Below are 57,671 nucleotides of genomic sequence, written 5' to 3'. Positions count from 1 at the left end.
GCTCCTGATGGTGCTTCTGTACCAAGATATGCTGATGCGCTTGCGCCGCTACTTGTGCTTGGTGGGTAATGGCCAATAATTGCTGTGTACGGCCAAGCTCACGTAATAACTCGCCGACGACTTGCGCCGTGCCTCCACTGATACCGACATCGACTTCATCAAATACTAGCATTGGCTTGGCAGCGTTATTGTCCGCATTGGTTGCTTGTAATACTTGCATGACCAGTGCCATCCGCGACAGCTCACCACCTGATGCAATCTTATGCAGTGGTTGCATTGGCATGCCGACGTTGGCGCTGAATAACAGATCAATATCAAAACAACCTTGCGCACTATACTGGCTAGGATCTGCTTTTTTGGTAAAGACAAACTCACAGCGGGCATTGGGTAGGGCAAGTGGTTGTAGTTGCTTAATCAGTTGTTTACTGACAATCGGTGCAGCTTTAGTGCGCTCTTTATTTAACTGAGTGGCTAGTGTTAGATATTCTTGCCAAGCCTGTTCAATTTGTGCCGCCATTGCATCGCTACTGGGTTCGTTCTCTAATTGCTCTAATTGTGTTTCCCAGCCTTTTGCTTCCCCAATTAAATCACTGGCCGGCAAGCTATGCTTTCGTGATAAACGGTGCCCTAAGCTGATAAGACTATCTAATGTTTGCAAGCGTTCAGGATCAGGCAGTTGTTGCTCGGCATAATCTGATAATAGGCCAGTTACTTCAGTGATTTGCTGCTGTGCTAAATGTAGCTGCTCAGACGCTTGCTCAAAGGTTTGGCTGACACTCATTTGATTGTCACAGAGCTTGATGGCCTGTCCTAATAGGGTCATGACATCTGGCTCATCCGTATCATTATCGAGCAGATGTAAGCCGTGGCTAGCCTCTTGCATCAGTGCTTCTATATTAGACAGCTCTTCATGCTCTGCTTCGACCTCTGCATAATCGACGGCTAGTAATGGGGCAATGTCTGCTAGTTGGCTTTGTAAAAGTTGGATACGATCTTGACGCTGAGCTTCACGACTAGCGATATCATCAGCGCGGCGTTTGAGCTGCTGATAGATTTGATAGCTACTGGATGTTTGTAAGGCTAGAGGTGTGATTTTCGCCATCTCGTCCAACCATTTCACCACAAATTGTGGTTTAAGCAATGCTTGCTGAGCATGTTGACTATGGATATTGACCAATAATGTACCGAGACTTTTTAGCTCGGCCAAACTAACTGGCACACCATTTAACCATGCCTTTGAGCGGCCGTTATTACTTAGCTGACGGCGAATTAAGACTTCTGGCTCTTCTAGCGTTCTATCATTTTTAGCGAACCAGTCAGCAATGACATGGTTGTTTTCTACATCGAACTGCGCATAAATATCTGCATGTGCAGCACCATGTCTGACCATCGCCCTGTCTGCACGCTCACCCGCACACAATGATAGCGCATCAAGTAAGAGCGACTTGCCAGCTCCAGTCTCGCCAGTGATGACATTGAAGCCTTCAGCCACGCTCAGCTCATGCTGAGCGATCAACGCAAACTGATGTAAAGTTAATGATACTAGCATCAACGCCTCTCATGATAGATAGTGAGCTTCACTTATAAAATAGTAAAGCCATATCTAAAATAGGATAAATAAGGAAGTGAAATCGTTCAGGTACTAATACTAGGACGTGTCTTCATTTTAAAAATGGTGATAAAAGTGAGATAAATAGCCGTCAAACAAGAAAAATAGTGTAGAGAATATCGGGATATTAACCAGCTATTTGACGTAGTTTGGCAAGATTTAGCCATTTTTAGCCCATTTAGATAAATATCGAGTGAATTGAAGACACGCCCTAGCTAGATAACGATAATTAGCAAATATTATGGTGTTAAATGCGGTTAAATACAAATTTTAATAGCAATGAATACAATAAATTGAAGGAGAAATTTTATTAAAAAATTTGCAAAAGCCAATGGTTCATCGTTGTTATTCGATGACTAATATTAGCTATAAATTGAATAAGTTAATCAAATTCCAGTGATATATTAGCATTAAATGTCCAGCCGAAAAGACATTCTGAAATTGGCATCAGATAAAATTTTCCTAATCGCTTTAACAAACTTTATAGATATAATGTGGTAGCATAATCTAACATAATGATAAACTCTTACTGGTCAGCTTTTGTGCCTCATGTTACATGACAATGAGTCACAATACTTTCAAATTAAGCAGGTATAGTACTAAAGGTAAGAAGCTTAGCTATGATGTTATAGAGTAATGGAAAACACAAATCATAATCTATATTTTCTAAAATATACAATTTAAACAGTACTTTACCCAGTTACTTATTTTTTAGTTTTGCAATAATTATTTGATAAGGAAGCCACTATGACAGCGGCGCAATTTACTAATGTAACAGTCAATGCTCAAGCAACGATATCTTATGATGGTCGTTGTTCTAGCCACACTATTATGTTCGAAGATGGTCGACATAAGACATTGGGCGTTATTTTGCCTTGTGATAACTTGGTTGAGCATTATCACTTTAGCACCAATACCTCTGAGCGTATCGAAATCATTGGCGGTGAGTGTGAAGTCAAAACAAATGGTGAAGAAGAGTTCAGTTACTATCGTGCAGGTCAGTCATTCGTGGTTGAAGGCAATAGTGGTTTTAATTTACGTACCGAAGAAATTGTACAGTATGTTTGTCACCTAGAAGGCTAATTTGATTGGCAGGTTTTGATCGAAACCTGCCGCTTACAATCATAATTTAGTGGCTTATCATTTACCATGCCAAGCACTTCTCATTCAAAAGAAATAAACAATACTGCATTGGCATTGTTTATTTCTTTTTCAATTGTCACACCCTTTTATTGACAATGACTTGCTACAATCACCTCTCTATTATTTTTCTATTTTATCGCATTAGGCGTTCACCACCTTACAAACAATCACTTCATAACTAGTAGGCCTACTATGGCAAAACCTATTTACTTCTATGGTATTCATGCAATTGATGCCTTACTCGAACATCGTCCTCTTGATGGGCTTAGCTTGTTTGTACAGCAAGGCCGCGAGACTGATAGCCATGTACAAGCGATTATGGCACAGGCAAGCGCCAATGGTATAAGCATCCAGCCAACGCAAAAAGACAATCTTACGCAGTTATGTGGTAGTCCTCAACATCAAGGCGTCGTGCTAAATGCTCGTCCATTAGGCTTTGCTAACGAAGGGTTGCTGGATACTATTGTTGGACGTGATCAGTGCTTGCTGTTAGTCTTAGATCAAATCACCGATGCGCATAATTTTGGCGCTTGCTTGCGTACTGCTGTGGCGATGGGCGTGGATGCTGTGGTTTGTCCAAAGCATCATGCGGCAAGCCTAACACCAACGGTTGCTAAAGTATCTGTTGGCGCAGCTGAGATGATGCCGATTATCAGTGTAACTAATCTGGCTCGCACACTGTCACAAATAAAAAGTGCAGGTGTTTTTGTCTTTGGGACTGCGCTCAATGCGGATGCCAAGCCCATACATGCGGCTGACTTAACGGGTAAGACAGCCATTATTATGGGTTCAGAAGGGGAAGGGATGCGTCGTCTGACTATGGAGAGCTGCGATGAGCTGGTTTATATTCCGATGTCAGGGAATGAGTATGGCAACTTACAGAGTTTAAATGTGAGTGTTGCCACTGGTATGGCGTTATACGAAGTTAATCGGCAGCGAACTTTAGCTGCTGGGCCAGTATAAGGTATTCTTGATGTAGTGGTTCTAATTGCGAGTATAGGTCTGCAAGATTACTTTCATTTAGTACCACATCATCAGCATGACGGTTGCGCTCTTCGCGGCTCAACTGATTGACCATAATGGCTTTAATCTTTTGCACGTTTTGCTCATCACGCTGACTGGCACGTGCAAGCTGCGTATCTTCAGTAGCATCCATTACTAAAACGCGCTGGCATAAATTGGCAAGCCCTGCTTCTGCAGCTTCGATGAGTAGCGGTGCTGACAACACTATATAAGGTGTAGTACTAGCCGCTAACTGAGCTTTTGCTGTCTCGCGTATCGCGGGATGAGTGATTGCTTCTAACTCAATTAATGCATCAGGGTGTGTGAATACGTGCGTTCTTACGGCCGCTCGATCCATTGATCCATCACCATTCAATACCCAATCACCAAATTTCTTCTGAATTTTACGCAAGGTTGAGCTGCCCTTGGCGACGATTTCATGGGCAATGAAATCGGCATCTATAATATCAATACCTTGCTCAGCGAACCAAGCACTAGCAGCAGACTTCCCACTACCGATACCACCCGTCAAACCGACTACTAGCGTCTTACTTGTAGTTTGTGGGCTTTGTGATTGATGTGAGTAGGGTGAAGAAGCGTTTGTGTGTTTTGACATAATGATGACTTATCTGATTGGTATGCTAATAGTAGCAGTTGCCAATTGAAAAATATAGCTTTCAAGTATGAAAGTTAAAGGCTGACGGTTTGCTGTCACAACCTATTTTTATTGTCATAAACTATTAAGGGTACATGCCAAGATACCAGCTGACAATCTCTGAGCCATATAATAAAGCTACGATACCTGCAATAGCGATGTAAGGACCAAAGGCGAACGGTTTACTCTCACCTTGCTTTTTCATTAGGATAATCCCAACGATTGATCCTAACAACGAAGATAATAGAATAATCAATGGCAACATCATAGGTCCGAGCCAAGCTCCTAATACTGCTAAGAGCTTAAAGTCTCCTTGTCCCATACCATTTTTTTTAGTGATAAGAAAAAATATCTTAACCACTACCCATAATGATAAAAAGCCAAGCAATAAACCCCAAATTGACTGAGTTGGTGAGACAAACCAGCCTTGTGAGTTCACGGCTAGTCCTAAACCTGCTAAAGGAAAGGTTAAGCGATCTGGTAGTAACTGAGTATCAAAATCGATTCCTGTTAAGGCAATGAGCGTCCATACTAACAGTAACGCTGACAATCCAGCGGCACTAACCCCAAATTGATAAATCACTAACACGGATAGTAATGCAGTAACCAATTCAACGATAGGATAACGCAGACCGATAGAAGTCTTGCAGTCTGAGCAATGTCCGCGTAGTACCAACCAGCTAATCAAGGGTATATTTTCATACCACTTAATTTTATGGCTACAATGAGGGCAGCGTGAGGCAGGGCGACTCAACGTAATAGGTTGGTCAGCGGCTACAATGTTTTTTAGAGGTAGAGTATGTTCATGTGGCAAGTCTACTTGATCAGACATAAATTGGCTGCATTCTTGTCTCCAACTCTGAAGCATCATTAGCGGAATACGGTGAATCACCACATTCAAAAAGCTGCCAACGCAAAGACCTAATAGACCAAATACGACTAAAGCTATAGTCGTATTATCTTGTAGTAACTGTATAAATTGCATGAAATAGCAGTCCCTTAATTCGCTTTTAACCTACCACTGCGCCCATTTGGAAGATTGGCAAGTACATAGCAATCACCAAACCGCCGATTAACACCCCTAGGACCGACATAATTAGAGGCTCCATTAGGCTGGTTAACCCATCAACCGCATTATCAACTTCGTTTTCGTAATAGACGGCTACTTTGTCGAGCATTTCTTCTAAACTACCAGACTCTTCGCCGATACCAACCATTTGAATGGCTAAGCTTGGAAAAAGATTGGTTGAACGTATCGAAAATTGTAATTGTTGACCAGTAGATACGTCATTTTTGATTTGCTGAGTGGCGTTATAAAAGACAACATTATTGGTAGCACCGGCAGTAGAATCTAGAGCATCAATAAGCGGCACACCTGCAGCAAAAGTAGTCGATAATGTACGTGAAAAACGCGCAATAATTGCCTGATAAGCAATGTTGCCAAAGATTGGTGCTTTTAACGTGGCACGATCTAAAAAATCACGGAATTTTTTAGATCGTTTTTTGGCCTCTGAGAAACTAATGATTGTACCACCAATAATGATGATTAAAGCGAACCACCATGCTTGCATCCACTCAGACATGGCAACCACCATTTGCGTGAATGCAGGCAGTTCCGCACCAAAAGATTCAAATAATCCAGAAAATACGGGTACTACTTTAACTAGCAAAATAATAGTAACAATAATAGCAACCACAATAACGGCAATCGGATATTTCATGGCTTTTTTGATTTTTGCTTTGAGTAACTCGCTTTTTTCTTTATAGGTCGCAACTCGTTCAAGCATAGTTTCAAGGGAACCTGACTGTTCACCCGAGTCGACCAAGGAACAAAATAGGTCATCAAAGTAGCGCGGATGGTTACGCAGTGCAGAGGCAAAAGTACCACCCGCTTCGATATCAGATTTTATTTGTAAGACCAGTTCTTTCATACTGGGGTTATCAAGTGAGTCTGCGACAATCTCAAAAGATTGTGTCAGTGGTACACCTGCTTTCATCATTGTTGCTAACTGCCGAGCAAAAATGGCAATATCGATAGGTTTAATAGATTTTTTGAAGGTATAGAGAGGTTTAGGCTTTTTCTTGATGCCTTTGACAGAGATGCCTTGTTTACGTAAGGTCGCTTTTGCAAGCTCCAAACTACGACTAGTCGTTTCCCCTTTCACTTTTTGTCCGCGCCGGTTCACCCCGTCATAGACAAAGTCTAACAGCATGTCGGTCTTCGCTTTTGCCATGATACTACCCTCAAATATTGTCTAATATAGATATTGCAAAGATGTACAACGATGCCTGACTCACTATTCAAAAGCGGCATACTTTATTTTAACGCAAAAAACCAGTATATATCTGTTTTATATTTAAGTATATCTGGTAGGTAATATTGCTGGTTTATAAAAGTCTTGGCTAATGAATCCAAAACTTATAATAACTAGGATATTTATGTGCTAAAGATAGCTACTCTGAGGTAACACGCATCATTTCTTGAATACTGGTTACGCCTTGTAGTACCTTCAAAATACCAGAGCGGCGCAGGTCTCGAAAACCATTTTTAAGAGCGGCATCTTTTATGTCTATCGCATTGCCATCTTCCATGATAATTCGTGAAATATCTGGGCTAACTTTCATTACCTCATAAACACCCACACGGCCTTTGTAACCTTCACGGCATTCATTACAGCCAACTGGCTCATAAATGACGCTATCCGGATTGTCTAAATCTGCATCAGTAAAACCGAGTTCGAGCAGGCTTTGCCGTGGAATATTGATAGGTTTTTTACAGTTTTTACATAAGCGGCGTGCTAATCGCTGGGCGATGACGAGGTTGACTGAGGTCGCGATATTAAATGAAGCCACACCCATGTTACGCAAACGCGTTAATGTCTCCGGTGCTGAGTTAGTGTGCAGGGTTGAGAGCACCATATGGCCCGTTTGTGCTGCTTTAATTGCAATCTCAGCCGTTTCAAGGTCACGAATTTCACCAACCATCACAATATCGGGATCTTGGCGTAGAAAAGATTTAAGTGCATTGGCAAAAGTTAAGCCTACTTTAGGGTTGACGTTGACCTGATTGATGCCTTCTAGGTTAATCTCGACGGGATCTTCAGCAGTGGAGATGTTGGTCGCCCCAGTATTTAAAATATTAATACCTGTATAAAGAGAGACCGTTTTACCAGAGCCAGTTGGCCCCGTTATAAGTAGCATGCCTTGCGGTTTGTTCAGTGCTTCCAAAAACATCTCTTTTTGGTCGGGTTCATAACCTAAAGCCTCAATACCAAGCATGGCAGATGAGGGATCTAAAATACGTAAGACGATTTTTTCGCCAAATAAGGTCGGTAAAGAGTTTACTCGAAAATCAATCGCCTTGTTTTTAGACAGTTTCAGTTTAATACGTCCGTCTTGCGGTATACGTCGCTCTGAGATGTCCATTTGCGACATCACTTTTAAGCGTGCTGCAATCTTACCCGCTAGCTGCACGGGAGGGTTGGCCATACTTTGCATCACACCATCGACACGAAATCGCACACGATATGTCTTCTCATATGGCTCAAAATGTAAGTCGGAGGCACCCATACGAATCGCGTCAACCAGCATTTTATTGACAAACTTTACAACAGGCGCTTCATCCACACTATCAGTAAGCTTGGTTTCTCCTTCACTTTCGTCATCTTCACCATCGTCAAATCCAACGTTCAAATCACTGTCATTGAAGCTATCAAAGCTTTGCATGGTATCAGCGTAAAGGCTTTCAATACGCTTTTTTAGCTTATCTTCTTCAACGACGATGGTTTCAATAGACAGCCGAGAATTAAAAGCAATGGCATCGATAGCATCAACGCGAGTGGGATCACTCAACGCGACAAATAATCGTTGACCTCTTTTAAATAATGGCAGCGCATTAAATTTACGAACGATTTTTTCGTCTACTAAATCTTTTGGAACGACATCGTTATTTAATGCATCAAGGTCGAAGAGAGGGTCGCCAAATGCTTGTGACAGCATCTTAGCAAGATGATAAGCATCCGCTAGTTTGTGCTCTACTAAATAAGATACTAACCCTATTTGTTGCTGTTGCGACTCAGACTGTGCGGTTTTCATGTTTGCTTCGCTAACAATACCTTCGCTGATTAGCTGATGTGCTAAACCACCATACTTATTAGATGTGATAGACATTACGACCTCTCCTTGATACCAAGTATTCTGTATATTTGCCTGAAATTTAGATACTATTTATAGTCTTTGATAGACACATTTTATCAGTCATCATTACCCCTTGGGCTGTTGCTAATGAAAATTGATGAAAAGGTGTTTTTGTAAGAGGTTTAATAGATAGTTGTCTTTAATAGTGTATGTCACCATCGGCTCAATACATCAGGTGACTATTCATAGTCTTTTACATGTAGATACAATAGTATAGAACTTTACTTTAGTTTAAAAACTTTATATAGACTATTAAGCGACTAGCCCGTAAAAAAACATCACTTATAATAGTGGCATTTTAGTATTTGCTTTAATAGCCTGTTTCTTTGTGGATAGCGGGATACTATAGCACTTGGGAATTATTTGTTATACTGGCGCGCATATTAGCCGAATTGGCAGGAATACATGAGACAGGGTAGATGAGTATGAAAGCTTGGGTAATAGGTAATTGGAAACAGAATCCAGCCGCGAGTCAAGAAGTCGATACGTTGTTAGAAAGCTTATTGACAGCAATAGATGATGGGGCAAAGGCTGGTACTGAGCTTTCAAATAGTCATTGCAACTTAATGGTGGCACCGAGCTGTATCCACTTAGCAGCTGTCAGTACTCGTTTAAAAGGTACGTCTATATTGTGTGCTGCACAAAACATTAGTGCTCATAGTGCGAGTACGGGTGCCTATACAGGTGATTGCTCTGCGCAGCAAGTGGCTGACACAGGTGCCATGTGGACATTACTTGGTCATTCTGAGCGTCGCCAGTATCATCAAGAGTCTAATGAGTGCTTATTGCAAAAAATGACTCATGCATTAATGCAAGACCTAGGTGTGGTACTTTGTATCGGTGAAACCCAAACGCAATATGATGCAAATCAAACACTAGAAGTAATCGATGGCCAATTATCCGTCATCAAAGACTTATTGGTTCAACAACCAGATATAGCTGCTTCATTATCTGATCGTCTGATCATTGCTTACGAGCCTGTCTGGGCAATTGGTACGGGTAAAATACCGACCGTGACGGAGGTCAGTAAAACCCATCAGCATATAAAGCAGACAGTGGCAGGTTTTACGGATAGTTTGAATGAAATGACTGTTTTATATGGCGGTAGTGTCAATGCCGATAATGCGGATAGCTTTGCTGCCGACTCTATGATCAATGGTGCATTGGTTGGCGGTGCTTCATTAAAGGCAGAGAGTTTTTTGGCGATTGCCAATGCATTTAGTCGTGCTAGCACCTAGACCTTAATGTAGCCTTTATATATAAAGCTCACTATCTGTATATAAAGTGTCTTTATCAGTTGGAAAAAGTAGGTTTAACAGTGCCCTTGCAATCGTGTACAATGCGCCTTATTTATATAATCGATTTGGCGTGATTATACGTCCTACTAAACTTAAGATTTATTTACCGTTATCAGTCGTCATTATGCGGCAAAAGAGGCCACCATGTTTACGTTTATATTAGCCCTGCACATTATTGTGGCGATTGCCATGATCGGCTTGATTTTGATACAGCATGGTAAAGGGGCAGACGCAGGAGCTTCTTTTGGTGCTGGCTCGTCAGGTACCGTATTTGGTGCAGCGGGCACTGCCAACTTTTTGACGCGCGCTACCGCTGTGTTGACGGTGATATTTTTTATCACTAGTATGACGCTTGCTGTTCATGCCCGTAAGCAAGCTGAAGATCAGTTTCGTCTAGATGCGCCCGTTTCAGTACCACAAACACCGCGTCCTTTGACTCAAGATCCTCAGTAAGTATCTTTTAAACATGCAGCCCTTGCTATTTTGATGCGTTAGATTTACAATGCGTTTCTGTTTTCAGAAGTACCACTCTATGGATGCCTACCTTAAGCATCTTTTATAGTAGACTGGATATGATGGAGCAGAGTAGTAAAATGCGATTGTGGTGGAATGGTAGACACGCCATCTTGAGGGGGTGGTGGCGCAAGCTGTGGGGGTTCAAGTCCCCCCAATCGCACCAAGTTTTATTACGCAGCACAGCGTAAGGTTATGTTTTATAGTCATCAATTGTTTTATTTGAAATTATTTTAAAATAAACGTTGACACTTCTATCAAACTTACCTATAATGTGCGTTCTAGATTGATGCGGGGTGGAGCAGTCTGGTAGCTCGTCGGGCTCATAACCCGAAGGTCGTTGGTTCAAATCCAGCCCCCGCTACCACTTTTTATACTGATGTTTTGTACACTAAATTTGTCAGTAGCGATTAGCCCACCATTATGCTTGTGGGTTTTTTTGTATCTGGCTGTCAGCATTATCGCGGTCTTTATCCTACTTATGTTAAGCTCTAGCTCTATAGAGTACGATAACATCTACTGTAGCTTGTCGTGACTCACCGTTATTAGAGTGATGCTCCTTAAGCACACTATCTTTATACTCCTCACTCTTTTATCGATAGTATTGCTTTATGAATAATAAAAGCATTGTCTGGTTGAGCTTGATGTTTTTTATGCTCATCCCTATATAAAGGCATAGCGCATAAACAATATGCTTGTGATTTAAAACAATATTATGACCGTGTCTCCTACTATATAAGTGCATACTACTAATAAGTAAGAGATGAATGAAAAATTCAATACGGTTTACTAAGTATGATAGATACGCGAATAGGAAAAGATAAATAGATTATGAAGCTTTCGACCAAAGTTACAGAACTGACCAACATTATTGCCCCTGCCGTCGCTGCTTGCGATGTGGCACTCTGGGGTATCGAGTTTGCACCACAAGGTAACCGTTCATTGTTGCGTATTTATATTGAGGCATTGCCAGAAGAGCAAGCCCAAGATAAACAAGTAACAATTGAAAACTGTGCTGCAGTAAATCATCAGGTAAGCGGTATTCTTGAGGTTCATGACCCGATTGCCGGTGAGTTTATCTTAGAAGTCTCTTCACCAGGTTTTGATCGCGCATTCTTCTCAGATGAGCAGATGCATGGTTATGTTGGTCAAACCGTCAGCTTACGTTTGATACAAGCGATTGGTGAAGGTGATCAAAAGCGTCGTAAAGCGACAGGTACTTTAGACAGTATCGACGCAACCTCGCTAAAATTGACATCAAGTGATGGTCAGCAGTTTGAGATTGCACTGAGTAATATAGACAAAGCCAATTTGATTTACGAAGACGCTTAATCAGCTAGAGTGTTCATCTTATGAATGTATCTAGTTTGATCTAATGAGCAGCTTATTATAAATCAAGATTTGAATCTCCAAATAGCCTTATAGCTAATGGTGAAAATATAATATCAGTACATAAATTATAAAATTTAAGTCAATTAAAAAATGATAGGACAGGTATAGCATGAGTCGTGAAATCTTAACGGTAGTAGAAACTGTCAGTAATGAAAAGGGCTTAAATCCTGAAGATATCTTTGAAGCGATTGAAGACGCTTTAGTGGTATCTACCAAGAAAAAAGTATACACCGAACAGCCAGAAGTGGAGGTACGGGTTGCCATCGATCGTGCAACGGGCGATTATGATACTTATCGTTATTGGACAGTGGTTGCAGATGAAGACCATGAAATGCCTGCATGTCAGCTAGCCATTACCGATCTTGATCAAGAAGAATGGTCAATCGGCGATATAAAAGAAGAGCAGATTGAATCGATTGAATTCGGTCGTATTGCTGCCACGCAAGCCAAACAGGTCATTATCCAAAAAATCCGTGAAGCTGAGCGCGCGTTAGTCGCTGATGCTTTTGAGCCACGTATTGGTGAAATGATGTATGGCGAAGTCAAAAAACAGACTCGCGATGGCTATATCATCGATTTGGGCGACAATGCCGAAGGTTACTTGTCACGCGATCAGATGTTGCCACGTGAGCAGCTACGTGCCAAATCACGTATCAACGCTATTTTATATCATGTAAACCGTGAAAACCGCGGTGCACAGTTATTACTCTCTCGTACTCATCCTGAAATGCTTTCAGCATTGATGCAAAAAGAAGTACCTGAGATTGCTGAACAAATTATTGAAATTCGCAACGTCGCGCGTTTGCCAGGTACTCGTGCTAAAATAGCAGTGAAGACCAATGATCATCGTATCGACCCTGTAGGTGCTTGTATCGGTATGCGTGGTACGCGTATCCAAGCAGTACAGCAAGAGCTTGATGGTGAGCGTATTGATGTGGTGGTTTGGTCAGATGATCCTGCCCAGTTTATCATCAGCTCTTTAGAGCCAGCTGACGTTAGCAGCATTATTTTAGATGAAGATACTCAGACTGCTGATATCATCTTTAGCACCAACGATCAGTTAGCACGTGCTATTGGCTCACAAGGCCAAAACGTACGTTTGGCATCTGAATTGACGGGCTATAAGCTTAATATGATGCTAGAAGAAGAGTATCAGCAACGTCAACAAAACGAATCTAAAGCGTTTATCGAATTATTCTATGAACGCCTAGAAGTGGATAAAGACTTAGCCCAAGCGCTTGTCGATATCGGCTTTACCAGTATTGAAGAAGTGGCTTACGTACCAGTTGAAACCTTTTATGATATCGAAGGTCTAGACGATGACGCGATTGAGATGATTCAAGAGCGTGCTAAAGAAGTGGTCATTGCTGATGAACTGGTCAAACAACAGAACATGAAAGAGCCAAGTCAAGAGCTACAAGAGCTTGAAGGTATGACAGTTAGTTGGGCTTATAAAATGGCACAGCAAGACATCATTACCGTTGATGATTTGGCAGAACAAGCAGTCTTCGATCTCGAAGATATCGAAGGTTTAGACTCTGAAACCGCAGGAAAACTCATCATGAAAGCTCGGGAATCTTGGTTCAATGAATAAGCGGTAACTGCATATCGCTGTCTTTTGGTGATATGCTATCGATAATAAAGTGCTGGTATGACTGCAACATAAATACTAGCCTTACCCCAATCATTTGTAGCCAACAACTGAATTGAACATATAGCAAATAATAGACAGTAGGTGATAATAAATGGCAGATAAGACCGTCAAAGAACTGGCAGATATGGTAGGCAAAACTGCAAGTGCTGTAAAACAGCAATTAGTAGATGCTGGACTACCTGCTCGTGCAGAGGATGACCTAGTCTCAGAAGTTGAGCAAGAGAAGTTGGTGACGTATTTAAAGCAAAGTCATGGTCAGCAAGAGAAGCGTCGTATTAGTCTCAAGTCTAAAACGACTAGCACCGCGCGCGTGACTGGCTCTTCAGGTAAATCTAAGAGCGTCAATGTTGAAGTGCGTAAAAAGAAAGTATTCGAAAAGCCTGATCCAGAAAAAATGGCTGAAGAATTGGCTGCGCGTGAGCAAGCGATGATTGAGTCGCAAGAACGTGCTGCTAAGGACGCTGAAGAGCGTGCTGCTACTAAGAAAAAATCTGAAGAACGTCAAGCAGCAACCTTAGCTGCGATGCGTGCAAGCTTAGGTTCTAGCAAAAAATCTGATGACAAGAACGACGATATTTCAACGTCAGTTGTTGTTAAGAAAGGCGGAAAAACGACTGTTGAAGTCAAGCCTAAAGAACAACCGAAGAAAAAAGTCGCTGCTACGAAACCAAAAGTTGAAACAGCAGTAGAGCGTAAAGCTCGTGAAGCACGTGAAAAAGAAGAAGCACGTTTACGTGAAATCGAAACAGAAACACGCCGTGTTCAAGCTGAAGAAGCGCAAAAGCGCACACTTGAGCAAATGCGTAAAATGGCTGGTAAATATACGGATCAGCCTGCTGCTGAAGTTCGTAAAGATGAGCCATTGGCTGAAGGTCTAGTCGGTGATGCATTAGAAGAATCATTTGAAAAAGAACGTCGCGAAATCAAGCGCGGTGCAAGCAGCACTGGTGCTCGTGGTCGTCGTCGTAAGAATCAAGATGAGCGTGAGATCAAAAACCGTAAAAACGGTTTGCGCTCAACGCAAGCATCACAGCATAAATTTGAAAAACCTGTTGAAAAAATTGTTTATGACGTTGAGATCAGTGAGCAAATTACAGTAGCTGATCTTGCTCAGCGTATGGCAGTTAAAGCTCGCGAAGTGACCAAACTGCTTATGAAAATGGGTGAGATGGCTCGTGAGTCAGACACTATTGACCAAGCGACAGCAAGTTTACTTGTTGAAGAAATGGGTCACAACCCAGTTCCAGTCAGTGATACTAAAGTTGAAGATGACTTACAGTATGCGGTTGATGAACGTAGTAGCAATGTGCAAACGCGTCCACCAGTCGTAACCATCATGGGTCACGTTGACCATGGTAAAACGTCACTATTAGATAAAATTCGTGAAACGAAAGTTGCGAATGGTGAAGCTGGTGGTATTACACAGCATATCGGTGCTTACCATGTAAAAACCGAGCGCGGTGTTATTACCTTCCTTGACACACCAGGTCACGCAGCCTTTAGTGCTATGCGTTCACGTGGTGCTCAAGCGACTGATATTGTTGTACTTGTTGTTGCAGCTGACGATGGTATGATGCCTCAAACGGCAGAAGCCATTGATCATGCACGTGCTGCTGGTACGCCGATCATTGTTGCTATCAACAAAATGGATAAGCCAGGCGCTGATCCTGACCGCGTTCTTAATGAATTGACGACGAAAGAAGTCGTATCAGAAGAATGGGGTGGTGATACACCAATGGCACGTATCTCAGCCAAAACAGGCGAAGGTATCGATAACTTGTTAGAGTTTATTAGCTTACAAGCTGAGCTAATGGAACTAGAAGCACCTGTAGATGGCGCTGCACAGGGTGTCGTTATTGAATCAAGACTTGAAAAAGGTCGTGGTCCTGTTGTGAGTGTCCTAGTTAAAAAAGGTACATTGAAGCAAGGCGACTTGGTTCTAGCTGGTGAGCATTATGGTAAAGTCCGTGCGCTAACAGATGAGCATGGTCAACGTATCCAATCAGCCGGTCCTTCTATCCCTGTAGAGATTTTAGGTCTGCCTGAAACGCCAGCCGCTGGTAGTGAATTCTTAGTTGTCACTGATGAGAAAAAAGCTCGTGAAGTTGCTGATTTTAGAACCAACCGTGAGCGTGAGCGTCAACTTGAGCGTCAAAACGCCATGCGTCTTGAAAGCATGTTTGATCAGATGGAACAAGGCGATGTGTCATTCTTGAATATCGTCTTGAAAACTGATGTTCGTGGTTCACTTGAAGCATTGCTTTCTGCACTAAATGAGTTGTCAACTGACGAAGTTAAAGTCAGAGTGATTAGCTCAGGCGTTGGTCCTATCTCTGAGTCTGACGTAACACTTGCAGAGTCTAGCGAAGCAGTATTACTAGGTTTCAACGTTCGTGCGGATGCTACTGCACGTCGTAAATCAGATTCTGCCAACATGGATATTCGCTACTATAGTGTCATTTATGGCTTGATCGACGATGTAAAAGCAGCAATGAGCGGTATGTTGGCTCCTGAACATCGTGAGAAAATCCTTGGTGTTGCAGATGTTCGCGAAGTATTCCGCTCTAGTAAGTTCGGTGCGGCTGCTGGTTGTATGGTGGTTGAAGGTACAATCTATCGCAACAAACCTATCCGCGTATTGCGCGCTGACCAAGTTATCTTTACTGGTCAATTGCAATCATTGCGTCGTTACAAAGAAGACGTCAATGAAGTACGTACTGGTATGGAATGTGGCCTAGCGGTACGTGGTTACGATGTCGAAGCTGGTGATAAGATCGAAGTCTTTGAAATCCAAGAGTTCGCACGTACTATCTAAAGTCACTGTTCGATATAAAGGTTTCTAATAATGCAATACGCTTAATCCGCTGCGCATATTAGTATACCCTTCATATCTAGCTGTACTTAGGCCTAACAGGTACATCCTGCTAGGCCTTTTTTAACAAATATAAGCCCTTAAATGTATTAATAAGCAAATGGGCTAATCAATGAAAATAAGCCCTACCAAATTAAGGTAATAAAATGAACCAACGTTTACAACGCTTATCCGATCAAATTCAGCGTGAGCTTGCTGTTCTTATTCGTGATGAAGTTAATGACCCACGCTTGACTGGTTTTGTCACTATTTCTAGTGTCAAGGTTAGCCCGGATTTAGGGTATGCTGATGTCTATGTCACTATTATGGAGCCTGGGCTCAATGATGCGATGACCAAGACCAATCACGAAGAGAGCGTTACCGTACTGAATAAAGCAGCGGGTTTTTTACGTACTGAGCTAAGCCATAGTCTAAAGACACGTACTACCCCGCGCTTGCGTTTTCATTATGATGAAGTGACCGCTCGTGGTAATTACATGATGGATCTGATTAGCCAGGCTGTCACTAAGACAGAACAAAATGAGAATGACGAGTAAATCTATATTATGTCTACATCGCCCAAGCAAGCTGATAAAATAAAAGTCTCAGGGGTTATCTTAGTAGATAAACCCAAAGGTATGACCTCACAGCAAGTGGTGTCAAAGGTGAAATATCTATTCAAATCACCGAATCATGACAGCAAAAAAGCGGGACATACGGGTACGCTTGATCCAATGGCAACAGGTCTATTGCCGATTTGCATGGGTGAAGCAACGAAGTTTAGTCATTATCAGCTTGATGCTGACAAATCCTATGAAGCAATTATTTTGCTTGGTGGTCAGACCGATACCGGCGATGCAGATGGCAAAATCGTTGAGCAAGCAGCTATTCCAACATTCGATACTGCACTATTAGAGCAAGTTGCTCAGCAATTCTCAGGCGCTCAGCAGCAGATACCTCCAATGTATTCTGCGCTAAAAAAAGACGGTAAAAAACTCTACGAATATGCCCGTGCCGGTATTGAAGTAGAGCGAGCACCTAGAGATATCGTCATTAAAGCGATTGATTTGAAAGCACTGGATCATGAGCAGATCCAATTGACAGTGACTTGTACTAAAGGCACTTATGTACGTGTTCTCGGTGAAGACATTGCCAAAGCATTAGGCACATTAGGGCATTTGACAGCATTACGACGTACGCAAGTTGGTGATTTTAACATTGATAATGCGATAACTTTGCCAGAGTTAGAAGCGTTAGATGGCCGACAAGAGCAGCTGATGCCAGTGGATGCTTGTATCAATATCGACGCTGAAATGATATTAACAGCCGAACAGTGTACTCGTATACATATGGGTCAACGTTTAAATGTGTTTGAGCAACTCACAGATGATATCAGAGACTATATAGCCGACAATATTGATAGTGAATCATGGGCTAGTCAAGATATAGCTGTTCGTCAGCAAGCGGTTTCTGAGATAGATGATAGCGAGCAGCTTACTGATATGAAGCCATTGAAGCATGAAATACCTGTGGATATTCGCTTGATAAACGAAGACGGTCAATTTTTAGGTTTAGGTGCAGTCAGTCTAAATGGTCGATTACAGCCAAAAAAACTAATTCAGCGTTAGTTTTATTCTTGTTAAAGAAAGTGCGATAAAGCCTTTATGGCTTACTAATAGTTTACACTAATCACATATCCTCACATTTTATTGCAGGTTTCACCTATGGTGGAACCTGTTTTTTTTGTACATTAGATATGTCAGCTAGGGAAAGCCAGACGAAGTAATTAATATAATAAAACGATAAAAACAAAAAGTAGGAAAAACAAAAAGCAGGCTAATAATAAAAACTCACAATAATAAAAAACTAGTATGGAATAGTTCTAACAAGGAAGGTTTTACGGTTTAAGGCTCGACACTTAATAAAAATAACTCGACGCCCAATAAAAATGAAAGGCACCAATAACAAGAAAAATAGGCAAATCAATAATAAATTTTCTTATATAAAATCACAAATATAAAGACAGGAAGTATTATGAAAACTATTGCTTTTTTACTACACAATAATTTCGAACAAGCAGAGTATGAAGAGGTTAATAATCAACTGAAAGACAAAGGTTATAAGACAGTTCTTATTACTACTAACGAAGATAAAGAAGTCCAAGCGATGAAGCAAGATGTCGATAAAGGTGATACTTTCACCGCTGATATCTTTGCAAATGAAGCTAGTGTTACTGATTATGATGCATTAGTGCTACCAGGCGGTACTGTGAATGCAGATACCATCCGAGGCAATAAAGAAGCTCATGGAATAATTAGTGCTATCAATGATGCGAATAAGCCGTTGGCTGTTATCTGTCATGCACCTTGGATACTCATTAACATAGGTATTGCCAAGGGTAAAACATTGACTGCTTATCCTACGCTTCAGACAGATTTAGAGAATGCTGGCGCAAATTATGTAGATAAAACAGTACAAGTTGATGGCAATCTTATCACCTCGCGTAATCCAGACGATATAACCAATTTTGTTGATGCTATAGATAAAGCACTATCTTAGAATCCTTGCTATCTAATCGTCAAACAAGCATCAAAATACTTTAATCATTCATAACCATAACTAAGGAAAATATTATGTCAAATTCTAACCCAAACGATACCAAACTTGAGCAACAACGTTCTGATTCAGCGACTGCAGCGCTCAAAGGTCAGACTGAAAACAATCACTCAGCAGATACTGAAGCAGCTGCAGACCGTATTGCCGATAATGTAGAAAGTACCAAAGAAGACAAATAATCTGTCCGATGCGTTTTCTAGAGTAGAGCCATACTAATGTATTTATAGTTTGCACGTTTCAATATTAATGAGTGCAATCGCAGTTAGTCCAAAAAAATAATAATTCAGGAGCTAATATGAGTAATTCACCGAACAATATGGACGAGCAAGAAAAAGAGATTGAAAAGCTTGCAGAAGAGATTAATCCTAGCGAACATAGTGCTCCAGATAGCTTAGCGGAAGTCACTACGGCGGCACCGCTCGGAGATGACGAGCTTGGTGGTAATGCTACCGAGAGCGATATTAGGAAATAAATAGCACTATCAGATGACTAAGTTTGTAAATGATTAGGTTTGATGTTTTCGATAGAAGCTAATTTAGCCGTAAAACTAATGTGAAAAACTGCTGCGAGTTCAGCAGTTTTTTGTTATAATCAGCGTCACATTTAAATTTAGTTTAGATGGGATATTATATCCAGCAGACTATTCAAAACGGATGGCTATATTGGATACTGTCTCATAGCAGCTTCATACAAATGATCGTTATAACTAATTGAGCTTGTCGTACACTAGGTCAACTCTAGTAATGCAGGGTTGTCCTGAATGACGTGCAAGTTACTTTATTTACTATTCTACTGCTTTTAAAACGACTCAAATTCGAGTGTATTTTTAAGCTTTTAGCATTGCCGGAGATATTTATGCTAACTAATACTGATCGCGAACAAATCATTGCTCAATACCAACGTGGCGAAAGCGACACTGGTTCACCAGAAGTTCAAGTAGCTTTGTTAAGTGCTCGTATCAACGATCTACAGAACCATTTTAAAGCGCATAAAGCGGACCATCATAGCCGTCGCGGTCTTATCCGTATGGTTAACACCCGTCGTAAATTGCTTGATTACCTAAAAGGTAAAGATCTTGGTCGTTATACCACTCTTATTAGCCAGTTAGGTCTACGTCGTTAATCTAGCGACAACAGTGCGAGTGGCTGCCAAATTAAAAAGTGCCCGTATGTGGCATTACTTTAAAGGTTCTGCTAAGCCGCTTAGCATTTGCTCGCTAATATCGATAAAATAGATTTTTCTAAAAACGGTGTGGAATAGTTTCACGCCGTTTTTTTATGTTTATCAGTATGGGCTATTAAGCGTTGTTGTCTTAACTGATATAGCCATCTGAGAGTAAGTAATAAATAGCTGATTAGCAATAACATTGATGGTTTAATCAGAATTGAAATGCGAACTGGCAGGATATGCCCCATTTTGCAATTCATTGGTCAATAACTATAAATCACTGTAAAATAATGCCTAGTAAGTTTTATCATATGGCTGCTAGCTATATAGCGATTATTTACAGAGTGATTGGCTGTAGTCTAGCCACTATAAATACAAATACTTAAAGAACACAGAAAATATGATGTATGGTAGTTTTGATCACTGATGCCTTTTGTATGAAGGCCTTTGATAGTATTTATAGTACAACCAAATTTGAACGACCAAATATACGTAAGCGTACGATGTCTATCATAGACATATATATGAGATAAATAGGTAGCGATATTGACCCTAATTGACATCATCCTACAACAGGGGCCTTGTCAATAAACGGTTATATACAAAGAATTTTAATGACAGATATCAGATTTTTATAGCGCTGATATTATTTTTGTCAGTCAACATTAGGAATATTATATGACAATGTTTAACACTATTAAGCGTGAATTCCAATACGGTAACCAGCAAGTTGTTATCGAAACTGGTCGCGTAGCACGTCAGGCAAACTCTATTTTAGTTCACATGGGCGGCGTTACTGTACTAGTTGCAGCAGTCGTAAAATCAGAAGCCAAAGCAGGTCAAAACTTCTTTCCGCTAACTGTAAACTATCAAGAAAAAATGTATGCAGCGGGTAAAATTCCGGGTGCTTATGGCAAACGTGAAGGCCGTGCAAGCGAGTTTGAAACATTAACTTCGCGCTTAATCGATCGTCCGATTCGTCCGCTATTTCCTGAAGGCTATGTTAACGAAATTCAGATCACTGCGACAGTCGTTTCATCAGATAAGACTCAGTCTGCTGATATCGCTGCACTAATCGGTGCTTCAGCAGCATTGGCTATTTCTGATGCGCCATTCAATGGTCCAGTTGCAGCGGCACGTGTTGGTTTTATCAATGGTGAATACGTACTGAACCCAACAATTGAGCAGCTCAAAGAGAGTGACCTTGATTTGGTTGTGGCCGGTACGAAGTCTGCAGTATTGATGGTTGAATCTGAAGCAGCAGAGCTTTCAGAAGATCAGATGCTAGGCGCAGTATTATACGGTCATCAACAACAGCAAATCGTTATTGACAACATTGCGTCAATGGCAGAAGAAATCGGTACTGCTAAGCAACAGTATAGTGCCCCTGAACGCGATCAAGTGCTTACCAGCAGCATGAAAGAGCAGTTCGGTGAGCAAGTTGCAGACGCTTACACTACTACAGACAAGCAAGAACGTTACGCTAAGCTTGACGAAATCAAGCAGTCAATTATTGATGCGCTTGCTGGTGATGCTGAGTCAGAAAGTTATGCTGATACTGTAACTGAACTTAAAGAAATCTATAACGATCTGAAGTATCGTACGGTTCGTGACAATATCTTGTCAGGTAAGCCACGTATCGATGGTCGTGATCTTGAGACCGTCCGCGCACTTGACGTACAGGTTGGTGTATTGCCGTTCACGCATGGTTCAGCACTATTCACTCGTGGTGAGACGCAAGCATTGGTTACGACCACATTGGGTAACAGTCGCGACGTCAACATGATTGATTCACTAGGTGGCACTATCCGTGACCATTTCATGCTGCATTACAACTTCCCGCATTTCTCAGTAGGTGAAACGGGTCGTGAAGGTATTCCAAAACGTCGTGAAATCGGTCATGGCCGTTTAGCACGTCGCGGTGTGCAAGCAATGCTTCCAGATAGCGAACGCTTCCCATATGTCATCCGTGTAGTATCAGAGATTACTGAATCAAATGGTTCATCTTCTATGGCGTCTGTTTGTGGTGCAAGTTTGGCATTGATGGATGCTGGTGTTCCACTAAAAGCACCTGTTGCTGGTATCGCGATGGGTCTGGTTAAAGAAGGCGAGCGTTTCGCTGTATTATCAGATATCTTAGGTGATGAAGATCATCTTGGCGATATGGACTTTAAAGTTGCTGGTTCTAAAGATGGTATTACTGCGCTGCAGATGGATATCAAAATCGAAGGTATTACGCCTGATATCATGGAGCAAGCGCTTAAGCAGGCCCATGCCGGTCGTATCCATATCCTAGATGCGATGAACAAAGTACTGCCTGAGAGCCGTACCGAAATTAACGCTCATGCACCTAACTATGCCGTTATCGAAATCAATCCGGATAAAATCCGTGACGTAATCGGTAAAGGCGGCGCAATGATTCGTCAGCTAACGGAAGAAACTGGCGCGGTTATCGATATCGATGATGGTGGCACGATTCGTATCTTTGGTGAAAACAAAGCAGCAACTAAAGCCGCTATTGGTAAAATCGAAGCATTGACTGCTGAAGTTGAAGTTGGCAAAACTTACGAGGGTACGGTTGCTCGTATTGTTGACTTCGGAGCGTTCGTTAACGTATTGCCAAACACTGACGGTCTAGTACATATCTCACAAATCGCAGAAGAGCGAGTAGAAAATGTATCAGATTATTTGAAAGAAGGTCAGATCGTTAAAGTCTTCGTTCAAGACGTTGATAACCGTGGTCGCATTAAGCTGACTATGAAAGGTATTGAGCAGAACTAATTTTTAACAATTGGTTTGGTTTAATTTAGTACAAAAAAACCGCTTTGAGCTACTCGTCATGAGTATTCAAGGCGGTTTTTTTATGGGTATTATTCTTAGAGTATATAATATTGGACGAGGTTATAACGTTGAACGAGCAAGTATGAGCTTTTCACTCAATGAGGCTCACCACTGCTAATAATGGTGCTTTTTGGTGCTATATTGTCTTAACCATTTCGGCTTATTCCATTTTAAAATTCAATATTTCTAGGTACATGTACGTCGATACGTAACTTAGGTAAATCTTGTAGTTTTTGAATCAGTAACGGCAAAATATCCGCATTCCAATCTAAAGGAAGTGAGTGTATTGAATTTTGTGTTTCAGGATCGTTATTCCGTGCATTATTATGGATAAGCGGACGTGCAAGTAGTGCGATCCGACGGATACCTTGATAGCGTATCAAAGGTATGAGCTGCTGCTGAAACTCAGTCAATGCTTCCGTCAACCAACGTATACGTGCTGGGTGGTAAGGATGGTCTGATATAACAAGGTTGGCGATATAGCTTGGTTGATTGCCATTACTACTTATGCCAAGTCCAGCTTGCTCAAGTACGCGCTTATGGAGCATGCAACTGCCCACGTTTAGACTGCCATCACGGCACGCGCGATAGTAACGTTGGTAATTATCAGGAAATAAAGTTTTAGATTTTGTTAGTACGGGATCTAGAAGAACACCTGCAGTATTAACTGGCAGGATAAGTAGCTGCGCGCTACTTGTGAAAATAGGGGCGTGGGTTAATTGTAGAGTCGCCATTGCCAGCCCCTTTATAATAAATATGAATTTACTTGACCTCAGTCTTAACAGGATCACCCGCTTCTAGTTGAGCTATCTGCTGTTCAACCAATGTAATTTGCTCTGCTTTCATGTCAGCCAACTGTTTGTTCATGGCCAGCTGTTCAGCCAGCAACTTCTCTTGCTCAATTAAGCGGTTAGTCTCGTCATTGAGACGATCGCTCTCTTCTTTGGCCAAACTGTCCGTTTCTGGTAAAGGCGCGCTCAAAATAGCATCGGGATCAAGCGATTGATTATTTGAAGATACAGGTACATCTGTATCTTTCAAATCGCTAGTCACAGTCACACTATTAAGTGGCGTAGAAATAGACTCTGTTGCTTCAATTTGTTTCGTGATTGGTAGCGTGGAGTCGGTATCAGACAAAGCACTTTTCCAAATCAAGTAACCAATAAATAGCATTGCTAATATCAATGCTAGCAACCATTTTTTCCAAGGTTTGGTAGAGCTTTCTTCTGTTAACTTAGTTGATAAAGGACGCATTTTTTGGCTTTTCATATTGTAGTCGATTTATGTTAGAAATATAGATAGCCATACTATAGCAAACTCAAAATAAAAAGCCTATCTATTGATAGATAGGCCAGTAGCGATTATAACTTGACGCTTGGTATCAGATACTTAGGGTTTGAACTTTACTGTACCACTCGTACCTGTGGCCATTGCATCACGAGCCAGTTGATCCTCTAGGTGGTTTTTGGCACTGATTGCATCAGGGTCAGGGCGATGCTCTGCGTGCCCACACAAAGTACACTCGATGTATTCATCAGGTGCTGGAGTCACAATATTCACCTGTACTACCGCATCTATCGCTTGGCATCTTGGGCAGCGAACGCCTGCTAAAAATCGGCGTTTAGGGCTTGATGATTGGTAGCGCATTTAAATCGCCTCGTGAGTCGTTTGAGCATTGGCAGCGTTGATATTTTTAGAACTATCAAAACCACTATGACGTAATAAAGCATCGATGCTGGCACTACGACCACGGAATTTCTCAAAATTGGTTTTGGCTGGAAAACTACCACCAACGGACAAGATAGATTCGCGGAAAGCTTTACCTGTAGCTGGGTTGAAAATACCGTCTTCTTCAAACTTACTAAAAGCATCTGCGGATAACAGCTCCGCCCATTTATAAGAGTAATAGCCAGCCGCATAACCCCCTGCAAATATATGGCTGAAACCGTTGGCAAAGCGGTTGTAATCTGGCGTTTGCATGATAGAGATATCGTTGCGCACTGTGTTCAGAGTTGCTAAAACACCATCGTAATCAAGTGCTGGCGAATGCCCATGAATCAATAGGTCAAACAGGGCGAATTCGATTTGACGCAGTGTTTGCATACCGCTTTGGAAGTTTTTGACAGCCAATAGAGCATCAAGTTTATCTTTAGGCAATGGTTCGCCAGTCTCGACATGACTACTAATTAGCGCAATGCCTTCCGCATCCCATGCCCAGTTTTCCATAAACTGGCTTGGTAGTTCAACTGCGTCCCACTCGACGCCATTGACACCTGCGACATCACCGACAGTCACTTGGGTTAATAGGTGATGCAAGCCATGGCCGAACTCATGGAATAAGGTCAATACTTCGTCATGAGTCAATAAGCTTGGCTTGCCCGCAAGTGCAGGGGTGAAGTTACCGACCATAAAGCAAACAGGTAACTGTTGGTGATCTTGCTCGTCATAAGTATAACGCGACTGAAAACCATTCATCCACGCACCGCCTCGCTTGCCGCTACGTGCAAACAAATCGAAATAGAAGCCGCCAAGTAAGTGGTTATCAGCATCAAACAACTGATAAAAACGCACATCATCATGCCAGCGTGACACAGACTCACTCTGCTCTTGTACTTTAATCCCGTACAAGCGCTCAACGATAGCAAATAGTCCGCCAATCACTTTTGGTAATGGAAAGTAAGGTCGTATCTCTTCTTGTGATAAGCTGAATTCGCTTTGTTTTACTTTTTCAGCGATATAGGCACTGTCCCATGATTGTAGGTCATCGATACTATGGTTCTTTGCATATGCCTGCAATTGTCCTAGGTCTTGCTTAGCGGTAGGCGTTGCTTGCTCTGCTAGGTCACGTAAGAATGCTTCAACTTCCGCCACGTTGTCAGCCATTTTGGTCGATAGTGAGACCTCTGCATAATTATCGAAACCTAATAGCTTTGCCTTTTGCTCACGTAAACTCAGAATTTGACTCATGATATCAGCGTTGTTTAGCGACTCACCTTTAGCATTGGTATGCTTATCAAATTCAGACGCACGAGTAACGTAAGCACGGTACATAGTCTCACGCAAATCGCGATTATCAGCATGGGTCATGATAGCGAGATAGACAGGAATGTTTAAACTTGCCACATAATAAGGCGTTGGTAACGTCTCAATATCAGCTTGCGTGAGTACACCGCTGGCAAGCTGACTGGCTTTATATTGCTCACCTGCATCTGCCAATAATGCCAAACCACTTTCGGTCAAACCTGCTAACTGATTGTCTTGTAAAGGCAGTGCAAATGCTTGTGTGGCATCTAAAACATGATCAGAGAAAGTTGCTGATAAGGTGGATAGTTTGCTTTGAATGGCCGCAAATTTTTCTTGTTCAGCTTTAGGTAACGCGACCCCTGATAACTCAAAGCTTCGTAGCGCAAGCTCAATGGCACGTGATCTTGCAGGCTCAAGCGTCGCAAAAAATGCTGTGTCATTCACGATCGTTTGATAACGATTAAATAGTGGTTGATGTTGTCCTACACGAGTGCCATAAGCTGATAGTTTAGGAAGTAGTTCATGATGTACATGACGAATCTCATCATTACTCATCACACTGTTAAGATGCGATAGGATACCCCAACTGCGATCTAGCGCGAGATTGATATGATCAAAAGTCATCACATCCTCTAGGGCGGAAGTACTATTATCTATGGTATCTGTCATCGCATCTAAAAATGCATTGGCATTATCGATAGCATTGATAACTTGGGTTTGTAACATGACCGGCGTAGCAGTGGCAAAATCGACAAGCCGTAAGTCTGAAGAAATAGATGTCATAAAGGTATCCGATATTAGTGAATGAATTATTATTAATTAAGTGTGATGTGATAAAAATATTAATTAACCAAAAATGCAGTGCGTTGAATTTTTAGTATCTTGCAGTTTTATAGGTAGGTTATATAAAAGATGGGTTCGATTGATAAAAATACAACCTGAGTACTCATAATATAGAGGGTAAGGAAATGTCGTCGTTGATATACAGGGAATATGGAACAAAAAAACTCAACGTCTATAGTGATATAGATTGCTCTATTTACAAAGAACCATCATTTGATTGCAAATCAGTCGTATAGATAGGATAGCCTTACTGTTAGCATCAAAGTAATAGCACAAAAAAATAATCGTCAATACATTGATATCTAAGGTATTAAGGTTCTATGTAAGATATGAAGACTCTATGTATGGAATGTCGACTACCCATACTGATATGAACGTATGTATGGGTTCAAAAGTAAAGCAATAGAGTACTAATCAAAGAGGATATGATTAAATTTCCTGACACATAAAAGCAGGCATTTATAAGGCCTCGATTTTTTATCAGTTTTGAAAGCGTACATTGCATAAGTGGTTGGTTATTGATAACTAACACCTAGAAAATCTACAACGTTAAGAGTAAATGATAATAAAACAAGGAGCAATATATGAAAGCAACTCTCAAAAGCTTACGCGAGACCAATGCCAATCCTGCGGTCAGTATTTTTGTCAAGACTCATCGTGAGCATCCTGCCAACGATCAAGATCCAATCGCTCTAAAAAACCAATTAAAAATCGTCGAAGAACGCTTAACCAATGAATACGACAAGCGTACAGCGACCACGATTCTAGATAATATTTATGCCAAAACCAAAGAACTAAATCATAACTTAAATCTCGACACTTTAGCTATTTTTGCCAGTACTGAAGATGTGCAAGTGATTCGTATGCCGATCGATACCACTGAGCGCGTTATGATTTCACATCGTTTTGCGACCCGAGATTTAGTGCGTGATATGGCAAGTGCGGTTCATTATTACACGGTAGTGTTAACCCGTGATGGTGCACGTTTGATCGAAGCATCTAATGATCGAGTCATTAGAGAGTTAGGTAAAGACGACGATGTGCAAAACAATATGGATAATATCCCGTTCCCAATCGAAAATAATGGCCTATATACAACGGGAGATGGCGGCACAGATCGCTCGTCAAACAACGAGAGCAGCTATTTAAAAGAGTTCTTTAACCAAGTAGATAAGAGTGTGCAAGAGCTATGGGGCGAACATAAAATGCCGCTCGTGGTTGTGGGCGATACCAAAAATATCGGCTATTATAAAGAAGTATGCGACCGTCCGGACAACATCATTGCCACAGTATCAAATGCAACTAACTTAGAAGATGGCCATGCTCAGCATATCATCGACAGTGTACAAGAAGCAGTAGAAGGCTATCGAACCTCACTACATCAAGCAGCCATGGGTGAGATCGATAAGGCTCGCGGTGCCAATATGTTGCAGACTGACCTACAAGAAATCTATCGTAGTGCGTTTCAAGGGGTGGGTGAGACACTTTACGTTCGCCGCCGATATATCCAGTCTGCTAAAATTGATGAGCAAGCGCAGACATTGAGTATCGTAGATGATGCTGCCACCGAGGGTGTCACTGATGATGCAGTAGGCGAAATCATTGAACATGTCATTCACAATGGTGGTAAAGCTGTATTCTTACCAGAAGATATTATGGGTACTGATCAACCGATTGCTTTGGTAACCCGTTACTGATCTGCTAAGACAGTCCATCAATGAGAGTTATGTATGAATTAGCCATTGATGGCGGATAGGTATAATATGGAAGCATTGGTTCAATAAGAACCAATGCTTTTTTATATTGATGCGTGCTTGACCTCACCTTATTAAATATTTTTGCGATAAATTTTGAAGAAGCGCTATCAATCCTTACTTGATAAATACTAAGTCTATGACTAATAAAATGAAAACCACTACCTCTTTTGTGCTAACCAGCTACAATATTCACAAAGGCATGTCACCACTGAACCGCCAAGTAAAAATGCAAGGTATCGCTAAAGCACTGGAAGCTGCGGGTGCGGATATACTGTGCTTGCAAGAAGTGCAAGGGCAGAACCTCAAGCGCAACCTGCAATACAATGAGTACCCTGACCAATCACAACATGAATGGTTTGGTGAGTATTTGCAGCTGCAAAATAGCTATGGTAAAAACTCAGAGTACGAGAACGGCCATCATGGCAATGCCGTATTGAGCCGATTTCCGTTAGATCCAAAGCATAATGTCAATATTACCGTCAATAAACTTGAGCAGCGCGGTGTCTTACACTGTGAGGTACAGCCTATCGGTTGGGAGCGACCTATCGTTGTATTATGTGCGCATTTAAATCTGTTTGAGCGTGATCGTATTAAGCAGTATGAAGCCATTACTAACTATATATGTCATGAGATTTCTGATGATCAGCCATTGATTTTGGCAGGTGATTTTAATGATTGGAAAAAAATGTCTTGCGATAAACTGGCGCATGATCTTGGTATGACCGAAGCCTTTAAACATTGCCATGGCAAGCTAATGCCTACATTTCCAGCAAAGTTACCCGTACTCAGCCTAGACCGTATTTATGTGCGTAACCTAAAAGTAAAAGATGCGTGGGTACACACTGGTAAGCCTTGGTCGACGCTTTCGGACCATCTGCCGATTAGCGCAGAATTGGCTTTACTATAAAACAGCGATAAAGTACTAAAAAAATAATGAGAAAAGTTCTATAAAATTAAGATTGTATAAAATGCAGCCTTTATCAAATAAAGTGTCAATCAAAAAATGGGTATAGAATAAATAGCCCGATAACATATAAGGATATATAACGATGTCTAATAATCAAATACCAAGCACTCAACATGCGGTACTCATACGTGAATTTGGCGAGCCTGAGGTGATGCAATATCAAGATAATGTAGCGATGCCAGAACTGGCTGACGACCAAGTATTGATAAAAATTGCCTACGCTGGTATCAACCCTGTCGATTATAAAACACGTCAAGGTAAGGGTTGGGGAGCGACTGCTATCCAGACAGAAAAGTTCGACAATAATAAACCTGCGATTTTAGGTTTTGATGTAGCAGGCGAGGTCGTCAGTAGTAATAGCGACGAGTTTGCCATCGGCGATAGAGTGGCCGCTTTGAGCTTTAGTGGTTGCGGCTATGCACAATATGCGGCAGTAGATGCCAAGTTGCTTGCAAAATTGCCAGAAAATGTCACGTTGGAGCAAGCGGGGGCATTGCCTTGTATTGGTCAAACGGCGTTACAGTTTGTAGATTTTGCAGATATAAAAGCAGATGAGCATGTGGTTATTAATGCGCCAGCAGGCGGCGTCGGTCATTTATTGATTCAATTACTCATGAATAAAGTGGCGCAAGATAATATCAAGGTGACGGTAATTTGCTCGCCAGAAAAATACGCCAAGCTTGATGAATTGATAGATGTATCTAAGCTGACTGGCTGGATTGATTATACTAAGGATGAGGCATTCCCTGAGCTGCAAGCGGATGTGCTGTTAGATTTGGTGGGCGGTGATGCAGGTATACGAGCGCTTAGCGTGATCAAGCCTGAAGGTCATGTTTATGTATTACCCACTATTTGGGTAGATAAGCTCAAAGAAGCAGGTAGTCAGAAAAACTTAAACGTTGCCGGTTATAAGTCGCAACGTAATGGTGAAGATATGGCGCGTGTTTTACAGCAAGTCGCTGATGGCAAGCTGACGCTAAAGATTCAAGAAATATATCCATTGTCTGAAGTCGTTGCCGCTCACCATGAGCTACAAAAGGGCGATGCCTTTGGCAAGATAGTTTTGAAGGCTGACTAGCTCAAAGCCATTTTTCGAAATGTCAGGCTAATACGTCCTTCTGAGACCGTTTTAGTCTTAGGAATGGTGTGTTTCCAAAATTTTTGCGTATCACCATGCATGACTACTAACTGACCTGACTCAAGATAAAGTTCAACTTTATCTTGAGTTTTTTTATGCTTCAAAACAAATTTGCGAGTTGCACCAAGAGATAGCGAGGCGATAACTGGCTGAGCACCCAGCTCTTTTTCATTATCCGCATGATAGCCCATACCGTCAGAGCCAGAAGGATAGTAATTAAGTAAACAAGAATTAAAATTACCATCAATGCCAATACTTGATAGCTGCTGCTCAATATGTTGTTTCACGTGGAACACTATGTTCGACCATGGCACCGTCTGCCGTGTATGCCCTGAGTATTGATAGTTGGCATCTTTGTCTCCCATCCAGACGATTTGTCGAGTCGTTACGTGGGTTTTACCGAATAATGTCACGATATCCGCTTGCCAAGGGAGGTCGGTTAGTAAGTTATTATACAAAATATCGGCGTCGTCGATAATCACACCTATATCATTCACCTTACCATCGTAGGGTAGTAGATTATCCGTGGGTGCAGGGGCAAAGAGATCAGTCATAGGTCTGTTGTCGTAAATCCTTATTTGCTACTTAGATAGTTCTCAATGATGATTTGAGCACATAGTTCAGGTGCTTCCATCGGCAACAGGTGACCATATTCTAGTAAAGATATTATGCGGTTGTCCGGTACGAATTTGCGCCACTGCTTGCGCACTTTATCATTGATAAACAAAGTAGGCTTGCCAGTAATCAGCGTATAAGGACATTTGAGCTGCTTCAGTGCGCTGTCAATATGAGGGGCACCAAAATAGTTAGCAAGCTCTTGCTCGGGCGCAAATATCAAGGTATAGCTGCTATCAGGATTTTTGATTAAGCTTTGCTCAGCGAATATCCGTAAGTGTGCATCGCTGATACGTCGATAGGCAGATTGCGCGCGCAAATGCTCATAATAATCATCGATACTTGACCATATGGTTTGTTTGGCCAGCGTGCTTTTAAAAGGCTCACGGTTCAGCAGAAACCTACGTGGCAAGAGGTTATATAGTCTGGCTTGTCTTTTAGTAAACGTCACAGGCTCTATCAAATATAGCTGTGAAAACAATTCTGGGCGCTTGGCTGCTGCGATTGCAGTGGCAGTGGCTCCTTGCGAATGACCAATACCGACGATAGGTTTGTCTTGTGTTCTTTCTAGGAATTCAATAAGTATTTCGGCATCTTGCTCGCGCGTCAAACGACGACGTTGTGGTTTGTCATACCAATAGCCGCGTAAGGCGAGGGATCTGATATCAAAGTCAGTTACCAAAGCACTTAGTAGTGGTAGATAGGTGCCAACAGTGAAGCTATTGCCACCATAAAAATGTGCCGGTACACGTGAGGCATTGTTTGATGGTACCGATGGCGCAAGCCGACTAAGATTATAGTAGCGCGCTTGTTTTCCACTAATATTAATACTTTTTGCAAATGCTTTCATAAGGTAAACACCTCCTTGTGTCTGATTTTTAATGAGAATTAACCACTTTTAGCCTATTGAGATGACTATAGAGTGAATTGAAGACACGCCTTAGCTGTCTTCACCTAAGAAGCCACCACTTTGACGATGCCACAACCGTGCATAGACGCCGTGTAGAGCCAATAGCTCGTCATGACTGCCTTGCTCAATGATTCGACCTTTATCCATGACGACCAGTCGATCAAGTGCGGCAATGGTAGAGAGGCGATGGGCAATGGCAATGACCGTTTTGCCTGTCATAATGTCATTCAAGCTTTCGGTAATGGCAAATTCAATCTCAGAGTCAAGTGCACTGGTTGCTTCGTCTAATAGTAAAATCGGCGCGTTTTTTAGCATAACACGTGAGATGGCAATACGTTGACGTTGTCCGCCAGAGAGTTTCACACCACGTTCACCGACTTGGGTATCAAGACCGATATTGCCTTTATCATCATACAAGTCTTTGATGAAGTCCCACGCTTGGGCTTGCTTGGTAGCCGTAATGATTTCTTCATCGGTCGCATCAGGGCGGCCGTAAGCGATGTTTTCACGTACAGTACGATGTAATAAAGAAGTGTCTTGGGTGACCATGCCGATTTGTTGACGTAAAGATTCTTGGGTAACCGCATCAATCGCTTGACCATCGATCAGGATTTTACCGCTATCAACATCAAAAAAGCGCAACAGTAAATTCACCAACGTTGATTTACCTGCCCCCGAGCGGCCAACCAAACCTATCTTTTCACCTGGCGCGATGTCCAAATAAAAGTTATCAAGGAGCTTGATAGTAGACGTTGCTGGTAACTTTGCTTCGTCTACATTGTTGCTTTCAATATCATCGGTATTGTTATTACTTTCATAGCTAAAATCTACGTCATCGAAGACGATACGGCCTTTAGATACGTCTAAGGTAGGTGCGCTTGGCTGATCGACAATGGTTTGTGGGGCCGACAGTGTGCGCATGCCATCTTGTACCGTACCGATACTTTCAAATAAACTGGCAGTTTGCCACATAATCCAACGTGTCAGACCATTCAAACGTAGTGCCATCGCTGTTGCAGCAGCAAACGCGCCCACACCGACATCCCCTTGCTGCCATAGATATAGACCAATACCCGCAGTGCTACTGACTAAGATAACACTGATAAGGTGAGTCGAGACTTCTAGATAACTGACCCAGCGCATCTGTGCATGGACAGTGCCCAAAAACTGACCCATGGCATTCTTAGCATAACCAAGCTCACGGCGCGAATGGCTAAATAGCTTGACGGTCATGATATTGGCATAAGCATCAGTAATGCGTCCAACCATCAATGCACGGGCATCTGCCTGAACAATAGCAGTGTGTTTTAATTTAGGAATAAAGTACCAAATGCTCAGAGCAACCAAGACGAACCAGATGATAAATGGAATTAATAGTAAGCTGTCTAAGTTGAATAAAATAATACCTGAGGTGATAAAGTAGACAGAGACATACATGAACATGTCGGTAACGGTCATGACGGTATCACGTACGGCTAGTGCCGTTTGCATGACCTTTGCTGAGACACGTCCTGAAAACTCATCTTGATAAAACTGCATCGATTGTCCAAGCATACGCTGATGAAAACGCCAGCGCATTTGCATAGGGAACACACCTTGCAAGGTCTGAAAATGAATGAACGATGATAAGGCAATCCATAATGGGCTGACTATCATGACTGCTAGCATCATCAGCAGCATATCGCCTTTTTCTAACCATAAATTCTGCGGGGTATACACGCCGAGCCAGTCGACGATATTACCAATCCAAGCAAACAGCATCGCTTCATAAATACCAATACCTGCTGACAACAGCATAAATAGCAGTAGCCAACCGCGTAGACCTTTGGTACACACCCATAAGAATTTGAGCATGCCATCACGAGGTGAAGGCAGCGGCATAGGAGAATCGGGGAAAGCAGGCAGGCGGTTTTCAAAAAAGCGAAATAGAGTATTCATAGGTAGTCATAAAACATCAATAGCAGTACGCCAAAATCAACGATATCACTCGTTATTTTGAATCTTTACTTTAGTTATTAGGATTGCTCGCTATTTTAGCAAACTTCACAATTAGACCTGCATGCTAATTGTAATTTGAACGGTATAGGTCAATTGGCTATTAGTAAGATAGCAGTCATCAAATTGATAGGCACGAAAAAATATTTTGTTACATGTTATGATTTCACTCTTTTTAGCAGTTAAAATTGCATATGCAAACTTTCTAGCTTTTGAATTTGCTGTTTTTTTGAACTTTCTAGTTTTTTGAAAAGTCATCACGCAAAAATTGTCGTTTAACAAGGTAAAAGCTCATGGTGTACTTAACGATAGCGGTGCTTTGTAGCGTCGCTGTTTCAGTGTTATTAAAGATATTACGACAAAAAAACATAGACATACGTCAGACCATCGTTGCTGGTTATCCAGTAGCTTGTCTATTGACTTGGCTTTTGTTAAAACCAGATATAAGTGGGATGAGTGCCCTTGGTAGTGCGTGGGGTGTAATTGTCGCTCTCGGTGTAATGCTGCCCGCCGTGTTCATTATACTTGGCCGCGCAATTGAATCGGTGGGTATGGTCGCGACCGATGCGGCACAACGTCTGTCATTAATCATTCCTATCGTGGCCTCTTTCTTATTGTTTGGTGAGCTGATCACGGGTACGCATATATTGGGATTGGCATTAGGATTTCTGGCATTAGCGGCTTTGGTCTATCGTCCACAGCATGCTGAGATTAGTCAGCAGGCCAAACGCACGCCACTTTGGTTGTTTGGTGTATGGGCAGGCTATGGCATTATTGATATCTTATTCAAACAGGTCGCCAAACAAGGTACTGCTTTTCCACTCACGCTATTTGTCAGCTTTGGGTTAGCAGGTTTCTTACTGCTGATTTATTTACTGGTTACTCGTGTGCGCTGGCAAGGAAATGCGCTTGCGGCAGGACTGCTATTAGGTGCGCTTAATACGGGTAATATCTATGCCTACGTACGGGCACATCAAGTAATGCATGACTCTCCTAGTATCGTCTTTACTGGTATGAATGTTGGCGTTATCGCAGTTGCTACTTTAATCGGTGTTGGGGTCTTTAAGGAACATCTTAATCGTATTAATGTATTGGGTTTATCATTAGCGATTTGCTGCGTGGCGCTACTGTTTTTAGCATAATGATTTATTCTAAAGACGAGAGTGTTGTGACGACCTTATGAAAGCGTTAACCTATCAGATATAGGCGTACACAGCGTCTTATGTTAAGGTTGTCTACAAACAGCAAAACTGATATAAGTTGACAAAAAGCAGTTGTTTTTATGACACTTGACCTTATTCAATAAAAATAGGATGCACTCTCAATGGAATACGAAAAACAATTACAGCGTGTAAAAACCAGTTCAGGTTTCATCGCAGCACTTGATCAAAGTGGTGGTAGCACACCAAAGGCGCTAGAAAACTATGGTGTCATAAGTGATGATTATGACAATGACGAAGCCATGTTCGACTTAGTACATGAGATGCGTGCCCGTATGATGACTTGCACCGCTTTTGATAATGAGCGTGTCCTTGGCGCGATTTTATTCGAAGATACTATGGAGCGTGAGGTCAATGGCAAGTCAACGGCCAACTATCTGTGGGAAGATAAGAATATCGTGCCATTTTTGAAGGTAGATAAAGGTCTGGCTGAGCAAATGAATGGCGTACAAGTTATGAAGCCAATGCCGAACTTAGACCTATTATTAGACAAAGCAAAAAAATATCCCGTATTTGGTACTAAGATGCGCTCAGTCATCTACGAGCCAAATGTGGATGGTATCGAGCTGGTTGTACAGCAGCAGTTTGATGTCGCAAAGCAAATTATTTCAAAAGGCTTGATGCCAATTGTTGAGCCTGAAGTGGATATTAACAGTAGCAAAAAGCATGAATGCGAAGTCATATTGAAGACCAGTATTTTGCATAATCTAGATCGTTTGAACGACGAGCAGCAAGTCATGCTTAAGCTGACATTACCAGAAGAAGCGGGTTTCTATCAAGAGCTGATCGATCATCCAAAAGTATTAAAAGTCGTTGCGTTGTCGGGTGGTTATAGCCGTAGTGATGCTTGTGATAAGCTTAAGCAAAACCCAGGTATGATTGCGAGCTTCTCACGTGCCTTTACTGAAGGCTTGAGTAAGCAGCAAAGTGATGAAGCGTTTGCCAGTGTCATTAATGCGTCAATCGAAGAGATTTATGAGGCGTCGAAGGGTTAGAGTTTAAAAACTAGAATCGAATTTGTAATCCCAGTAAATGTCATGTTTACTGGGATTTTTTTTATAGTTTTTTTTATCAGTAAATAGTAAACTTGTGTTTATTTTTGATAAGGCTTGGAGATATTGTGTTTCGATTTACTATCATAGGGGTGTTGTTACTAAGTTGGACTGTTTCTAGCGAAGCTATGGAATCAGTCACCTATTCAGGAACTTGGGCAAGTGCTGCTTATTTCAATAAGAGTATTGACGTCATATCAGAGTCAGTTGACATCAACGTTATAGAAGACGCTGATAATTATACGGTAACCTATGAGCTATATAATAATCATGAAGGTCTTCGATTCCCATTAGTGTTTGATGGTTTGGATAGTTTTGAGCAAAGTGGTGATTTCGAAATCTCTATAGATGGTCAATCAGTGCCTGTTGAAGTACTTGCGGAAGATGATACTGTGCTTGATACGGCTGACTTTTATTACTTGCCTACAGATACAGACGGTCAAACGTTTAGAGCAGAATCTAAATATATCAACGCAAATTTATCACAAGGGTTGCACACTATTATAGCTACTTATGATGCCCATCCACACTATTATGGTAGTGATTGGACGGCAAGACATACCTACTCATATAGCTTAAAGTATATGCAGCAGAGTGATACACAGAGCCAGCTATTTCAAGGTTCAACGGTCACTCTAAATTTTGATGGTGATACTGACCATGTCACTGTCAATATCGATAATGAAAAAGCGGCATTATCTGTGAATCAACCATTACATTTCAATGATAATCTGGCGAAAGAGATTGATTTTATTATTCAGAAACCACTGAGTCCATCGGCTAAGGTTTTAACGGCGGTCTCGCCATTTATAGCTTTCATTGCGTTGTTTGTGCTAGGTATATTACATTTACGCATGATGAGTCGATGTGAAGAAACTCAGCCTGAGAATCGTTGGGTGGTTATACTGACCGGCGGATTCCTAGTCCCTTTTCTTAGTTTGATAGCCTACTATATCTTTCTACTGGTAACGGATATAGTCATTGGTAAAGGTGCAACGGGAGAAAGTCGAGCTTTATTCTCTATTTGGGTCCTGCCATTAGGTTATATAGTGTTGACACCTATCTATCTGGTAATTAGCTTTGTGGCTTTTATAGAGATTAAAAGGAAGAATATAAAAAAAGCTTGAACCTAAGATAATTAGATTCAAGCTTTTTTTATAGGGTATTAACGGTTAAAAGGTTGTTTGTAAAGCGATGCTCGCGCCGTGGTCGTCATAATTATCACGCCATTCTCCACGATAGCCTGCTGATATCTTCATATTAGCCATCGGCGTATAGCTAAGACCGATACCGGCGATGCCGATTTCACGCCCAACCTCTTGTCCAATGGTCGTAAACTTGTCATTAGGCATACCAACGAAGCTAGCACTAACATCAGAGTATTTATCACCATTCTCAATCGCTGCTGCTAATTGACCGGTGACAGCAAGTGTCGGTGTTAAGGCTTGTGATAAACGTAGACCTGCTGTCCAACGCATAGACTCATAAGTATTTTCACTAACGTCTAAGTTATAAACGCCAGCACCAGTTTCACGGTAGCCATCACTCTCAGCTTGAGCATAGCTAACTTGTGCAAATGGGGTTAAGTTACGCGGCTCAGTACCGATACGATGCGCCACTCCTAATCCTGCCTGTAAGGTATCGACAGAATAATCAGATTGTGCAACAGCATCTGTTAGTATGGTCATGCGACGTTCACCTTTGACATCGCTCTTACCTAGACCTGCATGGAAATTTAGATCAGTCGCATCGCTTACGGCATAGTTGCCGTAGCCAAGCACTTGCCAGTTCTTGGCTGTTAGCTCCTGATCAAGACTGGTGCCATCGGTATCAGCATCGCTCTTGATATAAGAGAACGCAATGCCTAGATTAAGATCACTATTAACAGGGGCGTCTAATCCTACAATAGCACCGTATGTTTCAGCATCATAACCAGTAACGCCGTCTTTTGAATCATGGCTACCGTTATTACCAATTAGTTGAGCCCAAAGGTTACGTTGAGCAACAATCTGGCTATGTTCCTGAATAGCATCAGATACTGCATAGTTAGCATCAGTAATGATACGGTTGGTCGCGCCCATAAATAATGGCTGTAACTGGTTGGTAGCTGTCGCAAGCTGAGACTGATTGAAGTTGAGGGTCGAGCTAATCAAACTATCAGCCAACGCATTATCGCCGTTTGTCACACGATCCTGAATGGCTTTATCTAAGACATAAGCAATACCTAAATCATTTCGTTTAGATTGACTTGACACTGACTGAGAGAAGCTAGTATCAACAGGTGGTTCAACGACAACAGGTGGTTCAACGACAACAGGTGGTTCAACGACAACAGGTGGTTCAACGACAACAGGTGGTTCAACGACAACAGGTGGTTCAACGACAACAGGTGGTTCAACGACAACAGGTGGTTCAACGACAACAGGTACTATCATTTTGAGATTTACGGTCTTAGCATCGCTATAATCTGCTTCAAAGCTCACCAATGGACTGTTATCATTGATAGTAGTGAATTCACCAGTACGACTGCTTGCGCTAATAATATCTGCCCACTCATTACTACCAGTCATTTTTGTCACAGCTTCTGATGCATTGACTTGCAACTGACCCTGACTAATGTCAGCAGCACCTGTCACAACTAGTTGACCATAGTCATTAAGACTATTTAAGCTAATACCTAGTATTTCACCATCACGCATGGTGTAGTCGCCGTCTAGACTAAGTGTACCTTGTTTGATGTTAGTAGCACCTGTCCACTGCTTTGCAGTAGTGGACATAGCAAGTAAGCCAGTACCTGCTTTGGTGAAGTCTCCACTACCTGTAATGACCGCGCCATTACCTGCTAAAGTGGTGTCTTCAAATAAGCGCGCGTTAAATCCAGCAGTATCAATCGTACCACCGCCTGCGCCTAAATTAATGAGGTTGTCACCAGTAAACTTATTAAACAATAACCCTTGAAATTCTGTTAGCTGCAAAATACCGTTATCAAAGTTGACTTCCGATTTTGCAGAGTTCTCAAATCTTTCAATATTTTGAGTCTGGACAACACCGTTGTTAACAATGTTTAATGTACCACTGCCAAAAGCACCTACAACAGTGATGGGCGCGATCAAAGTAGCATTATCTACTGTCAACTCACCTACTGCATTTGCGCCTTCAGTATCAGAGCCGCCTAGCTGCAACTGACGAGTCACTTCTAGTGTGCCCTGATCGGTAACATCAACTTGACCTTTACCTCTAGCAGCAGCCCCTACGAAAAGATCCATTGTAGATACTTTGGTATCTTTTCCATCTATCTCTAAAAATGCAGTTTTAAGCTCCGTTTCAGGAGTAGGATTGCCATACCGAGAATCAGAAATACCAATATATAAGGCTTCTTCGTTATTCCACTGTGCACCACTTGCCAATAATACTTTTGTATCTACACTAATAGGTGAAACAGTATATGTATTGGTAGTATTTAAAATAGCTTCGTTATTAATATTAATGTTAATAACATTATTACTATTATTAACACTGTCAAAGTAAATGTCACTAGTGTACAAATTATTTGCACTCAATGAGGTTCCATTACCGCTTACATTCACGATACTATTGCTAGAGGTATTAGAGTTTATATCACTAAATGCGAGTACATCTAAATTACCCATCTCGACTGTACCACCGTTTTCTACGGTAAGTGTGCTGGTTGAACCTCGAGAGACAATATATGACTGATCTTGGATCTTAAGTGATGAGTCTAAACCGTTGACATAAACACTAGACTTACCACCTGTTGCTAGTTGAGTGCCCTGATTGTCATCAATATATGAGTACATATCTAGAGAGCTTGCTTCGGCCGTACCACCATTTTCTACGGTAAGTGTGGTTGTTCCTGCATTTCGAGAGTATATATCTAGATAGTCTCGAGCCTTTAGTAATGAACCTGACCCATTGATATCAATTTTAATATCACTAGATATTTGTTGGCTAACTGGGCTGTAGTAGCCATTTGTATATATATCGTTAGCTTCTAAACGTCCTCCAGCTTCAATATCTATTAATGCATTGTTACTGATCTGGAACTGGTCAGTCTGTACTACTCCTTTGTCTGTAATCAGAAGACGTGAAGGTACCTCTTGATCACCACTCATCTGCATAGAATAATTGGTAGTCACATCATCATCATTATTCTTCAGAATGGTGCTGTCATTTTTCACGATATCGTCAACGATATTATACCCATTGCCCACAATGTTTACTGCGCCATTGTCATAGGTGATGGCATGAGTCACACTGGCTATACTCAGTCCGAGGACGCTAAACAGAGCAGTTGATAATGCGCGTAAAGTAAAGCCATTTCTTGCAGCAATCTTTGATGATTTACCAGAAGACTTGCCACAAGTTTTGGCAATTTCAGACACGCACTGATAGACACCTAAAGAATGATTAAAGACAACACGATAAATATGATTCATACCTTTACCTTGATTTTTAATTAGCAAAAATGTTAAATTTTCTTACAGGTATATTACTCTTTATATTGATAATGTCTATTTCTATTTATTCGAATATTTAATATTTTATAAAATATTTTTAAGGTAGTATCGGTCTCACATAACTGTATTTCAGACATTGTAATATCATTGCTCAATATAAGATCGCAAAAAGCTCTGCAACATATTAATACTGTTGCAGAGCTTATGTGTGACCATCTAAATATATTTTTGGTTAGGCTTATACCTCTTTATACAACTGACGTCCTTCACTATTATACTTTTCAGTCATCTCTGTCATACCTTTATGGATCTCATCTAAACTGGCTTAACCAACTTGACGAACCAGCTCAGTATCCACTTCTTTAATCAGATGACCTGCATCAGTCAGGTCACCCGTTTGCGGGGTTACCTTTTTATCCGCGGCAGCTTTATCCAAACCTGCTGCATACTCACGCACATTTTGAGTGATTTTCATTGAGCAGAATTTCGGCCCACACATAGAGCAAAAGTGCGCTGACTTGTGAGCGTCTTTTGGCAATGTTTCATCATGGAACTCACGGGCGGTATCAGGGTCGAGCGCCAGATTGAACTGATCGTCCCAGCGGAATTCAAAACGGGCTTTGGATAACGCATTATCACGAGATTGCGCACCTGGATGCCCTTTGGCTAGATCCGCTGCGTGAGCCGCGATTTTGTAAGTAATGATGCCGTCTTTGACGTCTTTTTTATTTGGTAGACCCAAATGCTCTTTTGGTGTGACATAGCAGAGCATGGCAGTACCAAACCAGCCAATCATCGCCGCACCAATAGCGCTCGTAATATGGTCATAGCCCGGTGCAATATCAGTGGTCAATGGCCCTAACGTATAAAATGGGGCGTCTGCGCATATTTCAAGCTGCAAATCCATATTTTCTTTAATACGGTTCATCGCCACGTGGCCAGGGCCTTCAATCATTACTTGTACGTCATGCTTCCACGCGACCTGTGTCAGCTCACCAAGGGTACGTAGCTCGCCAAATTGTGCTTCATCATTGGCATCTTGTAAGCAGCCTGGACGTAAGCCATCACCTAAGCTAAAGGCCACATCGTACTGCTTCATGATTTCGCAAATGTCTTCAAAATGCGTATATAAAAAGCTTTCTTTATGATGGGCAAGACACCACTGCGCCATGATAGAGCCACCACGTGAGACGATACCCGTCAAGCGATTGGCAGTGAGTGGCACATAGCGTAGTAGTACGCCTGCATGGATAGTGAAGTAATCGACGCCTTGTTCTGCTTGCTCAATAAGAGTGTCGCGGAAGATTTCCCACGTGAGGTCTTCTGCCACGCCGTCGACTTTTTCTAATGCTTGATAAATTGGTACGGTGCCAATCGGTACTGGCGAGTTACGAATCAACCATTCACGGGTTTCGTGAATATGGTTGCCAGTCGATAAATCCATGATGTTATCCGCACCCCAACGTGTGGCCCATGTCATTTTAGACACTTCTTCATCAATAGAAGAACCCAGTGCTGAGTTACCGATATTGGCATTAATTTTTACCAAAAAGTTGCGTCCGATAATCATCGGCTCAGATTCTGGGTGGTTGATGTTATTTGGAATAATCGCGCGACCTGCCGCTACTTCGCTACGCACAAATTCAGGGGTGATAACCGTCGGCGTGTTAGCACCAAAGTTCTCACCATCGTGCTGACGCATATCGGTCAGTTCATGCTGCTTTTGTGTTTCGCGAATGGCGATATATTCCATTTCTGGAGTGATAATGCCGCGACGTGCGTAATACATTTGCGTGACGTTGCCTGTTTTTCCATCGACATCTTTGGCACGGCGAGGTTTGTCGATATGAGCAAATCTAAGGTTGGCAGTACTGATATCGCGGGCGCGTGCCTGTCCGTATGAACTAGACAATCCACTTAATTGTTCGGTATCCCCACGCTCAGCAATCCAGCCTTCACGCAGCTTTGGCAAACCTTTCGTCAAATCAATCTCGACGTTGGGATCGGTATAAACGCCTGACGTGTCATACACATAAAAAGGTGGGTTTTGCTCCCAATCGGCTTCATCGACGCCCTGTATAGGAGTAGGGTCAAGGGTGATTTCGCGCATGGGTACTTGAATATCAGGGCGTGAGCCTTCGATATAGACTTTACGAGAGGCGGGGAGTATACGGTGTAAGTCGCGAGCGTCTTCTTCGAATCGTGCATCACTGGCTGTGCGGTGAGCAGGTGTTTTTAGGGCATCTGCTTTTTTATCGGCTTTACTGTTGGTCGTTTGCACTGGCTCTGAAGCCAAAAGGGTATCATCAGCTGGGATATGAGTCTTGGCTGCTTGTGTATTGGAAGGGGCTGCTTGTACATTAGAAGTTGTCATATGCTGTCCTAGCGTGTTGGTTTTGAATAAAAGCAACACCGCCAGTAGCTGCGGGGGTAGCATTTGTAATTTGGGCAAGTTCAGCTCGTGAGCATTATTCACGACTATAACATTCAGTTTTAGTCGTGAATAATGCTCATCAAACGTTGGACGCAGCTTTGTATCATTCTTCACTATTTAGTAGTACATCACGCACACTAAGATAGTAATGAAGATAAAAAGGCATTTCTGCACGTCCCTTGCTATAAATAACAAAGTGCTTAAGACTTCCCTGCGTCGGTACTAACCGCATCAGGTTCGGCGGGTGATCTCTCAGCGAATGTATTAGGGCGACTGATTTAATAACGCAAGTTCAATAAATCAGGCCAATAATACATCGCACCCCGAGTCTGTCAGTGTTGTGAATCTTCTTCATACTAACAAAAATAATCACAGACGGCTAATGATATTTGGAGGCACAGCTTCTGTATTACGCTCGCCGTTCAATATCTTTGTGGATAGATGATTTTAATATTAACAGGAGCAACCAATTGGTACTACTAGGCTGTAAGTAGGTTACCTAAATATTATGTAAAGCGAATGAAAGATTGTGACAGCTGTCATTAAACTGTCATAAAAACTTGTCAAGATAGCACGCATATCACAAACAATGCTTTTTTGTATCGTTGTTAAACTTTAGGAGTCTTATATGCGTTATTCGTTATTAGCAGTGGCCGTCAGTTGTACATTAGTACTTACGGCGTGTAATAAGTCAACAGATACGGCAGAGCCAGCTGCTGATACTACCAGTAGCGCTGCCACCACGGCTGAAACAACCACTCAGACTCAAGGCACGCCTTCTGCTGATACAGGTTTTAAATCTGCTGAGAATATCGCAATGAATATCACGGGTGCAGGCGCATCGTTCCCGCAGCCTATCTATGCCAAATGGTCTTACGACTACAATGGTGCGACTGGCGGTCAAGTTAATTACCAATCAATTGGTTCATCTGGTGGTATCAAACAGATTCAATCAAAAACTGTCGATTTCGGCGCTTCTGATGCACCGATGACGCCTGAAGAGTTAGACGAAGCAGGTTTGATTCAGTTCCCAACGGTTATCGGTGGTGTCGTACCTATCGTAAACATCGATGGTGTTGAACCTGGTCAATTACAGTTAGACGGTACAACGTTAGCAGACATCTATTTGGGCAAAATTAGCAACTGGAATGATCCGGCTATCAAAGCAATGAACCCAGATTTGACCTTGCCTGATGCAGCTATCACTACAGTATTCCGCTCAGATGGTTCAGGAACAACGTTTAACTTTACTGATTATTTGGCAAAAGTTTCAACAGATTGGAAAGACAGTGTCGGTGTTGATAAGACTGTGAAATGGCCAACCTCTGCTACCGGTGCAGGCGGTAAAGGTAACGAAGGCGTATCAAGCTACGTAAACCGTATGAAAAACTCTATCGGCTACGTTGAGTATGCTTATGCCAAGCAAAACAAAATGTCACACACAGCGCTGAAAAATGCTGCCGGTAACTTTGTGCAACCTTCTGCGGAAACCTTTGCAGCGGCTGGTGACATCGATTGGTCACAGCAAGAAGGCTTCTATAAAGTTATCACCAACTCTGAGACTGAGCAAGCATGGCCTATCGCTGCTGCAACCTTTATCTTAGTACACAAGCAACCAGAAAATCCGCAGCAAGTAGCTGGCGTGTTGAACTTCTTTGATTGGGCCTATACCCAAGGTGACGATGATGCCATGGCACTAGATTACGTTCCATTCTCTGATACGGCTGTTGCCTTATTCAAAGCCAAATGGAATGACGTGAAAGGCAGTGATGGACAACCAGTCTACAAGCCAGCTCAGTAACGGTTATCTACTGAATACGCTTTAAGAGTTACCCTCTCGAATAACTATTCTCCGGTAGTTATTTGAGAGGTTTTATCACAGTAAGTTTGATCCTAAGCTTGCTGTGATAAAACCCAATAAAGATTTCTAATATTTTGACTCAACCCTATTCAATGCTGAGACACTTATGAATGATTTAAGGTCCCAATTGGCTAAACAAAAACGTTACGATTTTTTGTTTGTTAATGCAACCAAAGCTTTTGCCATTCTTGTCCTAATGTCTTTAGGTGGTATTTTAGTTTCTTTAATCGTCGGCGCATGGCCGAGCATTCAAGCATTTGGTTTGGGCTTTTATACCAGTAATAACTGGGATACAGTTGCTAATGAGTACGGTGCATTAGCGCCTATTTACGGCACGTTGGTGACGTCATTTATCGCTATCTTAATTGCCGTTCCAGTCAGCTTTGGTATTGCCATATTTTTAACCGAAATGTGCCCAAAGTTCTTAAAAAAACCACTTGGCATTGCCATTGAACTATTGGCTGGTATCCCTTCTATCATTTACGGTATGTGGGGATTATTTGTATTTGCGCCTTTCTTTGGCGATCACATTCAGCCATGGTTCATTGAGCACATTGGCCCACTGCCTATCATCGGTAAGCTATTTACGGGTGCACCAATGGGGCTAGGTATGTTTACCGCCTCATTGGTATTGGCCATCATGATTATTCCATTCATTGCCGCCACCATGCGTGATGTTTTTTCTGTCGTGCCAGATCTGCTTAAAGAGTCCGCTTATGGAATGGGTGCGACGACTTGGGAAGTCATGTTCAAGATTATTCTGCCTTATACCAAAGCAGGTGTGGTAGGCGGTGTTATCTTGGGATTGGGTCGTGCATTGGGCGAGACGATGGCGGTAACTTTCTTGATTGGTAATGCCTTTAATATCAGTCCAAGTCTCTTTACGTCAGGCGTTACGATTACGTCGGCCTTGGCAAATGAATTTGCAGAAGCGTCGAGTGAGCTACATTTGGCTTCCTTATTACATCTGGGCTTAATCTTATTTGTCATTACCTTCATCGTATTATCGCTTGCTAAGCTGATGCTCATGAGTATGGACAAAAAAGCAGGTAATCGTTAGTCGTTAGATTGCCTCAGTTTCATTGAGTCAGTTCGATGCAATCAATAAGTTAAGTGTCGATGGTTATTGGTATTGATAAAAATACGGGAAACACATTTTATGCCTTCTAACAATGCTACCAACGCAATCAATGCACCGTCACCGCTGAACACGGGTTTTGAAGGGCGCTATAACAGAAGCTTATATAATAAGCGCCGCTGGGCCAATAAAGTAGGCCTTGGGTTTGCCATGACGGCAATGGTTTTTGGTTTGTTTTGGCTGTTTTGGATTTTGCTTACGCTCTTTGTTGAAGGCTTCCAAGGCATGGTGCAGCTGCCTATCTTTACTGCTGATACGCCACCACCTATGAGTGCAGGCGGTTTACGCAACGCGATTGTCGGTTCAGTCATGTTAGCGTTTTCAGGATTGTTTATTGGGGCACCTATCGGGTTGATGACAGGTATTTATTTATCCGAGTTTTCTCAAGGCAGTATGCTTGGCAAGGTCACGCGATTCTTAAATGATATTTTGTTGTCAGCACCATCTATTGTTATCGGTCTATTTATTTATGCGCTAATGGTAAAAGGTCAAAGCTTTTCTGGTTGGGCGGGTGCATTGGCATTGGCACTAATCGTTATTCCTGTGGTCGTACGTACCACTGAAAATATGCTGAATCTGGTTCCTAATAGCATTCGTGAAGCAGCCTATGCACTAGGTACACCAAAGTGGAAGATGGTAACGCAAGTAACGATTAAGGCTGCTAGAGCTGGACTGACCACAGGGGTGTTATTGGCCTTTGCGAGAATCACGGGTGAGACGGCACCATTGCTATTTACCGCGCTGAACAACCAGTATTTCAGCACCGATATGGGTCAACCCCTTGCCAACTTACCAAATACTATCTACCAGTTTGCGATGAGTCCTTATGAAAACTGGCATACTTTAGCATGGGCAGCAGCGCTCCTTATTACTACCTCTGTCTTGGTGCTAAATATTTTGGCGAGATTCATTGGTAGTAGAGGTCAGGTTAAATAAAGCCTGATGTCAGATGACATAACACCAAGTATTTACTCACACTTATACGAAATCAATTAAGCTAGGTTGGATAACATTATGAATGACGTCGTAAGCAAAAAACGTGTAGAAAAGACTGCTGATAAGTTTAATACGACAACAGGCAATCTACTAAACAGGTCGATGTCCACTAGCACACAAATGGAACAGCCAAATGTTGCCAGCCTGACCAAACAAACGCTTCATGATCTCCCAAAAAACATGCCGCCAGCAAAAATGCAGATTCGTGATCTAAGTTTTTACTATGGTGATTTTGAAGCTTTAAAAAACATCAATATTGATATCCCTGACAAAAAAGTGACTGCTTTTATCGGTCCTTCAGGCTGCGGAAAGTCTACGCTACTACGTACTTTCAACCGCATGTATGACCTATATCCAGGTATGCGTGCTGAAGGAAGTATCAAACTAGATGGCAATAATATATTGGGTAAAGACGTCGATGTGAATTTGCTACGTGCCCAAGTCGGTATGGTCTTTCAAAAACCAACGCCATTCCCAATGTCGATTTATGACAACGTTGCTTTTGGGGTACGCCTCTATGAGAAATTGAGCAAGGCTGAGTTAGACAATCGCGTGGAGTGGGCACTCAAAAAATCTGCGTTGTGGCCAGAAGTGAAAGACAAATTAAAAGCTTCTGGATTGTCTTTATCAGGCGGACAGCAGCAGCGCTTATGTATCGCACGAAGTGTCGCGACCAAGCCAGAAGTATTACTACTCGATGAGCCGACATCTGCGTTAGATCCTATCTCGACGGGTGCAATCGAAGATCTGATTGAAGACCTAAAAAATGACTATACCATCGCTATCGTCACTCACAATATGCAACAAGCTGCACGTGTATCAGACTATACAGTTTATATGTATTTAGGCGATATGATTGAGATGGGTGAGACGGACCAAGTATTTACTAAGCCTGTGCAAAAAGCGACAGAAGACTATATTACAGGTCGTTATGGCTAAGATTGAGCATCAATAATCGAAAAATACTCGATACGTTTGATGATGTGTCGTGAGCCAATTCGTTTAACCTAAAAATCTCATCGCGTTACTAATATACAGATTTCAGGGAATACCTCTTATGCAAAGTGATAAGCATATCTCTAAAAGTTTCGACCAAGATCTTGACGAAGCCATTCGGTTGTTTTTGTACATGGGGGATAGAGCCGCTGACCAAGTTGCCAAATCTATTCATGCACTCATCGATAAAAATGAGACATTGGCACAAGAGGTCATCGATCTGGATTTTGAAATCAACCGAATGGAAGTAGAGTTAGACGAGCATATTTTGTTATTGGTCGCAAAACGCCAACCCGCTGCCAGTGATTTACGTTTGGTCATGTCTATCAGCAAAGGTGTGGTTGACTTGGAACGTATTGGTGATGAAGCCGTAAAAATCGCCCAAATGGCAAACAAAATCGCAGCGCAAGGTAAGTTATCGTACGGCTACTCAGAAGTACAGCATCTCAGTAATCAAGTTCGCCTCATGCTACACAATTCGTTAGAGGCTTTTAGTCAATCGAATGCGGAGCAAGCGTTTGAGGTCATGCGTAATGACAATGTGGTCAACGATGAATACCAATCTGCTATTCGCGCGTTGATGACTTACATTATGGAAGACTCACGCCATGTTTCAAAAGTGATTAATATTATGTGGGTATTGCGTGCGCTTGAGCGTATTGGCGATCATGCACAGAATGTCGCTGAGCTGGTGATTAACTATATCAGTGGTCAAGATGTTCGTCATTCTGACTATACACTGGTCGAAAAAGCCGTACAAGAAGCCAATGAACGTATGGCGGCGCGCCAAGTTAGCCCAATGTCAGTTTCTGAGCTGGATGCTTCAGACAGTGATGATGAATAATAGAAGCTGTTTGAACAGTATTTGATCATAAAAAACGCGCTATTGAAATAGCGCGTTTTTTGATGGTTATCAGAAAGCGAGGTAAGATTAGCTTTCTGGTGTCCAACCTTGCGCACGTTCGTAATCTTCATTATCCAAAAACTTATCACGTTGCTCAGTTAAGAACTTTTTGGCGGCAGGATCCATCATGCTTAAATGGTTTTCGTTAATCAGCATAGTTTGGTGTTCTATCCACTCTTTCCACGCTTTGTCAGAGACGGTCTCTTGCAGCTCTTGACCTTTTTTATTTGGGAAAGGCGGGTGCGGCATCTTTGGCAAATCTTGCTTATATTTACGGCAAAATACAGTGTTAGCTTGAGGGTTAAAAGTCTCAGTCATAAGGCGTTCCTTATTATGTATGGGTCTTTATAGATATATTTTGTTAGGGCGTATAGCCATTCCACTATAAAAGTATGACAGCATTGACCTCGCTTGAAGTATCACCTATACATCTACACTCGGTTGCCTTGTACTACTTTTAAATTGAATCGACTATATTAAATAGTTGAGTGTTAGATACAGCTATTTAAATAACGTGACCCGCTTATGGTAACAAAAACACTCGCCTAAGTAGCGGGTGTTTTTCAATTATTAAATTAATAAACTACTTGGTTATAAAGTAGCTTTTAAGCAAAAACTTTTAAACGAGCACGGCCATTGATTACGGCCTTTTTCACTTGATTCGGCGCAGTGCCACCTAAATGGTCACGGGCTGCCAATGAACCTTCTAGCGTTAGATAATCAAAGACATCTTCACCGATAGCATCGCTAAATTGCTGTAGCTGTGCCAATGATAAATCACTTAAATCAACGCCTTCTTTGATACCCAAAGCAACTGCATTACCGACCACTTCATGGGCATCACGGAACGCAACGCCTTGGCGTACCAGATAATCTGCAAGGTCGGTGGCAGTCGCGTAGCCTTTCATAGTGGCAGCACGCATGTTTTCTTTATTAGGAGTGATATTCGGTAGCATGTCACCAAAAGCCAATAAACAGCCGGTAAGGGTATCGACGCAATCAAAGAGTGGCTCTTTGTCTTCTTGGTTGTCTTTGTTATAAGCTAGTGGTTGACTCTTCATCAGGCTAAGAAGTGTCATCAGTTGACCAAAGACACGTGCTGCTTTACCGCGTACCAATTCAGGCACATCAGGGTTTTTCTTTTGCGGCATGATAGATGAGCCAGTACAGAAGCGATCTGGAATCTGCACGAAGTTAAACTGCGCTGACATCCAAAGAATAATCTCTTCACTCATGCGTGACATATGCATCATGAGAATAGATGCTGCAGAGGTAAACTCAATCGCAAAATCACGATCAGAAACGGCATCTAGCGAGTTCTGGCAAATACCTTCAAAGCCAAGCAACTCAGCGGTAATCGTACGATCGATTGGGAACGTTGTACCAGCGAGCGCTGCGCTACCAAGTGGCATCTGATTAATTCGGCGACGCGCATCGACTAGACGTTCAGTATCGCGATACAACATCTCAAACCATGCCATCACATGATGACCAAAGCTGACGGGCTGTGCCGTTTGCAAATGAGTAAAGCCAGGCATGATCGTATTGGTATGTTGTTCAGCCAAATCCAACAAGCCACTTTGCAAGCGTACCAGCAAGGCGATGATGTTATCCGTCTCTTCACGTAACCAAAGACGAATATCGGTGGCTACTTGATCATTACGGCTACGGCCAGTATGTAGTTTTTTACCAACCGCACCTATAATGTCAGTCAGACGTGATTCGACGTTCATGTGTACGTCTTCGAGAGCGATTGACCAGTTGAACTCACCGGCTTCAATTTCGCGCAACACTTGCTGCAGTCCATCGATGATAGTGGCCACTTCGTCAGCAGTCAGAATGTCACATTCTTTGAGCATGGTCGCATGAGCGATTGAGCCCTGAATATCGTGACGCGCAAAACGTTGGTCGAAGCCGACAGATGCGGTAAAGGCAGCAACGAAGCTGTCGGTCGCTTCACTAAAGCGACCACCCCACATTTGCTGACCCTGACTGCTTGTAGGGCTGTTATTTGTTGTAGAGGCATCTGTGCTAGAATCAGAGACAGATGCAGTTACATTTGATTCGGGATTACTAAGGTTTGAAGAATTGGCGTTCATATCGGTACAAGACAAGTCAAGAGAATAAGAACTCGAGTATAGCAAAGGATGAGGTAGCCTTGCTAGCGGAGCGCTTAGAGTTTTTTATGCCCAAGCTCATGGATGTCATGAAAGTTTGGCAGTGGCTGTTGTATGTCTTTTTTTGGTCGATATTCGTAACGGTGACGCATCGTTACGAGATCGCCACTTGGGCAGATTTTTTGATGCAACTCTCGAGCAGGTTACTCCAAAATATTTTGAGCATCATGCCATCGCTGTATATCATTGACTATCTGCGCCATATCTTTAAAAGTATGAGCATCCCCAAAGTTACGGTATATGTAGTCAGTATACTAATGACTACCTATGCCATTTCAATGACGCTGATTAGTCTTATTATGATTAATATGGGTTGGGTCGAGTACAATCATCAGACGTTCATTCCAGACATATTAATTGATACCGTGAGTGCCGGTGGTTTTGCCTTGATATTTTTGCTGTATTTCTTACGCCGCTATCGTGAGATGAATGCGCTTAAGCAGTCATTTGAGCACAAGTTAAGTGCCCAAAACGATATCATCAAAGCGCGTCTTTCCCCGCATTTTTTCTTTAATACCATTAACACGCTTGTGTCACTTATCGAATCCAACCCGCCACGAGCGGCTGCCTTGCTACAGAACGTTTCCGCACTATTCCGTGCTAGCTTTAATGGTGCGCGCGAGATTAGCTTTGAAGAAGAAATCGCTCTATGTGAGCATTATTTGGCGATTGAAGCTAGCCGTTTGGCAGATAAGCTTGAGGTGACATGGGATCTACCTGACGAAGACGTTATGTATGACATGGTTATCAATGCCTTAACCCTGCAGAGTATATTGGAACGAATGCTGCTAAATGTGGTTGAGATGACCACTGAAATTATTTGTATCAATATTAAAGTAACGTGGCAGCAGCATCAGGTTATGATTGTGATTGGTGTTGATCTTCCCAAAAAAACCTTAATCATTAATCATGATTTACGCCAAAACATGAGTTTTTATATCCAAGCTGAGCGTTTGCGTTCCTATTTCGGTCAAAGTGCTGATATTAAAAGCACAGTGACCAACACCCAAATTATTACTGTTATTGACTATCCGCTACAAGACGTCAGTCTATGATGATTTTTTCATTACTTATTTTTTATTTTTCTTATAAATAAATAACCGTGGCATACATATTGCATCGTATATCTATATTATTGTTTTACTTTGTATTTAGTAGTGGTTAAGAATCATTATTATTGATGGTGAATAAATAAACATGAAAAACGAGATACAAAAAATAGCCTCGTATTAAATTTATTATTAGCCCTGATTTATCAGTTATTATAGAATTTTTTATTTGTGGTTTTATTAAATATTTTTATGCTAAGCGAATGGTAATGAGTGATAGTATGTTTGTAATGTCTATTGAAAGTATTAAGTTTGTCCAGGGATGGGAGTTTGCATGCGTATTGTAGTTTGTGATGATGAACCGCTAGCGCGTGAGCGTTTGGTCCGAATTGTACAAGAGTCAGGTCATCAAGTGGTCGCTCAAGCAACAACAGGTAAAGAAGCCATTATGGCTGTTAAAACGCAGCAGCCAGATATCATATTGTTAGATATCCGTATGCCTGAAATGGATGGTGTACGCTGTGCTCAAGAGCTTTCGCAACTTGATCACCCACCAGCGATTATATTTGTCACGGCTTATGATCATTATGCAATTGCTGCTTTAAAAGCCAATGCGATTGGCTACTTATTGAAGCCTGCTAATAAAGATGAACTAGTAGAAGCGCTGAATAAAGCTAAAAATCTAAATGCTGCTCAGTTGAATGAAATTCGTAAGCTAGAAGATCCCACCGCACGGCCAGTACGCGAACATATCGCTGCTCGTACTCACCGAGGCGTAGAGCTTATTAAGCTTAAAGATATTTACTATTTTACGGCTGATCAAAAGTACGTCAAAGTACGCCACAAAGATGGCATTGTACTGATTGATGAAACGCTAAAAGAGCTTGAGCAAGAGTTTGAAGATCTACTATTTCGCGTGCATCGTAACGCAATTATCAATCTCAGCTTTTTGGATTACTTAGAAACGTTAGATGCAGGGCAGTATCAGATACGTTTTAAAGGTATTGATGAGACGCTAGCCGTTAGTCGTCGCCACTTGCCTGCACTACGTGACAAAATTCAAAGTATGTAACTTAAATTATGTAACTTACTGTTTTAATAGCGAAATAATCATCCCATATCATCAAACCCTTATTTATGCTTAAATAGGGGTATTTTTTTGCGTCAGTACTTATTATCTATAGATAGTTTGTACCGCCCATTGTCTGTGGCAAGTTTCCGCATTGTTTAGTACGGGTGTCATACTACAAAGATATTATGCCGTACAGATACGAGCAGCACTGACAGCACAGCCCGACATTACAGTACCAACAAATAATACCGAACTTATTGAGGCCTTTTATGAGCAATTCGCAGCAACCTGCATTGACCACTTTAAACATCGCTACACGTCAGAGTCCTTTAGCACTATGGCAAGCTGAGCATATTCGTGCACGGCTATTAGAGATGTATCCTGAATTGACGATTAACTTACTCAAAATTGTCACTAAGGGTGACAAAATATTAGATACACCGTTGGCCAAAATTGGTGGCAAGGGTTTGTTTGTCAAAGAGCTTGAGCAAGCACTGTATGAAAAGCAAGCAGACATTGCAGTCCATTCATTAAAGGATGTGCCAATGCAGCTGCCTGAAGGGTTGACGCTTGGTGTCTATTGTAAACGCGCTTCACCTACTGATGCTTTTGTCTCTAATACTTATAGTAGTATCGATGAGTTGCCACAAGGCGCGGTAGTAGGAACGTCCAGTTTGCGCCGTCAGTGTCAGATCAAAGCCTATCGCTCAGACTTACAAATCAAAACCTTGCGCGGTAATGTCGGCACTCGGTTAGGTAAGCTAGATGCGGGCGAGTATGATGCTATTATCCTAGCGACCAGTGGCTTACAGCGTATTGAGCTGGATGATCGTATACGCGGCGAGCTTGAGATTGATGCCTGCTTGCCTGCAGTTGGGCAAGGTGCGCTAGCAATTGAATGCCGTGAAGGGGACGACGAAGTATTAAAGCTACTGGCCCCGCTTAATGATGATAAAGCTCGTATTCGCCTTATTGCAGAGCGAGCGCTAAATCGACATCTAGAGGGTGGTTGCCAAGTGCCGATTGCGGCCTATGCTGTCTTGCAAATGGCTAGTGAAACAGATGCCAATAACGATGACAATGGCGATAACGGTAATAACGACAATGGCAATGTATTGTGGCTCCGAGGTCGAGTAGGTCAAGCCGATGGTAGCCAGTTACTAAAGGCAGAAAAGCGGGTCACATTAGTGGGCACGCAAGAGAAACAAGAAATACAGGCCAATCAGCTTGGTATTGATGTTGCAAACTTACTGCTTGCCGATGGCGCTGGTGACATCTTATCAGCGATTTATCATCCTGAATAACACGTCAGTATTTTTATTGGCTTAACCATCACGCCCTCACTGTGGATGTTGATTGGTGGTTAGGCCAACTTTATCAGTCTTTTGTCATGGTACATCTATGTCATCGTCAATGTACGCCAAATCTATGCATAACGACCAAGCGACGGATGACTATTCGTTGCTACCACAAGTCGTCATCAATACTCGCCCAGTAGAGCGGTCGACACCACTGACGCAGCACTTACAAGCGGTGGGGTTGAGTGTGGTTGAGATGCCAATGTTGGCGCTACAATCGCGTCAAACGACTAATGATGACATGATGCTGATGCAGCAATGGCTAGCAGGGGCTTATAAGGCACTTGTTATCGTCAGTCCAACGGCGGCCACCGCAGGTCTAGCTGCCTGGCAAATGCTAGAGCGTGAACATCAAGTACGAGATGACAAGAATAATGAAATAGATGCACCTTTAAAACCACCAAGCCATATCATTGCAGTTGGTGAGGTGACTGCATCCGTATTAAATAATACCCCTGCAGATGAGATAAAATATCAGGTGCGACAGCCTGAAATTGCCAATAATGAAGGTATGCTGGCAATGCCTGAAATAGAGAGCTTGCAAGCAGGTGATAAGCTGTTGGTATGGCGTGGACTTGGTGGGCGACGACTATTGGTTGATGCATTACAGGCACGCGGTGTCCATGTCGATAGCATTGCTTGGTATGAGCGTAAGATGCCTCTAGAGGCAAGGGCTCAATATCAGCAATGGCTACAAGATTTTCTGATGCTTTGTTCGAAGCAAGATATAGCATTATCAGAGCGGCCAAAGCCAATCGTGGTGGTCAGTAGTGGAGCGGCTTTTGAGCATTGGGGAACCATCGTTAGCGCTGTGGCAGAGAAAGGTCTAGAATCAACTGCTCATAAAGCGACGACAGTTATTCAACCGCTTGAGCTAGCAGATTTTGCGTATGTGGTACTAGGAGAGCGCTTGGCCAATATAGTTGCAGATCAGCAGCTGTACTATTGGCGTGTGGAAGACTTAGCGCCAAAAACTATTCTAGCTGCAATCAGATCTAAACATTAATATTTTGAATTCTTCATTTTAACTATATTTAAACCTATCAATAACGGCGTTGCCTTATGTCAATTAATTCTGAATCATTACCTAAGGAACCTTCGGCTGTTCAACAACGCCGGCAAGCAAATATGTTGTTGGTGCGACTGCAATGGTTCGTTATTTTGTTGTTGGTCGCTGCGTTGTTATGGCTTTATATTAGCCAACAGCGTTTTCAACATAACGTCAATGATCGTTTGCAAAGCAATGAGCAAATCACCAGTCGTCTCAATGAGATGGATGATCGCTTGTTTTCGATGAGTCAACAGATACTACCAAAGACCAGTACTACCGTTAGCAGCCAAGCTCAAAACCAGCTAGATTTATTGCGTATTCAGATACAAGCCGCTGATAGGTTGTTGATAGATAATAACGATAGTGCAGCGATTGAGTTGCTGCAAGGGTTACATTGGCAGCTCTCACAGAGTAGTAATGAGATTGCGCCAGCGCTGACGATCGTTATCAAACAAAGCTTGATGAAAGATATCGAGCGTCTACAAGCCAGAAGCTCGCAACCCAGCCCTTGGCAACTACAAAACTTAGCCATTCAAAATATTCAAGATTTTTTGCACAGTCATGAACGTGTGACTAATGTAGCGCCGCAGACGAAAACCACTGATAATAGTACAGGTCTAACACGTAGACAGCTCATGATTCATGAAGTCATCATGACATTGAATCTAGCAAGTCAAGCCAGTAATATGCGTGAACAGGATCAATTTATCAGTTATTTGGCACAAGCACGAAAGCAATTGCAGAGCCTAGTTCCACCAAACTCAGAGCCAAAAAACTCAGACAAGCAAGCATCTGAAAGTACAAAAAAAGCAGCTAACAAAACCGATGTACAAACCAAATCATCACCTGCGAATATTTCAGAAGTTATAGATTGGTTAGACCGATTGATAGCCAATGCACCAAAACCGACACCGTTGTTAACGACTCAGATTTTGGATCAGCCAACGCGTTAATGGTTAGGGTTTTTTGAACATTCAAATATCGTGCTGGCAGTACTAATATTTGAATGTTCAACAGACCCTATTATGCCAAAGATTTATTAATATGAAGAATAAGAGAAATGACGTTATGGACAGTTTGAATCAAGAAGCATGTACAGCCTCTAATATCGCAGATAATCATCCTGACGAATTGTCGCATTACCCAGTAATTCATCATCAACCCATTCATTGGGGTGAAATGGATGCCTTTAATCATTTAAATAATGTTGTTTATTATCGCTATGCTGAGTCAGCACGTATTGGTTATTTGCAGGTATTAGGAATGTTTGATGGCAGTATGGTCACAGTCTTAGCGCAATCAAGCTGTCAGTATTTACGACCAGTGACTTATCCAGATACTCTATTATTAGGTGTGCGTTGTCAGCGCTTGGGTAGGACCAGCATCGTAATGGAGTACAGTTACTATAGTACGGCACAACAAGCAGTCGTTGCGACGGCTGAGGCAGTTGTGGTGCGTTTAGATAGTAGTGCGAAAGACAAGTTGCCATGGACAACCGAGGAGCGTGAACGACTCTTAGCATTAGAGGCGAAAGCTGGTCATACACCTGAATTTTAAAAGCTAAAAGGATTGCTCTATATAAGTGAGTAAATTGAAAGAATAAGTAAAATCATCGAACACAAAAAAGGCACGCTAACATTAGAGTAGCGTGCCTTTTTTAAGCTTAACTTTTCGACTCAATAACACAAACAAATATTA

The 57,671-nt window shown here is 42.0% G+C and carries 48 protein-coding genes, 2 tRNA genes and 1 riboswitch (2 of these 51 only partly in view); of the genes, 33 read left to right on the top strand and 17 right to left on the bottom strand.

The annotated features are described in order from the left end of the window. Positions 1–1,549: the 5' portion of a DNA repair protein RecN gene (gene recN, locus IPZ60_RS02150; protein WP_194196216.1), read on the bottom strand. It extends 131 nt beyond the left edge of the window; only the first 1,549 of its 1,680 coding nucleotides appear in the window; it begins with the start codon at positions 1,547–1,549; its stop codon lies off the left edge, out of view. An 807-nt stretch (positions 1,550–2,356) separates the two neighbouring features. Between recN and IPZ60_RS02145 the strand changes: the two genes are divergently transcribed. Both IPZ60_RS02145 and rlmB read left to right on the top strand, forming a co-directional pair. Further along, a complete protein-coding gene (locus IPZ60_RS02145) occupies positions 2,357–2,692 on the top strand; it encodes a pyrimidine/purine nucleoside phosphorylase (protein WP_110922080.1) in 336 nt (111 codons plus the stop codon). A 252-nt stretch (positions 2,693–2,944) separates the two neighbouring features. After that, complete coding sequence (rlmB, locus tag IPZ60_RS02140; protein WP_194196215.1) at positions 2,945–3,715, top strand: 23S rRNA (guanosine(2251)-2'-O)-methyltransferase RlmB; 771 nt, start codon at positions 2,945–2,947, stop codon at positions 3,713–3,715. Here rlmB and coaE read toward each other — a convergent pair. The 4 genes from coaE to pilB form a co-directional block, all read right to left on the bottom strand. Beyond that, positions 3,678–4,370, bottom strand: a complete 693-nt coding sequence (gene coaE, locus IPZ60_RS02135) for a dephospho-CoA kinase (RefSeq protein WP_194196214.1) — start codon at positions 4,368–4,370, stop codon at positions 3,678–3,680. The two genes, rlmB and coaE, sit on opposite strands and share 38 nt — an antisense overlap. Positions 4,371–4,494: 124 nt before the next feature. Beyond that, on the bottom strand, positions 4,495–5,394 hold the full coding sequence (locus tag IPZ60_RS02130) for an A24 family peptidase (protein WP_194196213.1): 900 nt from the start codon (positions 5,392–5,394) through the stop codon (positions 4,495–4,497). Positions 5,395–5,419: 25 nt separating this feature from the next. Next, a complete protein-coding gene (locus IPZ60_RS02125; RefSeq protein WP_194196212.1) occupies positions 5,420–6,643 on the bottom strand; it encodes a type II secretion system F family protein in 1,224 nt (407 codons plus the stop codon). 220 nt (positions 6,644–6,863) lie between these two features. Beyond that, positions 6,864–8,579, bottom strand: a complete 1,716-nt coding sequence (gene pilB / locus IPZ60_RS02120; protein WP_194196211.1) for a type IV-A pilus assembly ATPase PilB — start codon at positions 8,577–8,579, stop codon at positions 6,864–6,866. A 452-nt stretch (positions 8,580–9,031) separates the two neighbouring features. On the opposite strand from pilB, the gene tpiA reads away from it, so the two are divergent. The 14 genes from tpiA to pnp all read left to right on the top strand — a co-directional run bounded on the left by tpiA (position 9,032) and on the right by pnp (position 22,878). Next, positions 9,032–9,844 (top strand): triose-phosphate isomerase, encoded by an 813-nt coding sequence (tpiA, locus tag IPZ60_RS02115; protein ID WP_194196210.1) that lies wholly within the window; start codon positions 9,032–9,034, stop codon positions 9,842–9,844. 204 nt (positions 9,845–10,048) lie between these two features. Next, complete coding sequence (gene secG / locus IPZ60_RS02110) at positions 10,049–10,357, top strand: preprotein translocase subunit SecG (protein WP_110922073.1); 309 nt, start codon at positions 10,049–10,051, stop codon at positions 10,355–10,357. A gap of 142 nt (positions 10,358–10,499) precedes the next feature. Further along, a tRNA-Leu gene (locus IPZ60_RS02105) sits at positions 10,500–10,583 on the top strand. 124 nt (positions 10,584–10,707) lie between these two features. Next, positions 10,708–10,784 (top strand) — tRNA-Met (locus tag IPZ60_RS02100). A 464-nt stretch (positions 10,785–11,248) separates the two neighbouring features. Next, positions 11,249–11,749 (top strand): ribosome maturation factor RimP, encoded by a 501-nt coding sequence (rimP, locus tag IPZ60_RS02095; protein WP_110922072.1) that lies wholly within the window; start codon positions 11,249–11,251, stop codon positions 11,747–11,749. Between the two features lie 169 nt (positions 11,750–11,918). Continuing rightward, complete coding sequence (gene nusA / locus IPZ60_RS02090; RefSeq protein ID WP_110922071.1) at positions 11,919–13,403, top strand: transcription termination factor NusA; 1,485 nt, start codon at positions 11,919–11,921, stop codon at positions 13,401–13,403. Between the two features lie 151 nt (positions 13,404–13,554). Further along, a complete protein-coding gene (infB, locus tag IPZ60_RS02085; RefSeq protein WP_194196209.1) occupies positions 13,555–16,278 on the top strand; it encodes a translation initiation factor IF-2 in 2,724 nt (907 codons plus the stop codon). A gap of 203 nt (positions 16,279–16,481) precedes the next feature. After that, entirely contained in the window at positions 16,482–16,871 is a 390-nt protein-coding gene (locus IPZ60_RS02080) for a ribosome-binding factor A (protein WP_110922069.1), read from the top strand. Positions 16,872–16,880: 9 nt separating this feature from the next. Next, a complete protein-coding gene (truB, locus tag IPZ60_RS02075) occupies positions 16,881–17,942 on the top strand; it encodes a tRNA pseudouridine(55) synthase TruB (RefSeq protein ID WP_194196208.1) in 1,062 nt (353 codons plus the stop codon). 406 nt (positions 17,943–18,348) lie between these two features. After that, positions 18,349–18,873 carry a type 1 glutamine amidotransferase domain-containing protein gene (locus IPZ60_RS02070; protein WP_194196207.1) on the top strand — a complete coding sequence of 175 codons (525 nt, stop codon included), beginning with the start codon at positions 18,349–18,351 and terminating at the stop codon, positions 18,871–18,873. A gap of 74 nt (positions 18,874–18,947) precedes the next feature. Beyond that, the gene (locus IPZ60_RS02065) at positions 18,948–19,109 is read left to right on the top strand and encodes a hypothetical protein (protein WP_194196206.1); all 162 of its coding nucleotides are present in this window, start codon (positions 18,948–18,950) and stop codon (positions 19,107–19,109) included. Between the two features lie 116 nt (positions 19,110–19,225). Beyond that, a complete protein-coding gene (locus tag IPZ60_RS02060) occupies positions 19,226–19,402 on the top strand; it encodes a hypothetical protein (RefSeq protein WP_181416215.1) in 177 nt (58 codons plus the stop codon). Positions 19,403–19,785: 383 nt separating this feature from the next. Continuing rightward, positions 19,786–20,052, top strand: coding sequence for a 30S ribosomal protein S15 (gene rpsO, locus IPZ60_RS02055; protein WP_110922066.1), 267 nt, complete (start codon positions 19,786–19,788; stop codon positions 20,050–20,052). 723 nt (positions 20,053–20,775) lie between these two features. Further along, positions 20,776–22,878 (top strand): polyribonucleotide nucleotidyltransferase, encoded by a 2,103-nt coding sequence (gene pnp / locus IPZ60_RS02050; RefSeq protein ID WP_194196205.1) that lies wholly within the window; start codon positions 20,776–20,778, stop codon positions 22,876–22,878. Between the two features lie 230 nt (positions 22,879–23,108). Here the strand turns inward: pnp and IPZ60_RS02045 are convergent, their stop codons facing one another. The 4 genes from IPZ60_RS02045 to IPZ60_RS02030 all read right to left on the bottom strand — a co-directional run bounded on the left by IPZ60_RS02045 (position 23,109) and on the right by IPZ60_RS02030 (position 26,745). Beyond that, entirely contained in the window at positions 23,109–23,672 is a 564-nt protein-coding gene (locus IPZ60_RS02045; RefSeq protein WP_194196204.1) for a hypothetical protein, read from the bottom strand. Positions 23,673–23,700: 28 nt separating this feature from the next. After that, on the bottom strand, positions 23,701–24,207 hold the full coding sequence (locus IPZ60_RS02040) for a hypothetical protein (RefSeq protein ID WP_194196203.1): 507 nt from the start codon (positions 24,205–24,207) through the stop codon (positions 23,701–23,703). A 120-nt stretch (positions 24,208–24,327) separates the two neighbouring features. Further along, entirely contained in the window at positions 24,328–24,585 is a 258-nt protein-coding gene (locus tag IPZ60_RS02035) for a YheV family putative metal-binding protein (protein ID WP_194196202.1), read from the bottom strand. Continuing rightward, entirely contained in the window at positions 24,586–26,745 is a 2,160-nt protein-coding gene (locus tag IPZ60_RS02030; protein ID WP_194196201.1) for a M3 family metallopeptidase, read from the bottom strand. Positions 26,746–27,389: 644 nt separating this feature from the next. On the opposite strand from IPZ60_RS02030, the gene IPZ60_RS02025 reads away from it, so the two are divergent. The 3 genes from IPZ60_RS02025 to IPZ60_RS02015 all read left to right on the top strand — a co-directional run bounded on the left by IPZ60_RS02025 (position 27,390) and on the right by IPZ60_RS02015 (position 30,607). Then, entirely contained in the window at positions 27,390–28,502 is a 1,113-nt protein-coding gene (locus tag IPZ60_RS02025) for a hypothetical protein (RefSeq protein ID WP_194196200.1), read from the top strand. Between the two features lie 208 nt (positions 28,503–28,710). Further along, the gene (locus IPZ60_RS02020; RefSeq protein WP_194196199.1) at positions 28,711–29,469 is read left to right on the top strand and encodes an endonuclease/exonuclease/phosphatase family protein; all 759 of its coding nucleotides are present in this window, start codon (positions 28,711–28,713) and stop codon (positions 29,467–29,469) included. 142 nt (positions 29,470–29,611) lie between these two features. Further along, positions 29,612–30,607 carry an NADP-dependent oxidoreductase gene (locus IPZ60_RS02015; protein WP_194196198.1) on the top strand — a complete coding sequence of 332 codons (996 nt, stop codon included), beginning with the start codon at positions 29,612–29,614 and terminating at the stop codon, positions 30,605–30,607. On the opposite strand, the gene IPZ60_RS02010 is transcribed toward IPZ60_RS02015, so the two are convergent. The 3 genes from IPZ60_RS02010 to IPZ60_RS02000 form a co-directional block, all read right to left on the bottom strand. Continuing rightward, entirely contained in the window at positions 30,604–31,221 is a 618-nt protein-coding gene (locus IPZ60_RS02010; RefSeq protein WP_194196197.1) for an alpha-ketoglutarate-dependent dioxygenase AlkB, read from the bottom strand. The two genes, IPZ60_RS02015 and IPZ60_RS02010, sit on opposite strands and share 4 nt — an antisense overlap. A gap of 20 nt (positions 31,222–31,241) precedes the next feature. Next, positions 31,242–32,132, bottom strand: a complete 891-nt coding sequence (locus IPZ60_RS02005; protein ID WP_194196196.1) for an alpha/beta fold hydrolase — start codon at positions 32,130–32,132, stop codon at positions 31,242–31,244. Between the two features lie 90 nt (positions 32,133–32,222). Beyond that, on the bottom strand, positions 32,223–34,130 hold the full coding sequence (locus IPZ60_RS02000; protein WP_194196195.1) for an ABC transporter ATP-binding protein: 1,908 nt from the start codon (positions 34,128–34,130) through the stop codon (positions 32,223–32,225). Between the two features lie 350 nt (positions 34,131–34,480). Here IPZ60_RS02000 and IPZ60_RS01995 point away from each other — a divergent pair, with 350 nt between their 5' ends. The 3 genes from IPZ60_RS01995 to IPZ60_RS01985 all read left to right on the top strand — a co-directional run bounded on the left by IPZ60_RS01995 (position 34,481) and on the right by IPZ60_RS01985 (position 37,586). Beyond that, complete coding sequence (locus IPZ60_RS01995) at positions 34,481–35,329, top strand: EamA/RhaT family transporter (protein ID WP_194196194.1); 849 nt, start codon at positions 34,481–34,483, stop codon at positions 35,327–35,329. A 182-nt stretch (positions 35,330–35,511) separates the two neighbouring features. Further along, a complete protein-coding gene (locus tag IPZ60_RS01990) occupies positions 35,512–36,402 on the top strand; it encodes a fructose bisphosphate aldolase (protein ID WP_194196193.1) in 891 nt (296 codons plus the stop codon). A 185-nt stretch (positions 36,403–36,587) separates the two neighbouring features. Further along, the gene (locus tag IPZ60_RS01985; protein ID WP_194196192.1) at positions 36,588–37,586 is read left to right on the top strand and encodes a hypothetical protein; all 999 of its coding nucleotides are present in this window, start codon (positions 36,588–36,590) and stop codon (positions 37,584–37,586) included. A 45-nt stretch (positions 37,587–37,631) separates the two neighbouring features. Here the strand turns inward: IPZ60_RS01985 and IPZ60_RS01980 are convergent, their stop codons facing one another. Together IPZ60_RS01980 and thiC are read right to left on the bottom strand one after the other, a co-directional pair. Continuing rightward, entirely contained in the window at positions 37,632–40,916 is a 3,285-nt protein-coding gene (locus IPZ60_RS01980; protein ID WP_194196191.1) for an autotransporter domain-containing protein, read from the bottom strand. Between the two features lie 346 nt (positions 40,917–41,262). Then, positions 41,263–43,311 (bottom strand): phosphomethylpyrimidine synthase ThiC, encoded by a 2,049-nt coding sequence (gene thiC, locus IPZ60_RS01975; protein WP_227669197.1) that lies wholly within the window; start codon positions 43,309–43,311, stop codon positions 41,263–41,265. Between the two features lie 251 nt (positions 43,312–43,562). Continuing rightward, a riboswitch (TPP riboswitch) is annotated at positions 43,563–43,707 on the bottom strand. Positions 43,708–43,999: 292 nt separating this feature from the next. On the opposite strand from thiC, the gene pstS reads away from it, so the two are divergent. The 5 genes from pstS (at position 44,000) to phoU (ending at position 49,206) form a co-directional block, all read left to right on the top strand. Further along, positions 44,000–45,172 (top strand): phosphate ABC transporter substrate-binding protein PstS, encoded by a 1,173-nt coding sequence (gene pstS, locus IPZ60_RS01970; RefSeq protein ID WP_194196190.1) that lies wholly within the window; start codon positions 44,000–44,002, stop codon positions 45,170–45,172. Positions 45,173–45,338: 166 nt separating this feature from the next. Beyond that, the gene (gene pstC, locus IPZ60_RS01965) at positions 45,339–46,292 is read left to right on the top strand and encodes a phosphate ABC transporter permease subunit PstC (RefSeq protein WP_194196189.1); all 954 of its coding nucleotides are present in this window, start codon (positions 45,339–45,341) and stop codon (positions 46,290–46,292) included. Positions 46,293–46,391: 99 nt separating this feature from the next. After that, positions 46,392–47,306 carry a phosphate ABC transporter permease PstA gene (pstA, locus tag IPZ60_RS01960; protein WP_194196188.1) on the top strand — a complete coding sequence of 305 codons (915 nt, stop codon included), beginning with the start codon at positions 46,392–46,394 and terminating at the stop codon, positions 47,304–47,306. Positions 47,307–47,384: 78 nt separating this feature from the next. Then, entirely contained in the window at positions 47,385–48,305 is a 921-nt protein-coding gene (gene pstB / locus IPZ60_RS01955; RefSeq protein ID WP_194196187.1) for a phosphate ABC transporter ATP-binding protein PstB, read from the top strand. Positions 48,306–48,423: 118 nt separating this feature from the next. After that, entirely contained in the window at positions 48,424–49,206 is a 783-nt protein-coding gene (gene phoU / locus IPZ60_RS01950; RefSeq protein WP_194196186.1) for a phosphate signaling complex protein PhoU, read from the top strand. A gap of 87 nt (positions 49,207–49,293) precedes the next feature. On the opposite strand, the gene IPZ60_RS01945 is transcribed toward phoU, so the two are convergent. Together IPZ60_RS01945 and argH are read right to left on the bottom strand one after the other, a co-directional pair. Further along, positions 49,294–49,584, bottom strand: coding sequence for an oxidative damage protection protein (locus IPZ60_RS01945; protein ID WP_110922046.1), 291 nt, complete (start codon positions 49,582–49,584; stop codon positions 49,294–49,296). A 287-nt stretch (positions 49,585–49,871) separates the two neighbouring features. Continuing rightward, entirely contained in the window at positions 49,872–51,245 is a 1,374-nt protein-coding gene (gene argH / locus IPZ60_RS01940; protein WP_194196357.1) for an argininosuccinate lyase, read from the bottom strand. Between the two features lie 206 nt (positions 51,246–51,451). On the opposite strand from argH, the gene IPZ60_RS01935 reads away from it, so the two are divergent. The 6 genes from IPZ60_RS01935 (at position 51,452) to IPZ60_RS01910 (ending at position 57,530) form a co-directional block, all read left to right on the top strand. Beyond that, positions 51,452–52,498 carry a histidine kinase gene (locus tag IPZ60_RS01935; protein ID WP_227669176.1) on the top strand — a complete coding sequence of 349 codons (1,047 nt, stop codon included), beginning with the start codon at positions 51,452–51,454 and terminating at the stop codon, positions 52,496–52,498. A gap of 328 nt (positions 52,499–52,826) precedes the next feature. Continuing rightward, a complete protein-coding gene (locus tag IPZ60_RS01930) occupies positions 52,827–53,564 on the top strand; it encodes a LytTR family DNA-binding domain-containing protein (protein ID WP_194196184.1) in 738 nt (245 codons plus the stop codon). Positions 53,565–53,833: 269 nt separating this feature from the next. Beyond that, the gene (hemC, locus tag IPZ60_RS01925; RefSeq protein WP_194196183.1) at positions 53,834–54,868 is read left to right on the top strand and encodes a hydroxymethylbilane synthase; all 1,035 of its coding nucleotides are present in this window, start codon (positions 53,834–53,836) and stop codon (positions 54,866–54,868) included. Positions 54,869–54,965: 97 nt separating this feature from the next. Continuing rightward, complete coding sequence (locus IPZ60_RS01920) at positions 54,966–55,928, top strand: uroporphyrinogen-III synthase (protein WP_227669175.1); 963 nt, start codon at positions 54,966–54,968, stop codon at positions 55,926–55,928. A 56-nt stretch (positions 55,929–55,984) separates the two neighbouring features. Then, positions 55,985–56,926: a hypothetical protein gene (locus tag IPZ60_RS01915; protein WP_194196182.1), complete on the top strand. Its 942-nt coding sequence runs from the start codon at positions 55,985–55,987 to the stop codon at positions 56,924–56,926. 115 nt (positions 56,927–57,041) lie between these two features. Continuing rightward, the gene (locus IPZ60_RS01910; protein WP_194196355.1) at positions 57,042–57,530 is read left to right on the top strand and encodes a thioesterase family protein; all 489 of its coding nucleotides are present in this window, start codon (positions 57,042–57,044) and stop codon (positions 57,528–57,530) included. 138 nt (positions 57,531–57,668) lie between these two features. Here the strand turns inward: IPZ60_RS01910 and ribBA are convergent, their stop codons facing one another. Next, a protein-coding gene (gene ribBA / locus IPZ60_RS01905; protein ID WP_194196181.1) for a bifunctional 3,4-dihydroxy-2-butanone-4-phosphate synthase/GTP cyclohydrolase II crosses the window boundary here: on the bottom strand, positions 57,669–57,671 show its final stretch. Its footprint extends 1,110 nt past the window's final position; 3 of the gene's 1,113 nt are visible here — the last part of the coding sequence; its start codon lies off the right edge, out of view — the gene reads right to left on this strand; its stop codon occupies positions 57,669–57,671.

The sequence above is a fragment of the Psychrobacter sp. NG25 genome (genome assembly GCF_015234355.1).
GTDB lineage: Bacteria > Pseudomonadota > Gammaproteobacteria > Pseudomonadales > Moraxellaceae > Psychrobacter.
This window is presented reverse-complemented; position numbering and strand designations above follow the sequence as displayed.

Coding starts and splice junctions, on each gene's coding strand:
- IPZ60_RS02045 (WP_194196204.1), bottom strand. CDS start 23,672: ATGGCGACTCTACAATTAACCCACGCCCCTATTTTCACAAGTAGCGCG.
- pnp (WP_194196205.1), top strand. CDS start 20,776: ATGACAATGTTTAACACTATTAAGCGTGAATTCCAATACGGTAACCAG.
- IPZ60_RS02005 (WP_194196196.1), bottom strand. CDS start 32,132: ATGAAAGCATTTGCAAAAAGTATTAATATTAGTGGAAAACAAGCGCGC.
- IPZ60_RS02080 (WP_110922069.1), top strand. CDS start 16,482: ATGAACCAACGTTTACAACGCTTATCCGATCAAATTCAGCGTGAGCTT.
- IPZ60_RS02020 (WP_194196199.1), top strand. CDS start 28,711: ATGAAAACCACTACCTCTTTTGTGCTAACCAGCTACAATATTCACAAA.
- IPZ60_RS02010 (WP_194196197.1), bottom strand. CDS start 31,221: ATGACTGATCTCTTTGCCCCTGCACCCACGGATAATCTACTACCCTAC.
- IPZ60_RS02040 (WP_194196203.1), bottom strand. CDS start 24,207: ATGAAAAGCCAAAAAATGCGTCCTTTATCAACTAAGTTAACAGAAGAA.
- IPZ60_RS02145 (WP_110922080.1), top strand. CDS start 2,357: ATGACAGCGGCGCAATTTACTAATGTAACAGTCAATGCTCAAGCAACG.
- hemC (WP_194196183.1), top strand. CDS start 53,834: ATGAGCAATTCGCAGCAACCTGCATTGACCACTTTAAACATCGCTACA.
- rlmB (WP_194196215.1), top strand. CDS start 2,945: ATGGCAAAACCTATTTACTTCTATGGTATTCATGCAATTGATGCCTTA.
- secG (WP_110922073.1), top strand. CDS start 10,049: ATGTTTACGTTTATATTAGCCCTGCACATTATTGTGGCGATTGCCATG.
- IPZ60_RS01910 (WP_194196355.1), top strand. CDS start 57,042: ATGGACAGTTTGAATCAAGAAGCATGTACAGCCTCTAATATCGCAGAT.
- IPZ60_RS01930 (WP_194196184.1), top strand. CDS start 52,827: ATGCGTATTGTAGTTTGTGATGATGAACCGCTAGCGCGTGAGCGTTTG.
- pstC (WP_194196189.1), top strand. CDS start 45,339: ATGAATGATTTAAGGTCCCAATTGGCTAAACAAAAACGTTACGATTTT.
- IPZ60_RS02035 (WP_194196202.1), bottom strand. CDS start 24,585: ATGCGCTACCAATCATCAAGCCCTAAACGCCGATTTTTAGCAGGCGTT.
- IPZ60_RS01945 (WP_110922046.1), bottom strand. CDS start 49,584: ATGACTGAGACTTTTAACCCTCAAGCTAACACTGTATTTTGCCGTAAA.
- IPZ60_RS02015 (WP_194196198.1), top strand. CDS start 29,612: ATGTCTAATAATCAAATACCAAGCACTCAACATGCGGTACTCATACGT.
- IPZ60_RS02130 (WP_194196213.1), bottom strand. CDS start 5,394: ATGCAATTTATACAGTTACTACAAGATAATACGACTATAGCTTTAGTC.
- IPZ60_RS01990 (WP_194196193.1), top strand. CDS start 35,512: ATGGAATACGAAAAACAATTACAGCGTGTAAAAACCAGTTCAGGTTTC.
- IPZ60_RS02025 (WP_194196200.1), top strand. CDS start 27,390: ATGAAAGCAACTCTCAAAAGCTTACGCGAGACCAATGCCAATCCTGCG.
- thiC (WP_227669197.1), bottom strand. CDS start 43,311: ATGACAACTTCTAATGTACAAGCAGCCCCTTCCAATACACAAGCAGCC.
- IPZ60_RS02070 (WP_194196207.1), top strand. CDS start 18,349: ATGAAAACTATTGCTTTTTTACTACACAATAATTTCGAACAAGCAGAG.
- IPZ60_RS01935 (WP_227669176.1), top strand. CDS start 51,452: ATGCCCAAGCTCATGGATGTCATGAAAGTTTGGCAGTGGCTGTTGTAT.
- IPZ60_RS01980 (WP_194196191.1), bottom strand. CDS start 40,916: ATGAATCATATTTATCGTGTTGTCTTTAATCATTCTTTAGGTGTCTAT.
- tpiA (WP_194196210.1), top strand. CDS start 9,032: ATGAAAGCTTGGGTAATAGGTAATTGGAAACAGAATCCAGCCGCGAGT.
- pstS (WP_194196190.1), top strand. CDS start 44,000: ATGCGTTATTCGTTATTAGCAGTGGCCGTCAGTTGTACATTAGTACTT.
- pilB (WP_194196211.1), bottom strand. CDS start 8,579: ATGTCTATCACATCTAATAAGTATGGTGGTTTAGCACATCAGCTAATC.
- truB (WP_194196208.1), top strand. CDS start 16,881: ATGTCTACATCGCCCAAGCAAGCTGATAAAATAAAAGTCTCAGGGGTT.
- IPZ60_RS02060 (WP_181416215.1), top strand. CDS start 19,226: ATGAGTAATTCACCGAACAATATGGACGAGCAAGAAAAAGAGATTGAA.
- IPZ60_RS01985 (WP_194196192.1), top strand. CDS start 36,588: ATGGAATCAGTCACCTATTCAGGAACTTGGGCAAGTGCTGCTTATTTC.
- pstB (WP_194196187.1), top strand. CDS start 47,385: ATGAATGACGTCGTAAGCAAAAAACGTGTAGAAAAGACTGCTGATAAG.
- nusA (WP_110922071.1), top strand. CDS start 11,919: ATGAGTCGTGAAATCTTAACGGTAGTAGAAACTGTCAGTAATGAAAAG.
- IPZ60_RS01915 (WP_194196182.1), top strand. CDS start 55,985: ATGTCAATTAATTCTGAATCATTACCTAAGGAACCTTCGGCTGTTCAA.
- IPZ60_RS02125 (WP_194196212.1), bottom strand. CDS start 6,643: ATGGCAAAAGCGAAGACCGACATGCTGTTAGACTTTGTCTATGACGGG.
- IPZ60_RS01995 (WP_194196194.1), top strand. CDS start 34,481: ATGGTGTACTTAACGATAGCGGTGCTTTGTAGCGTCGCTGTTTCAGTG.
- IPZ60_RS02000 (WP_194196195.1), bottom strand. CDS start 34,130: ATGAATACTCTATTTCGCTTTTTTGAAAACCGCCTGCCTGCTTTCCCC.
- IPZ60_RS02065 (WP_194196206.1), top strand. CDS start 18,948: ATGTCAAATTCTAACCCAAACGATACCAAACTTGAGCAACAACGTTCT.
- phoU (WP_194196186.1), top strand. CDS start 48,424: ATGCAAAGTGATAAGCATATCTCTAAAAGTTTCGACCAAGATCTTGAC.
- rpsO (WP_110922066.1), top strand. CDS start 19,786: ATGCTAACTAATACTGATCGCGAACAAATCATTGCTCAATACCAACGT.
- infB (WP_194196209.1), top strand. CDS start 13,555: ATGGCAGATAAGACCGTCAAAGAACTGGCAGATATGGTAGGCAAAACT.
- IPZ60_RS02030 (WP_194196201.1), bottom strand. CDS start 26,745: ATGACATCTATTTCTTCAGACTTACGGCTTGTCGATTTTGCCACTGCT.
- pstA (WP_194196188.1), top strand. CDS start 46,392: ATGCCTTCTAACAATGCTACCAACGCAATCAATGCACCGTCACCGCTG.
- coaE (WP_194196214.1), bottom strand. CDS start 4,370: ATGTCAAAACACACAAACGCTTCTTCACCCTACTCACATCAATCACAA.
- IPZ60_RS01920 (WP_227669175.1), top strand. CDS start 54,966: ATGTCATCGTCAATGTACGCCAAATCTATGCATAACGACCAAGCGACG.
- rimP (WP_110922072.1), top strand. CDS start 11,249: ATGAAGCTTTCGACCAAAGTTACAGAACTGACCAACATTATTGCCCCT.
- argH (WP_194196357.1), bottom strand. CDS start 51,245: ATGTGGGGTGGTCGCTTTAGTGAAGCGACCGACAGCTTCGTTGCTGCC.